This window comes from Pseudobacillus wudalianchiensis (genome assembly GCF_001685015.1).
Classification (GTDB): domain Bacteria; phylum Bacillota; class Bacilli; order Bacillales; family Domibacillaceae; genus Pseudobacillus; species Pseudobacillus wudalianchiensis.
On record NZ_MAYT01000012.1, the window covers coordinates 461,372 to 519,042 of the forward strand.

A 57,671-nucleotide genomic window follows, 5' to 3' on the forward strand; every position below is an offset into this window, starting at 1 on the left:
TTTAGCTCTATCTATCGCTTCATTAAGAGAGGAAGGGGGAGATAGAGCGGGATTATCTTGAATGCTTTCATAGATCATTTCAGGAAGATCGGATACATCAATGATGGAATCACTCGTCACGACGAGTCTTTCGATTAAATTTTCTAATTGCCGTACGTTTCCCGGCCAAGAATAATACGTCAGCATATCAAGGCACTCTTGGGAAATGAGCTTGTTCATTTCATAAAGGCGGTTAAAGGTGTGCAAAAAATTGTAGGAGAGCGGGATGATGTCTTCTTTTCGTTCTCTTAGAGGTGGCATTTTTATGTCAATGACATTTAAACGGTAATATAAGTCTTCCCGGAATTGCCTCTGCTGCACCATCTCAGCCAAGTTTCGATTCGTGGCAGCGATAATGCGTATATCTACTTTCTTTTCTTCATAGCCGCCAACGGGAATAAATTTTTTATCCTGGATGACCTGAAGAAGCTTTGCCTGAAGACTTAATGACATTTCACCGATCTCGTCTAAGAAAAGTGTTCCTTGATCGGCAGCCTCGAGCAGGCCTATTTTTCCTGTTCGATTAGCGCCGGTGAAAGCGCCTGGGGTGTAGCCAAACAGCTCCGATTCAAGTAGTTCAGCCGGAATCGCTGCACAATTGATAGTTAAAAAGGGACCTTCCTTTCTTTTGCTTGTTTGGTGAATATAGCGAGCGAGCACTCCTTTTCCTGTCCCAGATTCTCCTTGAATTAAAACAGTTGAATTCGTTACCGCGATTTTTTGAGTGAATTTTAAAATACTCTTCACTTTTTCGCAGTTTGTAATAAGATCGATTTCTGTTTGCTCTGAATGCTTGGAGGCTGAAACACCTGTTTTCTCATTTCTTTTAAGCAGGTTATAGTTCTGTAATTCTCGTGCAGTGGTGACGACTAATTCAACCTCATTGTTTTCGTTTAGTATCGGAATAGCCGATGTAAGCAGTTCGGCCCCAAGATTCGTTGTCTGCTTCATAAAAAGCGGTTTTTTCTTTTCGTATACTTCTGGAGCAAGGGATGGTTTCCAATAACCCTGCTCAAATAGTTCTACACTAGATTTGCCTAGAACATCTTCTTTTTTTAATCCATAATGTTTTTCGCAGGCGCTATTCACATAAATAATAGTCTTATTTCCGTCAAGAACAAAAATCTCATCCGATGAATAATCTAGTATCTTTACAAGCGATTCTAAAGTCATATCTACATTTTTAGTAAGATTGGATAGCTGTTTCATATAGAGCCTCCCCCAAAAGAGTAGTGCGGCGAAGAGGACAATGAACTCTAATCGCCCCATTCACTTGTTGTGATACATAACATTCTATCTATTCTGAAAATTAATCACAAGATAATAAAAGACAAGCGCCCGCTTTCAATTAGCCTTTTATAAAGAAAGTCATATTCCCCCGTTTATGGAGCATAGGCGCGCGAAACAAATAAGAGGAAAGCCCCCTGGGAACATGTAGGTAAGGAGCTTTCTTCTATTATTATGCTGTAAAATGCGGCAGTACTAACCCGCCGTAAACAAAGGCTGCTACGATGACGATGGCCGGATGTACTTTCCACTTGGTCATCGCCAGCAAGGCAACGGCGGCGATGAGAAAGGATTGCCAGTAGCCGATGGAATCAAAGGAGACGTGGCTGAATTCCCACGTTAGCATGATCATCATGATCGCGATCACCGGCTGAACGAGAAGGGTCATTCCTTTTACAACAGGAGAGTGCTTAAAACGGTTCAAGACTTTAAGAAGAACGACGATCGCAATGGCAGAAGGAGCAACAGTCGCTAAAGTAGCTACGATTAGTCCAAGCCAGCCAGCCTGCTGATAACCGGCAAAGGCCGCGATCTTCGTTGCAATGGGTCCAGGCAAAGCGTTGGCGACCGCAAGCATATCAACAAATTGTTCATTGGTCATCCAGCCGTAATGATCGACTACCTCCTGCTGCATAAGAGGGATAGAGGCTGGCCCTCCGCCGTAACCGAGCAAGTTTGCGATAAAAAATGCTAAAAATAACTGTACAAAAATCATAGTGACCCCTCACGATCTTGGCCGGTCTTCCGCTTGGCCCAGCTTGAAAACTTAAAATGAACGGTACCATAAGCTAAAAACAGCGCGATTGTAATAGCTGGGTGAATATGAATGATGCCAAGCAACAGAAAAGCAACTAGGCCAGAAATAAGGCCGATGACTTTTCCTAACCCTTTCCACGTTTTTGCACAAAATTCGTAAGCCATCATGCCAAGTAAAACAGCAATCACGGGACGGACCGCTGCAATCATACCTGAAATGATAGGGGATTCCTTTAATGTATAGAGTATCCCTAGAAGTGCAACGATTCCAACGGTAGTAGGGAAGATATGCGCGATCACGGCTATACAAGCGCCGATCGTTCCTTTTTGGCGATAGCCGAGCTGGGCGGCCATTTTTGTGGCAATCGGTCCGGGCAACGCATTAGCAAAGGCTAAAATTTCACCGAACTCTTCATCACTAATCCACTTATAGCGCGTAACAGCTTCATGCTGGAAAAGCGGAATGACGGACGGGCCTCCTCCGTATCCTAAAATTCCCGTTCGGGCCATGGCTGCTGCAATATCAATATACGCTTTCCAACTCACATGATTGTCCTCCTGTCTGTTTAAAAATGATTCGTCCTTTTCTCTTTATTTAGATAGAGTGATTACAGTTATCTTAACAAATAGTTGAGAAGGCTACCTATGGGGAAATACTTTTTATGTATTTTATTGAATAAAAAATTTCCAATAAGTGAGTGGCTCACCTAAATACATTGATGAATGAATAGATACTGAAAAGACCCCAGGGAAGGCCTGGAGTCTTTTCGGTTAGTCTTCTTCTTTATAGAATCGTTCTCCTGTATCAGGGTGCATGTAAACGACGAGTTTCTTTTTTGTTGTTGGGTCAATCGAGACTTCTTTTGTGCGGATGAAGCCCTCTGGTACTTTTTCACCGTGTTTTGTTTTGAAGCGGCGGTCCCAAATGAACCAGGAGCCGATTACTAAGATGATAAGGGCAATCAGCTGCAAGCCATAAAAGCCGACAATCCATTCTATCATTTGCTTTATTCCTGTTCCGCGATAACAGCGGTTCCATAAGCAACGATTTCACTCATATTCTGGCCAATTTCGCCGGAATCAAAGCGCATCATAATAATCGCATTAGCGCCCATGGCGTTAGCGTTCTTTACCATACGGTCCATTGCTTGCTTCCGTGCATCCTCTAGCATCTCTGTATACTGGTTAATTTCCCCGCCAACCAGTCCTTTGAATGAAGCTACAATATCTTTTCCGATTCCGCGTGCTCTAACGGTTAGGCCAAACACTGGGCCCTTTACTTCAGTAATTTTATAACCAGCAATTTTCTCGGTTGTCACGATCAACATATTTTTCCACCCCTTGTAAATAAATGAACTTCTTCTTTATTGTACCTTGTTTCTTATATGTCTGCTATGTCGGCTGAATGAATAAAGCATGAAAAAAAGCGTTAAAAACTTTCTTAACGCTTTTCAGAAGTATGTGAAGTTGTGGGCATCGTTTGTATTTTAAATACAAACGATGATTTTTTATTCATAAATATACGATACCGGCCCCGCCTGCGCCGAATACCATGACAGCCACTGTTGCTGTCCAACCTAATAACAGCATAAAAGAAAACGCTTTCAATTTCAATGGGTATTTTGGATGTTTTTAGGAGGTGTTTGTATAAAAATTAATATTATCGAATGAGCCTCCTTGCAAACAAAGTATCATAAATTCCTATTTTGATAAAAAAAGAACTGTGCTTCAATTGTTCATTCTCTCTAGTGATTGAGATGTAGTTGTTTATGACTAAATTTATGAGAGAAAATCATGACTAATCTAAAGATAGTAAACGCACTGAGCGTCGATAAATAAACATTTACCACTAAAAAGTATAAACGCCTTATGCCAAAAAGAGGGGAAAGTGGCTATGGTTTTTTTATTCACTCACATCAGTTTATTTAGTTAAATAGCTGCATTGAAAAGTAAAAAGGGGATTGTTAGATAAAAGTACCATTGGCGTATGTAAGCTCGCTAACAAAATTTACATGAAGGCGGCAAGCAGAAGTTTTAGCTATTCTTTTACAAAAAACAGCAGGACAGTAGATGGAGAAAGAATGAACATAAGGCCAAAAGTTATAGTAAATTGTTAATTTGTTTGGTTATTTACTTATGTGCTATATTTATGCCGCATTGGATTTTATTAGAATAAATTGATTTATTTTACATAACTTTGTCTTTTGCGTGCTAGTGTGGGAAATTGATTTATTCAAAAGAATCCTTATTTAGAAAGCAGGTGGTTCTATTCAAGTCTAGCTTCAAAAAGATGTTTATGAAAAAGGCATTCATATTAACGCTAATAGTATGTGTTTTTGTAACCGTCCTATCTTTTTTCTTGTCACAGAAAGAAGCCCATTATGAAAATGATTTGGAAAGGTTGAAAGGCTCAAAAAGACAAATCGTTCCGTGGGGTCAGGAGTTAGTTGGAGTGAATACGAATACAGATAAAAAGATAAAAGTGGCCATTCTTGATAGTGGCATTCATGATCAGCATGAAGATTTAATAGGAAAGGTGACGAAGAAATTTAACGCTCTCGAGCCTGGTAAAGAAATACGGGATGACTTTGGCCACGGTACAGCCATTGCAGGAATTATCACAGCCAATCATAATGATGGCGGCATAGTAGGAGTAAATCAGAATATTGAAATTTACGATGTTAAAGTGCTGGATGAACATGGAACAGGAGAAGTAGAAGACTTTATTAAGGGAATTCACTGGGCCATGAAAGAAGGCGCCGATATGATAAATGTTAGTTTTGGCATTCAATCAGACAATGATCAATTAAAAGAAGCGATAACAGAAGCACGCGAGGCGGGCATCATCATTGTGGCGGCCGCCGGGAATACTTATGGGCTGGGAGTAGATTACCCAGCGAAGTATGAAAATGTCCTCTCTGTAGCAGCAATCAATAAAGAGCTACTCCGTCCAAGCTCTTCAGCAAGAGGAAAAATAGACTACACGGCACCTGGCGTAAACATTTTGTCAACGGACCATAAAGGGGGATATTCCTTATTCACTGGTACCTCCTTTGCAGCTGGGTATGCATCCGGAGCCATTTCTGTACTGTTAGCAAACTATAAATCCAGCAGCTTAGCAGAAGCTATTCCTTTTGAGGAGTTCCTGCAAAAACACACCTTTCATTTAGCTGAGAAAAAAGAGAATGAGTATGGCAAAGGTTTATTAACTATAAAATAAGGGTGATCCTGTAATGAAGAGGAACAAATTTATTATTAAGGCAATTGTAGTCTGTATGCTAGTTTGGATATTACCGGACTACAATCAAGTGAAGGCTGCCAGCAATCATTCAGCGATTAACATGAGTCTGCCTGAAGAAGATATTGCTGACATGTCTGAAGAGCTGAACGAGGAGTTAAATGAAGATTTAGATTTAAGCCAATCTGAAGAGTTAGACATTGAGGTAGTGGAGGCAGATGAAGAAAATATTGTAGTCGAATCCAATTATCATGCAGAGGATTTGAAAGCGAATTTTGAAATCGAAATGAATTTAGAAGCGAACGAATTCCTGTTAACGAGCAAATTGACAGAGAATGGAGAAAGTACAAAAGATAAATATGCTGTCTATGTAACAGAGGCTGACGATAATAGTTTTAAAGGAACTTTTGTGAACGTGAAGACGGGGGAAAGGCATGAAGTAAATACAGAGAAGCTGCAAGCATCAGCGATACCGGTAATTGTATACATTATAGGGGCTGCTGCTCTGAGAGTTACCATTCAGTATATTGGAAAAAAAGCGATTTTAAAAATCGGGAAAAAAACGTTCCAAGCTGTTAGCAGCAGTGCAGCTAAAAAGGCTACCGTTAATTTTGTGAATGCCTCCGTCAATGTAGGAAGCAAAAGTGTCCAACTTACAAAATCTAAGATGCAGCATATTTTGAAAAATCACCATCCAAACTATTGGACAGGAAGTACGGGGAAGTCCATGTTTGATCCTGACTTAAACGTAAATGATGTAAAGAATATTGTGATGAGTGTGATTAGAAGTAATAAGAAAGACATCAATAGCAGCTTAAAAAGTGGAAAGGGTATTAATGTTCAAAGTAAAGTAAATGGTGTGAAATATGAAGTACGCATTAACAAGGACGGATATGTTAGCAGCGCTTACCCAGTTAAATAAATGGAGAGGTCTGAGATGAATAAAAAAAATCAATTAATAACGTATATCTCTAATTTTGTTCCGGAATTAGGATTTTTAACGGACCAGCAGGACAAATTTATCCCGATTACTCACCCTTCGGCAGAGATCGCTGCTCAAAGGTTACTCAACCATGAGGAGGGTGAGTATTTATCGGGATATATAAAAATTACGTATGAGGATAAAGTAATTTTATCTGAAAAAGAATGGACGGGAGAATTACTTGAAACCTGGTCTGACCTCTCATACATTGTGTCAGATGGTGCTAGTGAGGAAAAATACCATATTGAATTATTAGATAATCCCGATAAGCTTTATTTAGTAAGAAAAGAGAACGGTTATTTCTTTGAAATAAACAAGCTCGCTTTGAACGAGAATCCAGAAGTAATACAGTCATCTGTTGTTCCCGCCAGCGAATTGCTAGAGGCCATTTTCAGCGGTTATCAAGAATTTATAAAATTTTGTACCGAAAAAAATTTGCCTTTTAGCGAAGAGTCGCTCTTACACTCAAGCATAGAATCTTTAAAGGATCTTGAAAATAAAAAAGCTTGATCACGATAGCAAATGATTCAAGAACATAACAGAAGAGCATAAAAACACCTTCGGGGATAGTACACTAAATTAGGTGCTAACATGGAGGTGTTTTTTTCTGTCCTTTAACATCAAGGAAAAGATAGGCCGCTAATTACGAATGGCTGTGTAGGATGACTTATCGAAGTATTTCATAACACCTATCGAGATGTTAAATCGTTGGCTGGATAAATTTATAATATAGTAGGGATAAGCAAAAATATGAACTTCACATTACCTCGTACTCCTTCTTTCTCTACAAACAAATACAGCAGCGCCGATCCTAAATGAAGTATGTAGAATATTGTCAGAATATTTAGTTTTATTAAATATTGTTGAGAATTATGCTCTTAGGGACGGTGACGGCTTCTTTCAGACTATCCTCCCTCTATGAGCTTAATTACTTATAAATCAAGGGGGTTGTTTACATGGAAGAAAGAACACAGCTGGACAAGACGTTGAAGCCGCATTGGGTCTGGGCGATTGCCTTAGGTTCGGCAATCGGATGGGGGAGCTTTGTTCTTCCGGCAGACTGGATGGCGAAACCGGGACCGATTGGGGCAGCGATCGGGTTTGGAATCGGCGGGCTGCTGATGATTGTCATTGCGGTTAGTTATGGGTTTTTAATTAGGCACTTTCCGGTTTCCGGAGGAGAATTTGCCTATGCGTATCTTGGTTTTGGAAGGACGCATGCTTACATTTGCGGCTGGTTTTTAGTGCTCGGTTATATGAGTATCGTCGCTTTAAATGCATCGGCTATGGCCCTTTTATTCAAATTTACAATTCCAAAAGTGGCTATGAAAGGGCAAATGTATAGCATTGCCGGCTGGGACGTCTACTTCACAGAAGTGCTGATCGCCACGATCGCCTTGTGTGTGTTTGCCTGGCTGAACATTCGTGGGGCGTCTTTCTCGGGACGGCTGCAGTTCATCTTTTGTGTCATACTCGTGTTAGGAGTAGCCGCTTTAGGGCTCGGCATGTTTACTCACCCTGACTCCTCCTTCTCTCATTTACAGCCAGTGTTTAACCCGGAAATACCGGCGATGTCGGCCATTTTAACGATTGTGGCCATTGCGCCTTTTGCTTTCGTTGGTTTTGATAACGTGCCGCAATCGGCAGAGGAATTTGACTTTCCTGCCAAGAAGGCGTTTTCTCTCATCGTATGGGCCCTTATTTTTGCTACGTTAATTTACGTGACGAATATTCTTTTTACCGCTGTGGGAATGCCATGGCAAGAACTCGTCGCTAAGCAATCGATCTGGGGGACAGGGGATATTGTGGCCGGTGCATTCGGCAACGTCGGTTTAATTGTTTTGGCTATCGCAATTTGTATGGGGATTTTTACAGGTTTAAATGGGTTTTACGTATCAGCGAGCCGTTTGTTGTTTGCAATGGCCCGTGCGAAAATATTACCTGACGTATTCGGAAAACTACATTCAACATACAGAACACCTTATGCCGGCATCATTTTTACGATGGTCATCTGTTTAGCCGCGCCGTGGTTTGGCCGACAAGTGCTTTTATGGATTGTTGACATGGCGTCTATCGGCGTAGCCGTTGCTTATTTTTACACTTGCTTTGCAGCTTACAAGTTCTTTAAGTGGTCAGGAGACGAATCGGTTATGGAAGGGGCTGTTTCTCCAGGGAAGAAGTTTTGCAGTTTGTTGGGGGTTATTAGCAGTCTCTCCTTCGTTTTGTTGCTTGCTGTGCCAGGCTCGCCAGCATTTATGGGGGTACCGTCCTGGATTGCTTTAATCATATGGCTCGCCATTGGAGTCGTATTCTACATGGTGTATGGGAAATCATATAAGCAAATTCCGAAAAAGAAACTCGACTACTATATTCTTGGTGAACATAGCCACTTGGCTGATGGATTTAATCATCAAGGACCAACGGGGACAGACGAAAAGATTGCACCTTAATTAAAAGAACCAATTTCCGTTCATCCAGATGGTGTACGGGAATTGGTTTTTTCTGTGAAATCGGGTTACCTTCAAGTTATCCTTTTCGGCGGATGCCAATCACATGCCCGGATTCTTTTGGTCTTGGAAGCTCTGCCTGCTCCTTAGCTAAAGCCGCAATCTTTTCAAAAAGTTCATCTGGAAATGGGGCAGGACGCCGTTGTTTTTGATCAATGCCCATCAGCATCTGCTCGCATGTGGCCGCGCGCTTTCCGTCTTCACCAAATAATTCAAAGAAAAAATGAACGCGCTTTTCATCATAATCGAGTATATGAAGAGATACCTCAAGTGCTTCCTTCGGTTTCATTTCTGCTAAATAACAAATGTGGCTTTCTAGTGTGAAAATAGTGTAGTCGTACCGTTTGCGAAAGTCGTCATTGAAGCCGACGTCCTCCATCCAGTTAAACCCTGCCCAACTGAACACACGCGCATACTCAGCATCATTCATATGACCATTATAATCGAGCCATTCATCGCGTACGCGGTCTTTGAGGATAATCCAGTTTTTATGCATAAGCTGTCCCCTTTCTTCTATTAAATTAGCAAACTCTCAACATGTTGTTGGATAGACGAGAAGCCATCCGAAGGTTCGAAGCGCTTAATGACAGTGCCATTGGAATCGATGAGAAATTTAGTGAAGTTCCATTTGATCGAGTCTCCAACCAGCCACTCGGGATTTCGATCTGCGATCATCATTTTTAAGAGTTTTTCATTTATGTTGGAATCATCAAAGCCTCGAAATGGAGCAAACTCTCTCAAATACTGAAACAATGGATCAGCGTTTTCTCCGTTTACCTCGACCTTTGAGAAAATGGGAAAGGCAACGCCATAATTTAACTGGCAAAATTCAGCTGCTTCTTCGTTGCTGCCAGGTTCTTGGCCACCAAACTGATTACACGGAAAACCGAGAATTTCCAAGCCAGCTTCTTTATATTGTACGTACAATCTTTGTAAATCTTCAAACTGTGGAGTGAAAGTACACTTGCTAGCTGTATTAACAATAAGCAAAACCTTGCCCTTATAGTTTTTTAAATCGATTGCATTCCCATCTTTTTGCTTTGCCGTGAAGTCGTGTATATTCATTTTTTAACCCCTTTGATCTTAGTTTATAATAATTATAATATAATAATCTTCCTTACTAGTCAAAAAGTAGCATATGAATACCTTGATAAAGGAAGAGCTGCCATTTCATTAGGAAGAAACGGATTGGTCGTTTATAGTAAGGCATAGAACCATTACGCGAAAGGGGTTTTAACTTATGAACGGAAAGAACCGTAAAGACATTCAGCCGGGATTAAAAGTCGATATTGTATTAAAACAGGACCAGCGAACAGGAAAAAGAACGACCGGCATTGTAAAGGATATTTTGACAAACTCCGCTTCACATCCGCACGGGATAAAAGTAAGACTTGAAGATGGCCAAGTCGGGCGCGTGCAGCATATCCATCCTGGGGAGTGAAAGCATGACGATAGAAATGATTAAAGTGATAGATGAGAAGCGGAATGAAATAGGCATTGCTTCAAGAAATGAGGTACACAAAAAAGGTTACTGGCATGAAACGTTCCATTGTTGGGTCATCAGTAAGAAAGAAAACGGCTACAACCTTCATTTACAAGTTCGCAGTGAAACAAAAAAGGATTTCCCTAGCCTGTTGGATATTACAGCAGCAGGCCATTTGCTTGCACATGAGACGGTGCAGGATGGCGTGCGTGAAGTTCAAGAAGAATTAGGGCTGGACGTTGCTTTTAACGACCTGATTTTGCTCGGTATCATTCCTGATCGCCTGCACATAGCGGATTTTTTAGATAACGAATGGTGTCACGTTTTTTTATATGAAAGCATGCGGCCTATTGAAGGATATTCCTTACAAAGAGAAGAAGTAGCCGGTATCGTTGCTGTAGACTTATCTGCCTTTTTAAAGCTCTGCGAAGGGGAAGAGCGTACCATTTTAGGGGAAGGTTTTTTGATGAATCAAGATAACGAACAAATCCCATTTAAGCGGATGATCAGCAAAGCAGACTTTGTCCCCCATGAGGAAGCCTACTTCAAAAATGTAGCTTCTTCTATACATAAGTATATTGGTCAATGGCAATGACAATGGACTTTGACGCAGGGAGAGCAACTATTCCTGCTTTTTCAAATTTTTCACAAAACCATTCAATAAGATTCTTTTCTTGTTATTAACTTTGCCTCGCTTCTTCCGATATAACTAATAGCAAAACCAAGCCGGAAGGGGCGGTAATGAGTGATAGATAAATTAGGGAATCAAAAACATTTAGTAATACCGGTAAGTGCGGTGCAAAAACCAACAGAAGTGAACCTGCAGGAACCAAAGCAGGAAGAAACAACTGAAACGGCTGTACGTAAGCCGGAAAAAGCAAAAATGGAAAAAATCGTACAAGGAATGAATGATTTTTTAAAACCGTCAAACACTCATTTGAAGTTTGAATTTCATGATGAATTGGAAGAATATTACGTCACGATGATCGATGACGAAACACAAGAAGTCATCAGAGAAATTCCATCAAAAAAGCTTCTCGACATGTACGCAGCCATGACGGATTACTTGGGAATTTTAGTAGATAAAAAAATTTAATCTCACGTGGGCGATTTAGCATTCTAGCTGGCGCCCCACAGGATCTATCTTCAATTGTTATTACTTTCAATTATTAAAGGAGTGTTTTTTTCATGGCAATGAAAAACCCTTATCAAACATATTCAAATAACGCCGTAACAACAGCTTCTCCTGGCGAGTTAACGCTGATGCTTTACAACGGCTGCTTAAAATTTATCCATCAGGCAAAACAAGCGATTGCCGATCAAGATATTCAAGCCAAAAATACAAGCATTCAAAAAGCACAAGCGATTATTCAAGAACTCATGGTCACTTTGAACATGGACATGGATGTGTCAGAAAACTTACTGTCTCTTTATGATTACTTAAACCGTCGTTTGATTGAAGCAAATATTAAAAATGACACAGCGATTTTAGAAGAAGCAGAAGGATTCGTGACAGAATTTCGTGATACATGGAAAGAAGTCATTCAAAAAAATCGCCAGCTCCAGCATGCCGGTGCAGGTGGCCAAGCATAATGTCTGCGGTGAAAGCTTGCTTTGACGTAACAGACAAGCTCTTCCAGCTTTTGCACCGCCAGTCAGCCGATCGGGATCAGACGATAACAGCGATTGAAGCCCTTCTTGAACAAAGAGAAACTCTTCTTGCGAATATGAAAGCGCCTTTTACAGAAGAAGAGCAGCAGCTTGGACGGGAAATCATCAAGCGTAACGCAGTGATTGATATGGAGTTAAAGAAATTAAAGGCAACGATTCAAAAAGATATGCAAAGCTTAACGAAAAAGAAGGATTCCGTGGATAAGTATGTGAATCCTTATGCGTCTATACAGATGGACGGTGTTTTTTACGATAGAAAGAATTGATGTAGGGCGAACCAGCTTGTAGCCGGTTCGCTTTTTAATGCTTTAAATGGGAAACTTTGAATCTGCCACATTATTTCCATGCTGCCAGCGTATACTTCCTCAATAAGTATGTGTAATCCTGACCCCTTCTGCTTAGGTCATGAGTAAAAAAATCAAGTGACGAAATAGGCACTCTTTCTTACAATTTCGACAAACATTTTTACTAGGTTAAGCAGGAGTTTCCGAGGGAAAGGAGAAGTATATACACATAGTTATTTGTAAAGGAGGAGTCAGCATGTTAGACTACAGCATCCGTGGTGAGAACATTGAAGTAACTCCAGCAATTCGGGAATATGTCGAGAAAAAGATTAGCAAATTGGAGCGTTATTTTATCGAGTCTCCAAATGCCATTGTTCACGTAAACCTGAAAGTATATTCTGATAAAAATTCAAAAGTCGAAGTTACAATTCCGATGAAAAATCTTGTGCTTCGAGCTGAAGAACGAAATGAAGATATGTACGCAGCTATCGACTTAATCGTTGATAAATTGGAGCGTCAAATTCGCAAACATAAAACAAAGGTAAATCGTAAGTTCCGTGAAAAAGGTGAACCGCAAGATTATTTTGCTATCGCTCAAAGTGAAACAGCATCAACACAAACGGAAGAAGATACAGATGAGTTAGCGATTGTTCGCACAAAGCAATTTGATTTGAAGCCAATGGATTCTGAAGAAGCTGTATTGCAGATGAATCTCCTTGGACATAACTTCTTTATCTATACAGACGCGGAAAGCAACGGTACCCATATCGTCTATAAACGAAAAGATGGAAAATACGGTTTAATTGAGACAAATTAAGAAAGATCGAAACCCCTACTGCCGATCGGCAGTGGGGGTTTTTTGACAGGTGAAAACGCTTTTCTAGAAAATAAACTCCATCAAAACGACTGTTTTTATTGGAAAAGTAGTAGGATGGACAGGCTTGCTTCCTTGAACAAGAAAATAAACAACACTTATCTTGTTGATGAAGGAAAAAACCTTATCCATACAACAGGTAAGGTGAAATAACTCGAAAAAAGAAAGAAGGGAAGTAAGCGGAAGGTTCAAGAAAATTTTCCCTTAAAATATACAAAATAAAGATAAAAAAGGTTAATAATGGTATTTGATCGGTGAAGCTCTCCCTTTTTCATATTAGGTCTTGGTTTCAAGTTAAATCTGCCGCTATCATGGGTAGCGTAAAGACTGTGCCAGACACAGCTGCACATTAACTTTCGTGTTGGCCGTTGATCTTTGCTTAACTATGTTGAAGGAGGAGTAAGTGAATGACAAAAAAGAAAAAGGTATCATCCGTACTTGCAATGACTCTAGCAGCGGGAACAATTTTTTCCGCTCCCGTATATGGACATGCTGCACAACAGGATGATGTTCATCCGTCCGAAAAGCAAGAGTGGGCAAAAAAGATCAATATGGGAAAAATAAAAGGACAAGTGAATCAGCTTAAATCAATTGACAAGCAACTTGTGAAGATAGAAGAGAAGCTGGATGGTTATAAGCAGGAAGTCGATTCCCTAAATATTGAAACATCAGCGGCTGAAGAAAAACAACAAGAGGCACCTGCCGTTGAAGAAACAGAAAAAAGCGAAGAATATGCAGGGAAATTAACGAGTTTAGAAAACCGTTTGAACGCTGTCAACCATCGATTAGACACTTTGTCGCTAAAAGGAGCAGCTGATGGAGAGGTTCAAAAGCGTGAACAAAAGGTTGAAATTCTATTAGTTCAAGTGAATACGTTAATTGAAACAGTAGCTGGAGAAACACCAGCGCCAACACCTGACGAAGGCGACACAGAAACACCAGCACCAACACCAGATGAAGGTGATGTAGAAACACCAGCACCAACACCTGACGAAGGCGACATAGAAACACCAGCACCAACACCAGATGAAGGTGATGTAGAAACACCAGCACCAACACCTGACGAAGGCGACACAGAAACACCAGCACCAACACCAGATGAAGGTGACACAGAAACACCAGCACCAACACCAGATGAAGGTGACACAGAAACACCAGCACCAACACCAGATGAAGGTGACACAGAAACACCAGCACCAACACCAGATGAAGGTGACACAGAAACACCAGCACCAACACCAGATGAAGGTGACACAGAAACACCAGCACCAACACCAGATGAAGGTGACACAGAAACACCAGCACCAACACCAGATGAAGGTGACACAGAAACACCAGCACCAACACCAGATGAAGGTGACACAGAAACACCAGCACCAACACCAGATGAAGGTGACACAGAAACACCAGCACCAACACCAGATGAAGGTGACACAGAAACACCAGCACCAACACCAGATGAAGGTGACACAGAAACACCAGCACCAACACCAGATGAAGGTGACACAGAAACACCAGCACCAACACCAGATGAAGGTGACACAGAAACACCAGCACCAACACCAGATGAAGGTGACACAGAAACACCAGCACCAACACCAGATGAAGGTGACACAGAAACACCAGCACCAACACCAGATGAAGGTGACACAGAAACACCAGCACCAACACCAGATGAAGGTGACACAGAAACACCAGCACCAACACCAGATGAAGGTGACACAGAAACACCAGCACCAACACCAGATGAAGGTGACACAGAAACACCAGCGTCAACACCAGATGAAGCTGATACAGAAACACCTGCAGCAGAAGATACTACAGGAACACCGGTAGTTGAGACTCCTGAAGCGCCAGCGGTAGAGGATGTGGCATCTGTTCAAGGCATCACTGATAGATTAGATCAGTTAGAAAATCGTTTAGATGAACTTCAGGAGCAGATCAATTCTCAAGCATTACCTGATTCAGCATTATAAAAAGCAGAAGGCAGGCTCCCATAGCAGGGAGCCTGCAGGCTGTTGATAAGTGCTTTCCATTAACCTGATAACTTTGTCTATCATTTCTAGGCTCCATATTCTTAATCATGAATGCAAAACGAAAGAACCCTTATATAGTCTCCACGATTCGTCAAATTTGGATATGGGGCGCGAGAAATGACTTTTTATTCCTGGCGCCTTCTCTACTATGGATTGACAATCCATGTTACTATAGAGAAAGAGTTGATGATCCAGGGGGGAGTAAATTTATGTTAGTTGGACGAAATGAACCATGTCCATGTGGGAGCGGAAAAAAATTCAAAAAATGCTGTGGAAGAATAGAAGGTTCTGCCATTCATGGAGTGATGCAGGAGGAACTTGAAAATCTGCAGCGTGAACTAATCGATTACGCCATGGAACATCATTCATATGAAATGAAAAAACACTTTCAATCATTTTTACATACGTATGAGGTGCTTCGCAAAGATCCACAGGTGTATTTAATCGCTTTTGAAATTTGGTTTATTTTAACACAATCTTTAAAAAATGGACGAACGATTCTTCAGGAATTCGTTGCTCATCGTGCGCAAACGGTGAATAGAGAACGGACGAGAACCGTTTTCCTTGCATGGCCTCAAGTGAAGTTTATCGCAGGTACGGTAAAAGCGGCGCGAGGAAATGTTTACGAAGTGGAAGACGTATTATCAGGAGAAACGGTATCTATTCGAGCACGCCGACAGCTGCCGATTGAAGGAGTATTCGTAACTGGCGGTCTTCTTCCATTTGAAAAAGAGTATACATTTTTCATGATTGATTTTCATTTTGAACAATACGTTGTACCAAAAGCAACGAATTGGCTGTCCTTACAATTTAAACAATCGGAAGAAACCAGCTCACAGCAATTCTTGGCGGCTAACTGGCTGTCTGTGTTAGAAGGGCTATTTTCTATCTATGAAGAGCAAACTGAAAGTGAAGAGCAAACTGAAAGTGAAGAGAAGGCTTTAGACCATAGTGAATTGACATGGGAAAAAGAATCTCAAAAGAAAACAGCAGATGCCTTGCTTGCCTTTTTACAGGAAGAAGGGATAGGGGAGCTGCGTCAGCAAACAGCTGTGCTTCTCTGGAATTTGTATTGTCAAAAAGAAAATCCAACTATTCGCAAACCGGAGATTTATACGGCTGCCGTTTATTCGCTTTTACAATCTCATCAAATGATTGATACCAACTATTCAAATAGTCAGCTCGCTTCACGCCTCGGTGTATCCGCTGCAAGTCTGGCAAAGCGAGTGAAGGAAATGGAGCAAGTGCTTGAAGGACACCTGGAACAGGATAAACAAGCGTTACAAGTATAAAAACGCTCGTTTGCAGCTTGCCTGTTATGTGGAAAGAGACGCTATTTATACTTTTAAACGCCCTAAATGGGCGTTTTTACTTTTTAATCTAGCCTTTCCTCTATGCCGTTCAGTTGTTTCAAATAGGGGATAGTGGTAATATTAAATAGGATTTTATGAGGGTTTTCAGGCTCACGGACTAACTTGTTGCAAGTAAAAAGGAGCGGCTATAAATGGGCTTACTAACAAAAATGTTTGATGCAAATAAACGCGATGTTAAGCGGTTAGAAAAAATGGCGCAAAAAATTGAATCACTGGCAGACCAAATGGAAAGTTTGTCTGATGAGGAACTGCGCGCCAAAACGATAGAGTTTCAGGAGCGTTATGCAAAAGGCGAATCGCTCGACGATTTATTAACAGAGGCATTTGCGGTCGTACGCGAAGGAGCGCGCCGTGTGCTCGGTCTTTACCCATACCGTGTTCAACTCATGGGGGGGATTGCCCTTCATGAAGGAAATATCTCTGAGATGAAGACGGGGGAAGGGAAAACGTTAACGGCCACGATGCCCGTGTATTTAAATGCTCTTTCCGGCAAAGGTGTTCACGTAATTACAGTTAACGAATATTTGGCTTCACGTGACGCGGTGGAAATGGGAGAGCTTTATAACTTCCTCGGCTTGACTGTCGGATTGAACTTAAACAGTCTCTCGAAGGAAGAGAAAAAAGAAGCATACACAGCGGATATTACGTACGGAACGAACAATGAATTTGGCTTTGATTACTTACGGGATAATATGGTGCTTTATAAAGAACATAAAGTACAGCGCCCGCTGCACTATGCGGTGATCGATGAAGTAGACTCCATTTTAATTGATGAAGCGCGAACACCGCTGATTATTTCTGGCCAGGCCCAAAAGTCAACACAGCTTTATATTCACGCTAATAGTTTTGTCCGCACGTTAAAAGCAGAGGATGATTATACGTACGACGTAAAAACAAAAAGCGTATTGTTGACAGAAGAAGGAATTAATAAGGCGGAGAAAGCGTTTGGAATTGAAAACTTGTTTGATTTGAAACATGTAACGCTTAATCACCATATTAATCAGGCGCTAAAAGCACATGTCACGATGCAGCGAGATGTTGATTATGTCGTACAAGAAGATGAAGTTATTATCGTTGACCAATTTACAGGGCGCTTAATGAAAGGCCGCCGATACAGTGACGGGCTTCATCAGGCAATTGAAGCAAAAGAAGGCGTCTCGATTCAAAATGAAAGTATGACAATGGCAACGATTACGTTCCAGAACTTTTTCCGGATGTATGAAAAGCTTGCCGGGATGACGGGGACAGCTAAAACCGAAGAAGAAGAATTCCGCAATATTTATAATATGAAAGTTATCAGCATTCCGACGAATCGTCCGATTGCCCGCGATGACCGGCCTGACTTAATTTATGCTTCTATGGACGGCAAATTCCGCGCCGTTGTGGAAGACATTTATCAGCGTCACCAGTTGAAGCAGCCTGTTCTTGTGGGTACAGTCGCAATCGAGACATCTGAATTGATCTCTTCCTTGTTAACAAAACGGGGCGTTCCCCATAACGTTCTGAATGCGAAAAATCATGGCCGTGAAGCGGAGATTATTGTGGAAGCGGGTCAGCCGGGGGCCGTGACGATTGCGACTAACATGGCTGGACGCGGAACGGACATTAAACTGGGAGAGGGCGTAAAAGAACTAGGCGGTCTAGCCGTTATTGGTACCGAGCGTCACGAGTCCCGCCGGATTGATAATCAGCTTCGCGGACGTTCTGGGCGTCAAGGTGATCCGGGGGTTACGCAATTTTATCTTTCTATGGAAGATGAATTAATGCGCCGTTTTGGATCCGATAACATGAAGTCGATGATGGAAAGGCTTGGCATGGATGATAGCCAGCCGATCCAGAGCAAAATGGTCAGCAAAGCGGTAGAATCCGCTCAAAAACGCGTGGAAGGAAACAACTTTGATGCCCGGAAACGCCTGCTTGAATACGATGATGTCTTGCGTCAGCAACGTGAGATTATTTATAAACAACGCGATGAAGTACTAGAATCAGAGAACCTTCGTGAAATTTTAGAAGGCATGATTTTAATGGTTATTAAGCAAGTTGTACAAGTTCATATGAGTGCCACTGAATCGGAAGAGCAGAAAGATCTGCAGTCGATTGTCGATTATGTAAATGGCAACCTCTTAAGTGAAGGGGAATTGACAACGGCTGATTTACAAGGCAAAGATGCCGATGAAATGATTGATGTCATTTACGGAAAAGTAACAGCGCGCTATGACGAACGCGAAGAACAAATGGGCGAGGAGCAGATGCGCGAGTTTGAAAAAGTCGTTCTGCTTCGTGCGGTCGATTCTAAATGGATCAATCACATCGATGCCATGGATCAATTGCGTCAAGGGATTCACCTGCGCGCCTACGGACAAATCGATCCGCTGCGAGAATATCAAAACGAAGGATTCGCTATGTTCGAAGCTATGGTTGCCTCTATTAACGAGGAAGCGGCTAAATATGTCATGAAAGCAGAAATCCAAAATAACCTGGAACGACAAGAGGTCGCTAAAGGTCAGGCTGTCAATCCGAAAGAAGACGAAGGCAGCAAAGCAAAGAAAAAACCTGTTAGAAAAGCACCAGCAGTCGGTCGAAACGAACCATGCCCATGCGGAAGCGGCAAAAAATACAAAAACTGCTGCGGGTAATAAGAAAAGCGGAAGGCGCTTGTCCAGCGCGATAGGGGGTTGGAAGACTTTCTGAAGGAGTCGTCCTTTGACTCCAGCAGAAAGTCTGAAACCACCGTACGCGCTAGCGCCTGCAGCTGGACAAAAGAAAAGCGGAAGCGGCCCGTTTAGCCCGATAAGGGGTTGGAGGGCTCGACAAGGAGTCGTTCTTTGACTCCAGCAGAAAGTCTGAAACCGCCGTACGGGCTGGCCGCTGCAGCAGTTCCTTAAACAAAATGGCTGGAATGATCAACAGCACGCCAGATTCATGTCTTGAATAATGTGTGCACAATACAACATTTTTACACTAAAGAAGAGGTGCCTATATGGAATTATTTGAAATTCGAAATGAGTTAGACAAAACAGCTAAGAAATTGGCGGACTTCAGGGGGTCTCTTTGACTTAGAAATCAAAGAGGAACGCATTGCCGGGCTTGAAGATGAAATGCTGCATCCTAATTTTTGGGATGATCAGCAGGCTGCTCAGACAGTGATTAATGAAGCGAACGGTTTAAAAGAAATCGTGAATGAATATAAAGAGCTGCTCGATACACAAGAAAATCTTGAACTGACGCATGAGCTTGTCAAAGAAGAAGCAGACGCAGAACTGCAGAATGAATTAGAAAGCGAACTAGAGGAATTCCGTAATCGCATCGGCGATTTTGAATTGCAGTTATTGTTAAGTGATCCATACGATAAGAATAACGCCATATTAGAATTGCATCCGGGTGCGGGTGGTACAGAGTCCCAGGATTTTGGTTCGATGCTGCTGCGTATGTATACCCGTTGGGGAGAAAAGCAAGGGTTCAAAGTGGAAACAATGGATTACCTTCCGGGAGACGAGGCAGGCGTAAAAAGTGTTACGCTTTTATTTAAAGGGCATAACGCTTACGGCTATTTAAAAGCTGAAAAAGGTGTCCACCGTTTAGTGCGTATTTCGCCATTTGATTCTTCAGGCCGCCGTCATACATCGTTCGTGTCTTGTGAGGTTATGCCGGAGTTTAACGATGATATTGAAATTGATATTCGTCCGGATGACCTTAAGATTGATACGTACCGTTCAAGCGGTGCCGGTGGTCAGCACGTCAACACGACTGATTCCGCTGTTCGGATTACACATTTACCGACGAATACAGTCGTGACATGCCAATCTGAGCGTTCACAAATTAAGAACCGCGAACATGCCATGAAGATGTTGAAAGCTAAACTTTATCAGAAGAAGATTGAGGAGCAGGAAGCAGAATTGGCAGAAATCCGTGGCGAACAAAAGGAAATTGGCTGGGGAAGCCAAATCCGTTCCTATGTCTTCCACCCTTATTCCATGGTAAAAGACCATCGTACAAATGAGGAAACCGGGAATGTGCAAGCGGTAATGGACGGAGACATTAATCCGTTTATTAATGCATATTTGCGTTCGCGTTTATAAGATATAGCCCTTTACTGCTGGAGCAGTAAAGGGCTTTTTGAATAGGTGGCACGGAGATATTGTCCAAAGGCTATCTAATTAGCTTTTATAAGTTTAAAGAAGCTAAAAACGGTTATGGTAATAAAGAGAGGTCTTCAATGGATACATAAAATTGACTATTATGCAGCACAATAATTTTGATGCCAAAGAATACCGAGCAGCTTCCGCGTATGTCAATAGGCGACTGAATGAAAGTTCATAAAGTGTATACAATTGATGAAAGCATTGAGGCAGCTGGAATAGAAGCGACTCTTAGTAATTTTCAAGTGTTTAACTTGGTTTTAAAACATGGCGGCTTTGGTATACTTAACATGCATTGTTATTTTTTCCTAGGAGGAGAGAACATGGAATTTAAAAAATCATTAATGGCTCTGTTAATTGGCTCATCCGTGGCGCTCGCAGCATGCGGCGGCGGAAATGACAACGCAGACAAAGGCAACAATGAAGACGGAGGGAAAGAGACGGCCAGTGCACAAGGTGAACAAGTGTACAAGCAGAACTGCTTAAGCTGTCACGGTGAGAATCTTGAAGGACAGGTTGGGCCTGCTTTAGACAAAATCGGAAGTAAATACAGCAAAGATGAAATTTTAAACATTGTTAAAAATGGTAAAGGCCAAATGCCTCCAAACATCGTCCAAGGTGCCGATGCTGAAGCGGTAGCTGACTGGCTTGCTACAAAAAAATAATGATAACCACAAGAATGCAGAAACACACACTGCATTCTTTATTTTTCCTCTTTTTATCCCCTCTACCTTCCTTTACCGACAAAAAAATAGAATAGCTTTGCACAAAATATTACAACCTTTTCATTCGCTTTATAAAGCGTTTTACATAGAGAAAAGCGATCATTTTTACATATTTATTATGAAAATAATCGGATATATTACGATCTGAAAAGAAAATGTAATGTATTTAACGGTTAACAAGGGTTTAATCAGTGATATAATAGGTCTTGATTTGAGCAGAAAAGCTGAATTTTTTCAGCTTTTTCCTGTATAATTGACAAAAAGTGACAGGTGATTTGATGATAGAAATGAAGGGTGTGACAAAAAAATACCCAAATGGAGTTTTGGCTTTACGAGGTGTTGATATTTCCATTAAACAGGGTGAGTTCGTTTACGTTGTCGGGCCAAGCGGCGCCGGCAAGTCAACTTTTATAAAGCTAATGTATAGAGAAGAAAAACCAACAAACGGTCGTATTGTCGTAAATGGAGTAAACTTGTCGACTTTAAAAGCTCGATCTGTTCCCTTACTGCGTCGTCAAATTGGCGTGGTGTTTCAGGACTTTAAGTTATTGCCAACGCTTACAGTCTATGAAAATGTGGCATTTGCGATGGAAGTAATCGAAGAAAGTCCAGCTGTTATTAAAAAGCGGGTGATGGAGGTGCTGGAGCTCGTCGGCTTAAAAAATAAGGCGAGAATGCTTCCGGAAGAATTATCCGGTGGAGAGCAGCAGCGTGTATCGATTGCTCGTTCCATCGTGAATAAACCCAAGGTCGTTATTGCAGACGAGCCAACGGGGAATCTTGATCCAGATACAGCTTGGGACATCATGGATATTTTTGAAAAAATCAATGCTCAAGGTACAACGCTTGTAATGGCTACTCACAACAAAGAAATTGTTAATACGGTCCGCCGCCGAGTAGTTGCTATTGAAGGCGGTTGCATTGTACGAGATGAACAGCGGGGGGATTATGGTTATGAAGTCTAGAACATTCCGCCGCCATTTCAGAGAAAGTTTTAAAAATTTAAGCCGAAACGGTTGGATGACGTTTGCTGCTGTTTCAGCTGTTACGGTTACTCTATTGCTAGTGGGGGTTTTTCTTACCATCCTGCTAAACCTAAACAAAGCCGCGACCGATATAGAGAATGATGTCGAAGTACGCGTTCTTGTCAAATTAGAGGCAACTAAAACGGAGCAGGAGAAGTTGAAAGAGCAGCTGTTAAGTTTGCCTGAGGTAGCAAGTGTAACGTATTCACCAAAAGAAAAAGAACTGCAAAATTTGATTAAAGACATGGGCGAGGATTTTGCCTTATTCGAACAAAACAATCCGCTTTATGACGTGTTCGTTGTGAAAACAAAGCACCCTACAGACACGCCGAAAGTAGCTAAGAAGATTAAAAGGTTTGATTATACAGAGGACGCCGTTTACGGTGAGAAAAAAGTTGAAAGGTTATTCAGCTTTTTAAAAACAAGCCGTAACGTTGGATTAGTACTTAGTTTAGGATTGTTGTTTACAGCGATGTTCTTGATTTCAAATACGATTAAGATGACTATTTTTGCACGGCGAAAAGAGATTGAAATTATGAGATTAGTGGGAGCCACCAACTGGTTTATCCGCTGGCCGTTTTTATTGGAAGGCCTATGGCTCGGGCTAATCGGTTCTGTACTGCCGGTTGCAGCGGTATCTGTCGGCTATTCGTATGTCGTGAAGGCCATTACAACCCATGTGCAAGGCCACTTTATTCAGCCGCTGCCTTACTTCCCGTTTATATGGCAAATCAGTGGCGTTATTTTACTGATCGGAGCCTTCATTGGCATGTGGGGAAGCTTTATGGCGGTTCGCCGCTTCTTAAAAATTTAACCAATATTATACTTATATCCGACTATCAAACAGATAAACTAGAAATTTTTAGAGAGAAGAGAGGAGATTGGAGTTTGAAGAAACGTGCAGGACTTACATTTGCTTTAGCGGCATCACTTGGTTTAGGAAGTACATTTGGACTGGCGGAAGAGGTATTTGCCTCCAAATTATCTGACCTTGAGAGCCGTCAGCATGACATTGATAGTAAACAATCGAATATTGAACAAAACATTAGTGAGAAGAGCAACAAAATTACCAAACTCCAAGATCAACAGAAAAAGCTGTCTGCAGAAATTAAGCAGCTGGATCAGTCTATCTCTAAAGCAGAAAAACAAATCCGAGAAAAACAAACAGCTATTGCGGAGACAAAGCAAGAAATAACGAAGCTTCGGAAAGAAATAGAAGAATTAAAAGCCCGGATTGCTGAAAGAAATCGTGTTCTTGAGGAACGAGCTCGCTCTCTTCAGCAAAGCGGCGGATCAGCGAGTTATATTGATGTGCTGCTCGGCTCTGAAAGCTTTACAGACTTTATTAGTCGTGCAAGCGCCGTTACAACGCTTGTAAATGCCGATAAAGATATTTTGGAAGAGCAAGAAAAAGATAAAAAACAGCTTGAAAAAAGTGAAAAACAGTTAAAAACAAAGCTGGCTAATTTAGAGAGTATGCTGGCTGATTTGAAAACATTAAAAGCAGATCTTGATAAGAAAAAAGCAGCGAAAGACCAGGTGATGGAGCAGCTTGCTACTGAGGAAGATCATGCGCACAACCAAAAGCTAAGCTTAGAAGAAGAGCAAGAACTGCTTTCTGCTCAAGAAAAGGCGATTAAAGCAGCGATTGCATCTGAAAAATCCCGCCTGGCAAAAGAAGAACAAGCACGTAAGGAACAAGAAAGACTCGCTCGTGAAAGAGAAGCAGAAGCACGAAATAAAGCAGATCAGAAGAAGAGCCAACAACGCCAGCCAGCAGCTGTTCCTGCTCCTTCTGCTCCTAAAGAAGAAACATCATCAGTTGACCGCTCAAATGAAACACCGTCTGTTTCAGCAGGCGCATTTACGCGGCCAGCGCAAGGACATATATCTTCTGAATTTGGTTTGAGAAGCTTAGGAGACCATAAAGGAATCGATATTGCAAATAGTGTCAGTGTCCCGATTGTCGCTGCGGCGGATGGACAAGTAATCCGTTCTTATTATTCGTCTTCCTATGGAAACTGTATTCTAATCTCTCATTCTATTAATGGAAAGATATTGACTACCGTTTATGCTCATATGTCAGAGCGTGTTGTTCAAGGTGGAAGTGTCTCAAAAGGCCAGATTATTGGCTATATGGGTAACACAGGTCGTTCATTTGGCCAGCATCTGCACTTTGAAGTTCACGAAGGTCCTTGGACGTTGTCTAAAGAAAATGCAGTGAACCCACGTAAATATGTAAACTTTTAATTTTTAATAGAAAGCTGCCCTTGGAAGCTCAGCGCGAGCCTCCACGTGCAGCTTTTGTTGTATAGACACCGGTCTAAAGAGTCTGTTCTGGGCATTCGCCCGCGCAATCTCTCCCCTTTTGAATAGTCTGTAATTGTAGGTAAAGGGGAGGTGGAATGCATGAGCGCTGGTGGCGGATACGGATACGGAGGCGGCTTTGCGTTGATCGTTGTCTTGTTTATCCTCTTGATTATTGTGGGAGCAGCTTATATTGGCTGGGGTTACTAATAAATAAAAGAGGAAAAAAAGGGCTGATCTTTGGGAACAGCCCTTTTTTGCTTATAATAAAAAGAAGTTGGACGATAAGAGGCTTTTTGTGTAATGTAATACCTATAGGTGTATGAAACGACTGCCCATCATCGTCCCGGACAAACTGGAGGAGGAAAGGTTGTGGCAGGCAAGATTTTTTCGTAAAGGAATAGAATAAAATGAACTGGTTTACGATAGGCTCTTTAACCATTCCAGCTGCCCAGCTTGCTGTTTTGGCTGCTTTTGTCATCACAGCACTTGTGCTTTGGCTGAAGAAAGAACGATATATTTTAGATATTTACGTTAATGCCATTTTTCTATTTGTTGCCGTGTGGAAAGCAAGTGTGCTTCTATTTAGCTTTGCGATTGTCAAACAGGCTCCTTTGTCGATCTTGTATTTTAACGGTGGCTGGAAAGGAATTTGGCTCGGTTTGATCGCGGTGGGCATATATGTTGTCAGGAGATGCCGCAAAGAAAAGCAGGCACAAGCTGTTTGGACATGGATGGTGGTCATTACCTTCTTCGAGTTAGCAGTATCCTTGCTAACTGGACAAGCAGGGCTGCTTGCGTTTATCCAGTCTGGCGGCAGTATCGTCCTTCTCGCTATCCCGCTGGGGCAAGTAAGCAAAACCATCTGGTTGTTTACTTTGTGGCAGCTGTTATTTGAATCACTGACTGCTGAGTTATTCTCTAACAGCAGCTTGCTTTATATTGGAGCAATGCTGTTCTTTACTTTGATAATAAGGAGGAATCCTAGTGAATAAAAAATGGTTTGGGGTATTGCTGCTCGTGTTACTTGCGGGAATTGCAGCAATAAATATTATGAAGGATAAAAAGGAAATAACCGAAATTGAAAATCCAGGGATAAAAGCTGGGGAGAACCAAGAGGTAATGGCTGGAAAAGCTGTTGGCCTCAAAATAGGCAATCAAGCGCCCGACTTTACCCTGGAAACCCTGGATGGAAAAAAAGTAGCTTTATCCGATTATCAGGGCAAAAAAGTCATATTGAACTTTTGGGCTACTTGGTGTCCGCCTTGTAAAGCCGAAATGCCTCACATGCAAAACTTTTATGAAAAAGAAGCAAACAAAAGCAATGTAGAAATTTTAGCAGTGAACTTAACGAATAATGATCAAGGGAAAGAGGCAGTGGCTGAATTTTCCAAGCAGTACGGTTTAACGTTTCCCATCTTACTTGACCAAGACGGGACCACTGGCTCAACATACCAAGTCGCCACCATTCCAACGACGTATATTCTCAATACCGACGGCACCATTCACCAAAGAATCATAGGCCCTATGGACGAACAAATGATGAATCAACTCGTAAGCGAGCTTAAATAAATGATCATACAGGAACGCAGCTTGGAGGCAATCCCCCGCTGCGTTCATTACTCGGGACAGGCAGGCTGCTCTATCGTCATAGAAGCATGAAATGAAACCTCTTTTCCAAATAAATAACATTGGCCATGTTGGACCAACAGGTGTAGAGTATGTATATAAAAGATTAAGAGGAAGAGTCCTCACAGCATTAACGCCATAAAATGAAGGGAAGATGGGTAGATGAAAGAACGATCATTTAGAACGAAAGCGGTACATAGCGGATTGGCGGAGCAGCGGAATTTCAAGAGTAAGGCAACGCCTATTTATCAGACTTCTGTTTTTTCATTTAGCAGTTTGGAAGAGTTAGAGGGCTACTTTGAAGGGGAAACACCTTATTTATATACGAGAAATGGCAATCCTAATACAGATGAGCTGGCTAAAGCGGTAGCGGCACTGGAAGAGGCTCCGGATGGTGTAGCGGCTTCCTCGGGACTGGGGGCTATTCTCGCAGGAATTTTAACCGTAGCACAAAATGGAGATCATGTCGTTGCAGCGAGTGATCTTTATGGCGGAACGTATCATTTAATAAAAGAAGAATTACAGGCATTCGGCATTACGGCTTCATTTGTGGATTTCCGTGATCAACAGGCGATTGAAGCAGCGATTCAGCCAAATACAAAACTGTTGTATTCTGAAACGATTTCCAATCCTTTTTTACGTGTAGAAAATATAGAAGGTCTAGTAGAGATAGGAAAAAAATATAATCTAGCTGTCATGATTGATAATACATTTGCGACGCCTTACTTACTGCAGCCATTTACAAAAGGTATAGATCTCGTCGTTCATAGTGCAACAAAATATATTGGCGGACATAGCGATATTACAGCCGGTGTACTAGTTGGCAGCAAAGAATTAATTGAGAAGAGCCGTAGTCGGGTTGTGAATATGGGAATGAACTTGAGCCCGTTTGAATCATGGCTCGCTTACCGTGGTTTAAAGACATTAGCCATCCGCATGGAACGACAGGCAAAAAATGCGCAAGAACTGGCTGATTTTCTTCAGAAACATAACGGTGTGAAAAAGACGTATTACCCTAAGTACGTATCCGAGCAGGGCAATGGTGCGATGGTGAGCATAGAGTTAACGGAAGAAGTCAATATGAGTCAATTTTTCTCTTCACTTGGATGGATTAAGATCGTCCCTTCCCTAGCCGGCGTAGAAACAACCGTTTCTTACCCGCTTGGCACGTCGCATCGAGCGTTGACAGACGAAGAAAAAAGCGCAATTGGAATTAACGAACGAGTCGTTCGCATCTCGGTTGGCATAGAGGAATCAGCGGATATTATCCAGCAGGTTGAACAAGCGATCAACGATGCACTAACGCGTTAATATAGCGGGGGACTGCCCCCTTTTTTCATTCATAACTTGTCCATTTTCTTCATAAAGTGGGAGAAAGGGCTGTCCGTGCGGTAGTGAGCCGGGCGGCTTTTTTAGCTTTCCAAATCGGAGGGGGCGGAATGGTGAAGAGAAAATGGGTGGCAGTGCTAGTGTTGTTTTCTTTTATGATAGGAGCTGGTGGAATGTACGGGGGGCTGCTGGTGCTGGACGGAAATGAAAACATAGCCGAGCCGCAAAGACAAGCACCAGAGCAGGGAAATGAAAATCTGCCGGACGAGCTTCATAAAGTACAGACCGTATACGAAGTGATTGCCAATCAATATGTTGAAAAGGTAAATCGAACCCAGCTGATAGAAGGGGCCATTGACGGGATGGTCAGCTCTTTAAAAGATCCTTATTCTGTCTATATGGATGCTGAAACAGCGAAGCAATTTGAAGAATCACTGGACTCCTCGTTTGAAGGCATCGGTGCCGAAATTACGGTGGTGGACGGTAAACTGACGATCGTTGCTCCATTTAAAGATTCACCTGCAGAAAAAGCAGGATTAAAGCCGAAAGATCAAATTGTCACAATTGATGGCAAAACGGTCAGTGGTCTTACGATTTATGAAGCAACAAAGAAAATACGCGGCAAAAAAGGGTCGACGGTGACGATTGGCATTATGCGTCCAGGTATGACAAAATCACTTAACGTTAAAGTGAAACGCGACAATATCCCAATTGAAACGGTCTTTGCCAAAGTGAAAGAAAAGCAAGGGAAGCGAATTGGCGTTATTGAAATGACTTCTTTCTCTGAGGAAACAGCTAAAGACTTCAAATCAGCCCTAAAGAAGATGGAGAAAAAAGAACTAAATGGTCTTATCATTGATGTGCGTGGAAATCCGGGCGGCTTCTTAACGAGTGTAGAAGCGATTTTAAAAGAGCTTGTGACGGAAAATAAACCGTATATGCAAATTGAAGAAAAGTCAGGACGAAAAGTTCCTTATTTTTCTGAAACGAAAAAAGTAAAGCCTTATCCAATTGCGGTACTGACAGATGAAGGAAGCGCCTCTGCTTCTGAAATATTGGCAGGTGCGCTAAAAGAAGCGGAAGGGTACCCGATCATTGGGGAAACGAGCTTTGGTAAAGGGACTGTTCAGCAGCCAGTACCGCTTGGAGATGGAAGTAATCTGAAACTGACGACTCATAAATGGCTGACACCGAATGGCAATTGGATTCACAATAAAGGGATTCAACCTGACATCGAAGTCAGACAGCCTCATTACTTTTATGCTCATCCTCTCCAGGTCAACAAGCCGTTAACTCGTGAAATGAACAACGATAGCGTAAAGAGTGCCCAAATGATGCTCGACGGTCTCGGTTACGCGCCTGGAAGAACAGATGGTTACTTTAGCGAAGAAACAGAAAAAGCGGTTCGTGCTTTGCAGGTTCAAGAGGAAATCAAGGTAACAGGGAAAATCGATAAACAAACAGCAAATCAGCTTGAACAGAAATGGATGGAAGAAATGAAAAAGGAGAAAAATGATCTTCAGCTGCAAGCAGCTCTCTCTTATATAAAAAGCTTAAATAAATAATGGAAGAACGGTCGCTGCTGAACGTAGCCGACCGTTCTTTTTTATATGGAAATACTTCTTTCACAAATGAAACGCGATATATACTCACGCATGTCCGCTTTTTTTGCTACAATGTTGAGTAGAATGCAATTAATGTAAGGTGGGGAGACGCCATGCTACAAGAATGGTTATTGGAGCTTTTGGCCGGCTTTGGAAAGTTATTTATCCATCCAATCTTTTATTTTTCGTTCCTGCTCGCTTTTGTTGTCGGCATGTTTCGAGTATCAAGGGAACGAAAAGACTTTCACACGCGGGTGTATGATATTTATCAGGAGGTTCGCTACATACTGCCGTCTAGTTTATTAATTGGACTGCTCCTGTCCATTATTGCGGTTGGTTTTGGATTAACCCTTCCGCTTGAACTGCTTAACTTCATTGCCGCTGTTACGATTGTCTTAAGTGCAGGTGGTTTTCGGCTGCTGTCTCCCGCGTGGATAATCGGCCTCGCTTTGCTGATCTTCGTTGTATCGGAAAAAATAGGTTATTCCTTTATTCCATACGAAGGGCTCTCATTTAATAAAATTCTTATGACAATGGCCATCATGTTAGCGTTGTTATTCATCACAGAGGGACTGCTTATGCTAAAGCAAGGCTGGCAAGGAACATCGCCTCGTCTCGCAGAAAGTCCGCGCGGATTAAAAGTAGGCGTGCAATTGGCTCAGCGATTGTGGCTTGTGCCTATGTTTTTAGTATTGCCAACAGGTGAGCTTACATCGCCATGGCCTTGGTGGCCGGTTGTCTCGATCGGTTCAGAAACATACTCCTTTATTTGGTTTCCTTTTTTAGTTGGTTTTGCTCAGTTGGTCAAAAGTACGCTCCCAGAGCTTGCTGTTAAGGCGACTGGAAAAAATATTATAGCGGCTGGCGTTGTGACCTTGCTGCTCGCTATCGCAGCTTATTGGGTACCGCTGCTTGCGGTTGTAAGTGCTATATTTGCTTTTATTAGCCGTATTTGGATTTCCTGGCGCCATCATGCCTATGAGAAGGACCGTCACTATTTCTTTACGCCACAGCCAAAAGGTGTGATGATTCTTGGCATTTTGCCGTATACACCAGCCAAAAAAATGGATTTGAAAATTGGAGAAATTATTTACAAGGTCAATGGCATAGAAGTGAACACAGAAAATGAGTTTTATAAAGCACTGCAAAAAAATGCTGCCTATTGTAAGCTCGAGGTTGTCGATGTCAATGGCCAAAATCGATTTGCTCAAGGCTCACTCTATGAAGGCCAGCATTACGAGCTCGGTTTAATTTTAGTTGATGAAGACAAGGAGCTTATGACAGAAGAGAATGAACGATACTCTTGATCCTAGAAAGGAATAGAGCGTGGAGAATGAATGGATTCAATGGCTTCCGGCTAATCCAGTTTTAGCGTTTTTAGCAAGCATTAGTTTAAATATAATTGTTGCTGTTTCAGGTGTGCTTCCGAGTGCTTTCCTGACAGGAGCGAATATCGTTCTGTTTGGATTTGAATGGGGACTGCTCGTCTCCATTATTGGGGAAGCGGCTGGGGCTGTCGTGAGCTTTATTCTTTATCGATACGGATTTAAAAAGCTTCATAAACAATTCAACCATAAGTTTTTAAATAAACTCAAGGATACAGGAGGAGCAGAGGCAATCCTTCTCGTCCTTTTACTAAGAATCGTTCCTTTTGTTCCCTCCGGTGCTGTTACGCTGACAGCTGCTGTAAGCAGGATGGGCTTACTTTCCTTTAGTTTAGCAAGCACCATTGGGAAAATCCCTTCCTTGTTCATTGAGGCGTATTCAGTGAAACAAATTTTCGCACTCACGCCTTATTGGCAGCTTGCTGCTATTACCTGTCTCACTTTCATCATCGCTTTTTACTTTTTTCTTAAGAAAAAATAGGATTAAAAAGAGAACGGGTGCTTCCGTGTTCTTTTGTTTGCATACTCAAGGTTATGTGACAATGTAAAAAGAAGGAGAGACAGAATAAAAAACCCCTTTTGGACTATTGCGTCCAAAAGGGGTTTTCGTTATTTGGAAGGAATAAGGGTTAAATATCAGTCTCATCGTTTTCTCTGCTTTTGGGTAAGGTTATCGATTGTTTCGATGTTGAGAGGACTGGTTTTGGTTCATGCCAAGCACAGAGTTCGCTATTTGTTCGACAGCCTGGTTGTCTAATGAGTTAGAGACTGTTTGAGAGAGCTGTTGGAAAGTTCCATTTTTTATCCCTCTCGATATTCCATAAATGGCCGCTCCAGCCGCTCCTACAGCTAACAACGAGGTCATGATACCGCCTTGGTTATTCATAACAACCCATCCTTCCTGCAGTAAATTGATCAAACGAGTAGACTCTAAAGAGCAATACTCTAGAGTCATGTTTAGTTTTACAAATTTAACGATAGATTATACTGGAGCTATTTACCGTATAGAGGTAAATAAAAAGGGAGAAGGCTCTCTGTCCTTCTCCCCGCTGAATTTTATCGATGTCATTAAGTGATTAGTTTGAAGCCGCTCATGAGAATAATGATGGACATAACCGTTCTTAAAGGTTTGGCCGGAAACTTAGCGGACAAGCTGCTTCCTAATATGACACCTGGAATGGAACCGAGCAAGAGATTGATCACTAACAAATAATCAACGTTTCCTATTCCAGCATGCATGAGGCCGGCCGCTGTAACGAGCAGAAAAGCATGGGCAATATCGGTTCCAACTAACTCTGAGGGGCGCATTTTATACAGGTAAAGCATAGCTAAGGCAAATAATGAACCCGAGCCAATAGAGGTTAATCCAACAATAAAACCTAATACGGCTCCAATAGCGATCGTCAAGCCTCGCTTTTCCTCCAAAGGCTTTCTTTGAAAATAATTGGACTCAAATCGATCCTTCATAAAGGTTTTGATGAGCGTAGTGAACGCCACCAAAATGAGCACATATCCTAGCGCATGTTTAATAATTTCCTCCTGGTTGTTAAAAAAGGAATCGAACAGGTGAAGGAGCCCGACTGCACAAATAGCACTTGGAATACTCCCGATGGCCAGGTACTTTACTAATCGCAGGTTGATCGTTTTTTGCTTCCAATGCTGAAAAGAACCGAAAAGCTTTGTAACAGAGTTATACACGAGATCAGTTCCGACGGCGATTGCTGGACTGATCCCCATTAAAACTAAAACAGGTGTTAACAAAGCTGCACCGCCAACACCTGTCAATCCAACCAAACAACCAACAAAGAGTCCCATTATAATAATCCCCATGCTCATTAGACGCACACCCCAGTCTATCTTTAATCAAGTTTTATACCCTCAATTTATGAAAGGGGCGCCCGCCTTGCTACATAGATATGTAAGGGGACTAGCGCAATAAAAAGCGATCAGAAGACAAAAGGAGAGGGGAGCAAAGAAGATTGAAAAAAAGTTTTGACCAGCTTCTTTCACGTTTCCTCGTTTTTAAGGTAATGGGAAACGTCCGTCAATAAATTAAGCCCAGTCATTAGTGACTGGGCTCAAAAGCTTAACCTTCTTCTTTTGTATTTAATTCTATTTTTTTACAGCCGACATATAAGCAGGAAAGAACATCTAAATCGGGCTTCGCCTTAGTCAGACCTTTTATATAAGGGGTAACTAAGTCCTTGAAATCAGCCCCTACTTCTTCCTCCTCCAATATTCCATATACGTAGAGCTTTTTTTCATCAAATAAAAGAGCTACGTTTCCGACAGCTTTATGATCAGGGTCTACGACATTTAACACTTGGAAATGAGGTGTTACAACCTCAGGTGAAAAGTATATTTGCAAATTGACCTGCTCCTTTACGTAAATTGAAGTTTTTCAAACAAAGTATCGCTTTTTTCCTCAGATGGTTCTTTTTTGCCTACCTTAATGAGCACAAGACATAGCAGTGCAGCCAGCAGCGTAAGCCCGGCGGTCGCTAAAAACATGCCTGTTCGTGACCAGGCCATTAACGCGCTGTAAACGGGCGGTCCGACTGCCACGCCTAAAAAGCGGACTGAACCATATAACGAAGTGACGAACCCTCTGCGATCGGAAGGAACCGAGCCGGTAATAAAGCTGTTTATACATGGCAGAACGAGCCCGGTGCCGATACTGCTAATGACAAGGACGGCAAAGAAAGGAACTAAGCGATCAAAAAATACTAAGGCTGAAAAAGAGATTGTCATTAACAACAGCCCTATGACAATTAATGACTTCATCAGTCTCATCTTTTTACCGATTTTACTTCCGGTTATATAGGAGGTAGTGGTCATGAATAGCAGAGGAATGGCTAAAATACCTCCTTTGAGCAGACCATCAATTTTGTGGTCTTTCTCGAGAATATCGGAAATATAAAATAAAATTCCAAATAGAGTAAACAAGCAAATCGCACCTGTTAGGTAAGCAGCAAACAGCCAGCGGCCTTCTGTTTTGAAAACGGAGACGAGCCCCTTTACATACTTGCCGACAGGCGGCGGTTCTTTTTTTGTTTTCTTTTCTTTAATAAAGAAAATTGTTAAAAAAATGGAAATTAGACAAAAAGCCGGGAAGACAAAAAATGCTGCATACCAGAAGAGCAGCGCTACGAGAGAACCAATAATCGGACTAATAACCTTCCCGAATCCATTGGAGGCTTCCACTAGTCCTAATACTTTACTTTGCTCTCCGCCTTTGAATAAATCCCCGGTTAACGCCATGGCGATTGGGGCTGTTCCTGCGGCGCCGATCCCTTGCATAACCCTCCCAGCAAGAATCCATGTATAGGCATTTGAGAACCATGCCGCTGCAAATCCTGCTAAAAGTCCCCCAGTTCCGTACAAAATAAGAGCAGGAATGATCACAGCTTTCCGCGAAAACCGGTCTGATAAATAACCTAATATCGGAATCGATGCGGCAGCCGCAATGGAAAACACTGAAATGATCAAGCTCACTTTAAATTGGGATATATCCAGTTCTGTTTTCATCCTTGGAAGAACGGGAATCAGCATGGAGTTTCCTAAGACAAGAATAAGCGGAATAGACCCGATCGCAAAAATAGTCATGCCTTTCTTTTTTTGCTTTGGCAATGATGTACACCCCTGACTGTTGAGAATATATACTTCTCCTATTGTTTGAGCAGAGATGGGCATTTATACAGGGTAATCGTCTAATTTCTATGGGGAAAAGCCCATTATCTACACGTTTACCCAGTTTTTGAATAATCTATCTTAGAAAAATAGAGGAGGCCCATTTCCTATGGAATTTTTAGAATTACCGAAAAGGACAACAGGAAACAGGACATACGGATTAACTTCCGTTATTGATTTAGGAACCCCTTTAGAGGAGTTAAAAAGTATTTTAAACGATTACAGTTCTATGATTGATATTGCCAAAATGGGTTTTGGCTCTGCTTATGTGACCCCTAATCTAAAGGAAAAGATCGAACTTTATAAGCGATATAATATCCACCCTTATTTTGGAGGAACCTTATTTGAAAAATGCTACCACCAGAATAAGATTCCGGAATACCTGATGAGCTTGCAAGATCTAGGCATTGACTATATTGAAGTTTCAAACGGGACACTTAATATTCCTTTGCAAGAACGTCTCGATCTTATTGCTCAGATCAAAAAAGATTTCTGTGTGATTGCGGAAGTCGGATCAAAAGATTCCAACAAGGAAATGGCCATTTCTCAATGGAAAGATGAAATTAAGCAATTTTTAGAAGCAGGCTGCCAGTATGTCATTACGGAAGGAAGGGATTCTGGGACTGCTGGTATTTATGAGAAAAACGGCAATGTTAAGGGTAACTTGATCAGTGAATTAATTAAGGACATTGATAGCAAAAAAATTATTTTTGAAGCTCCTACTCCGAAGCATCAAATGTATTTTATTAAAGAAGTTGGAGCAAATGTAAATGTAGGAAATGTGAAGTTAACGGATGTCTTAGTGTTAGAAGCTCAACGATGCGGATTAAGAAGCGAGACATTTTATTTGGAGGATAGTGAATGCAAATTACCTTTATAAGGCATCTCCCAACAGAATGGAACAAGGAGCAAAGGCTACAAGGAAGAAGAGACATTGCCCTTGCAGCTGTAACGGAAGGTTCCAGGCAAGGCATTGCTCACAATCAACAGCAGCTTAAAGCATTATCACCATTTGACATGGTGCTAACGAGCACGCTGAAAAGAACTCAGCAAACAGCCCATCTTTATGGTTATTCGTTTGAAACAGAACCTTTATTAGACGAATTAGACTTTGGCCCTTTTGAAGGGCTTCCAAAAGAAAAGCTGTACGAAGAATATGGAGAGCAATGGTTCGAACAGCCAAGAGCATTAATCCTAGGGGAAAGCCTTATCAACTTAGAAGAGAGAATTATCTCGTTTTTGGAGAAGTACCGAGATTTGAACAATCTTTTAGTGTTTGGCCATGGGTCATGGATCAGAGCCGTTATATCGTATTTCCAATACGGCCATATCAACCATATGAATAAAATGACGGTAGAAAATAATGAGTGCATTACATTGACCTTCCATTCCTAACGTCAGCAGGGAGAGAGAAACGGGGGAAAGCCTAGTGGCTGGCTTATTAACGTATGAAAATTGGGATGAACAAAAGTTAGAAAAGATTTTAGAGAGCCAATCAGATTATTTTGATGTATTGAAATGGGCCTTTCGGGAGTACGGCGACGACATTGTGTATGCCTGCAGCTTTGGAGCGGAAGGAATCGTCTTAATTGATCTGATTGCAAAGGTGAATAAGGAAGCAAAGATTATCTTTTTGGACACAGGGCTCCATTTCCCGGAGACGTATGAATTGATTGAGAAAGTAAAGGAACGCTATCCTGCGTTGAATATTACAAAGGTACGGCCTGCTACGACAGTGGAAGAGCAGGCAAAAGAGCATGGCGAGGAATTATGGAAACGTGATCCCAACCTTTGCTGTCACCTTAGAAAGGTAGTGCCTCTTCAGAAAGCATTACAAGGGTCTAAAGCATGGATATCAGGATTGCGAAGAGAGCAATCTCCAACGAGAAGTCATGTTCAATATGTTAATAAAGACGAAAAATTTCACAAGGTAAAAGTTTGTCCTCTTATCCATTGGACATGGGAGGATATTATGACGTATCTTCACGTTCACCAATTGCCTTATAATCCATTGCATGACAAAGGGTTTCCAAGTATCGGGTGTGCGCCGTGTACCGAACCGGTTTCCGAAAACGAGGGGCTTCGAGCGGGACGATGGGCAGGACGATCTAAGTCGGAATGTGGGCTTCATCAAAATTAGAGGATAGGATAAGACACGGCAGCTTGGATTATCAGGGAGGGAAAGATGTGTGGGGAATTGCACCGCATGGCGGTACATTAGTGAATCGGATAGATTTATTATTTTCCATTGATTCATCGCTTAACTGTGTGGAGCTGGATACATTAGAATTAAGTGATTTGGAGCTAATTGCAAACGGCGCGTATAGCCCGCTTAAGGGATTTATGGGAAAGGCTGATTATGACTCTGTTGTGCAAAACATGAGATTGTCAAATGGGCTCCCTTGGTCGCTGCCGATTACATTGGCGGTCAACAAAGATAAGGCGAGAACGTTACACAAGGGAGAAACCGTAAACCTTGTATATAATGGGACGGTTTATGGCGTCATGACAGTGAAGGAGCTATTTTCCCCAGATAAAAAACTAGAGGCTGAGAGAGTTTATCGAACGGCTGATTTGGATCACCCAGGTGTAAAAAAACTTTTCGCACGGCCTGAAGTGTATATAGCCGGGCCGATCACGCTCGTTAAACGGCCGGAAAAAAGTAAATTTAACGATTACTATTTGGACCCTGCTGAAACGAGAGAAAAGTTTAAAGAACTTGGATGGAATACCATTGTCGGCTTCCAAACACGCAATCCTGTTCATCGCGCCCATGAATACATTCAAAAAACAGCATTAGAAACGGTGGACGGACTTTTCCTGAATCCACTCGTTGGCGAAACGAAAGCTGACGATATTCCAAGTGAAATCCGGATGGAAAGCTATGAGGTTCTGCTTGAAAATTATTATCCGAAAGGGCGGGTATTCTTATCTGTTTTTCCGGCAGCCATGCGTTATGCTGGACCGCGAGAGGCGATTTTTCATGCTATTGTCCGTAAAAACTTTGGTTGTACCCATTTCATCGTCGGCCGAGACCATGCAGGCGTAGGAAGTTATTACGGCACGTATGACGCCCAAAAAATATTCAGTCATTTTGAGGAAGAAGAGATCGGGATTAAACCGCTCTTTTTTGAGCACAGTTTTTACTGCAGAAAGTGCGCCAATATGGCTTCTGAAAAAACCTGTCCCCATGACAAGCAAGAGCATATTATTCTGTCGGGCACAGCGGTTAGGCAAATGCTGAAAAACGGCGAACATCCGCCAAAGGAATTTAGCCGGCCGGAAGTAATAGACATTCTTATAAAGGGAATGAAAGAAATCTATACAAAAATATAAAGGATGTAGGATATGGGAACAGCTGATCATATTACCTGGCATCATACAGCCGTTACGAAAGAAAGTCGCCACCTCTTGAATGGGCACCAAAGCTGCGTTTTATGGTTTACTGGATTATCAGGTTCTGGAAAATCAACATTGGCCAATGCTGTGGATGAGGTGTTATTTCAGCAGCGCTGCAGAAGCTATGTGTTAGACGGGGATAATATCCGCCACGGTTTGAACAGGGATCTAAGTTTTGGAGCAGAAGATCGAAAAGAGAACATTCGTCGAATAGGAGAAGTAGCAAAATTATTTGTAGATAGCGGCCAAATTGTGTCTTCTGCCTTTATTTCTCCTTTTCGTGAAGATCGGCAGTTAGTCAGAAGCATGTTTGCACCTGGAGAGTTCATTGAGGTTTATGTTCATTGTCCGATTCAGGTTTGTGAGGAGCGGGATCCAAAAGGCCTGTATAAAAAGGCAAGAAAAGGAGTTATCCCTGACTTTACAGGGGTTAGCTCCCCTTATGAACCTCCTCATCATCCTGAAATTGTGATTGAAACGGATAAAATGTCTATTGAACAGTCTGTTAAAGAAATACTAGCTTATTTGAAAGAAAAGAAGATCCTGTAAAAGGGATCTTCTTCAAGGATGTAGACAAAATCTATTTTCAACAACTGAGGCTGATTGAAAGCGCTTGTCCTACGAGATGCGAAGCTTGATGAGGAGCGGAGTGATGATAAGAGTCATGAGCACCGCAGGCAAGCGAGCAGCAAAAACAGCGAGCGTTTGTCAACAGCCTGTTTACTTCCTCCGCCAATGGGGGGATAGAACACTGACTTTTTGAAATCTGAAATCGTAAATATAGTCGATAATGCTGGTAGAGAAAAATTGACAGATGACAGCAAATATAACGATTTTATAATCAATGATAAGAGAAGTTAATAAGAAAATAAAAAGGTTAATCCCCATCATCACTTTTCCAGGGCTCCAGTTTTTATAAGAGGCAATCATGAGTGCAGGAATCACCATTCCCCCGCTTGATGCTCCAACCCGAATGAGAATCCCCACTCCAATACCGAAGAGAATGCTTCCCGCCAGCATATCGAGAAAAATGTGTATGTGCATATGAGGCACTTGATAAGTCAAAATACTAATGGTTGTCGAGGTTGCGGCCACCGAAGTGATCGTTCGAAACGTCCAAGTGAACCCGAAGTAGTTTAAGGCAAAAAGCAGAAAAACGGCATTGGCTAACCATAAAGAAAAGCCGAGAGGCAGTTCAAACCAATGATTCATTAGAAGAGCTAACCCGGCCGCTCCTCCTGAGGGGATGGAGTGTGGAAACAAAAATAAAGACATCGACATCCCTTGTAAGAAAGCTCCAAAGAGTAAGTAGAAATACGTTAACAATAATTTTCTCATCGTTATTTGAATGAATCCTTTAAATTTGTCTTTATAGCCTCCATGTTTATTCCTCCCTAAAGACTTTCTCTCCTTGTCCATTTTATGAGGAAAAAATTAGAATATGTTTCATTTTAGCCGTGTTTTATGAAGAGGATGTACTAGTTCTTTGTTAAAAAATACTTGAGTGTTTTACGGGCAAATAACAAAACCTATATATGCTTGACAAAGCAATCTAATAGGGGGCAGGTGGAAGCATTATGAGAAATAACATTCAAATTTTACCTATTGTTGCATCAATTGGCATTGGAGCTGCTGCTTACAGCATGATGACTGGTCGGGCGGGACAACTTTCGAATGTCATTCCTCAGCTGACAGGCATGGGCGGTCAGGGAATGAATAATCAACGTGCCCGGTCAAAAAAATAAATAACACAAGGGCGCCCAAAAGCAACATTTTGGGCGCTTTTTTTCCTGCTCGGAGAAATATAATAACGTATAATCCCTTCTAAATGAGCCGTTATTGTCTGATATTTTCTTTACTAAATATTGACTGAAAATGACCGATATTTTAAAGTAGAAGTATGGAGAAGTGAGGTGAGGATGTTGGGAAGGCAGTAAAAAGAAATGTAGAAATGTTTGCAGGCAGTGCGACTCGGTTTATGGATAAAAGCAGCCAGACTGATTTTTGTACGCAAACAGGCCGGATCAAGCCTCAGCGCACGAAAAAAAGGACGGTTGAATAGTACTATTCACTTTAATTTAACGGAGGTGTAATTCCTTACGGCACAATGTAGCCGCAAGGATCTTATTTGGACATATTAAACTTAATCATGGTTGCCTTTTTAATTGCATTAACCGGTTTCTTCGTAGCGACTGAGTTTGCAATTGTAAAGGTTAGAAGCACAAGGATCGATCAATTGGCAGCAGAGGGACGTGCAAACACGGCCGCTGCAAAGAAAGTGATTACGAATCTGGATGAGTATTTATCCGCTTGTCAATTAGGGATTACAGTGACAGCTCTTGGACTTGGTTGGCTCGGTGAACCGACTGTCGAGCATTTGCTGCATCCGCTGTTTGTTCGTCTTGATTTAGCGGAATCTGTTGTCAGTGTCGTGTCGTTCTTGATTGCTTTTTCCACGGTTACTTTTTTACATGTCGTTGTGGGTGAATTAGCACCGAAAACCATAGCGATTCAGAAGGCGGAACAAGTTACATTACTAGCCGCTAAACCAATGATTGTCTTTTACCGTCTTATGTATCCATTCATTAAAATATTGAACGGATCTTCTACGCTGTTAATTAAATTGTTTGGCTTCAAGCCTGTTTCAGAAAGTGAAATGGCCCATACAGAAGAAGAATTACGCATGATTTTATCAGAAAGCTTGAAGAGCGGAGAGATCAATCAATCAGAGTATAAGTACGTGAACAATATTTTTGAATTTGATGACCGCCTTGCGAAAGAAATTATGGTGCCGCGTACCGAAGTAACAGCGTTTGATAAGTCAAACACGGTTGAGCAGTGTATCGAGATAGCGATGGAAGAAAACTATACTCGTTATCCAATCGCGGACGGTGACAAAGACCGTATTATCGGAATGGTCAACATGAAGGAAGTATTGACGGATTATATTAGAGACGAGAAGAAAAAGAATGTGACGATTGACCACTATATTCGCCCTGTGATCCAAGTCATTGAGTCGATTGCTATTCATGATCTGCTTGTAAAAATGCAAAAGGAACGCATTCAGATGGCGATCTTAATTGATGAATACGGCGGCACGGCCGGACTTGTAACAACAGAGGATATTCTGGAAGAAATCGTTGGTGAAATTCGTGACGAGTTTGACCAGGATGAAACACCGATGATTAAAAGAATTAACGATCAGCAGCTTATTCTTGACGGAAAAGTGTTGCTGAGCGAAGTAAATGATTTATTCGGCTTAGATATCGATGAAGAGGATGTCGATACAGTCGGCGGCTGGATTTTGACTGAGAAATTTGAAGTTCAGGAAGGCGACACGATTGAATATGGAGGCTGCACATTCAAAGTGGTGGAACTGGATGGCTACCATATTAAATTCGTGGAAGTCACAAAGGCCGCCCCAGCTCTGTCACCGGTGATCGGTGAAATCGAAGCTGTAAAAGAAGCTTAATTTACAACAAGCGAATCAGGCTTTCGATATGTAAATCCATCAAGCCTAAAATAAAAAACAAGCGACTAACTTAGCCGCTTGTTTTTTTATTTCAGCCTGTTCTTGTAAATGGGGCGTTATAGAATAAAAAGAGGAACTGTTGACTTTCGCTCCGAGAGGCCCCCTGCCACATCAACACAAACCGATTTTCTGAAAAATAACTTTGGGATGTTTTTGCATCCTAGTATATAAAAAATAGTGCACTATATTAATGAATTTTTCTATAGAATCAGCTTTTTACTCTATTAACGTAGAGAAGCAATAGCGGAAGAAAGCGTGTTTAGAAAAGAGAAAAGTCGGCAATCCCTATGATAGGGGTTGCCGACTTTAGACTACTAACAGAAGTAGCAGGCTTTACTTAATTTCTATAAAAATACGAAATAAATAACGGCTGCAATCACAATTCGATAGATCGCGAACGGCGTTAGTTTAATTCTATTAATGAGCTCCAGGAAGAAACGGATCGACAGTAAAGCAAAAACGAAGGCGCTAATAAAACCAACGATAAAGAAAGGCAATACATCGATCGAGAAATACTCCCAGTTTTTAATAAGCGATATGGCACTGGCCCCTGCCATGATCGGCATTGCCATAATAAAGGTGAAGTCAGCAGCTGCTCTGTGGCTCATACCGAGAAGAACGCCTCCGGAAATCGTAGAACCGGAGCGGGAGAAGCCAGGCCATAATGCTATGCACTGAAATAAACCAATGAGAAAGGCTTGCTTGTACGTAATGTCATCAACCGTTTCGGCTTTGACACGTCCCGGGGCCAGCCAGTCCGCTGCGAGCATAAGAAAGGCACCAGCAACGAGTCCAATTAACACTGTATTGATACTAAATAAATGTTCATCAATGTAATCCTCGAATAAGAAGCCAAGCGCGGCCGCTGGAACTAGTCCAATAAATATATGAACAAGCGTCAGCCTTGGACCGGATCGATAAGCTGATCGGCTTCCTTTTTGCAATCCAAGCAAGTTGAGAATACGATCCTTAAATACAACCACAACGGCTAAAATGGAGCCAAGCTGGATGACGACTTTAAATGTATTCGCAACCGGCTCTGAAAACAATTCTTTCGATTTTAGCAAAATATCGTCTACAATAATCATATGCCCTGTAGAAGAAACAGGCGCAAATTCAGTTGCTCCTTCTACGAGTCCGAGGATAAAAGCAACGAATAATTCCCACAAGTTCATTTTGTCACCTCAAAAAATAAAATAAATAGCCACTTAACGATTGTATGGCTACAATGAAAATATGTCTAGGAATTCGAAGAAATACCATTATTTTTTTCTATAGTTCTGGAAAGGAATGATCATTTCATGGGTATACATAATTATTTTAAGAGTTTGTCCGATTTGGAGCAATTGTTTAGGCTGCCGGGGAAATTTAAATATCAGTCGCACAATGTAGCGGCGCATTCATTTAAAGTAACGAAGATCGCTCAATTTTTGGCGACCATTGAAGAGTTAGAAGGAATGAAAGTAAATTGGCGGGCTTTATACGAGAAAGCATTGAACCACGACTATGCAGAGTTGTTCACAGGCGATATTAAAACGCCTGTAAAGTATGCTACGAAAGAATTAAAGGATTTGTTTTCACAAGTGGAAGAGCAAATGGCGAAAAAGTTTGTCGAGCAAGAGTTTCCCGAAGAATTACAAAGCATCTATATAGAGCGATTTAAAGAGGGAAAAGATGATACGCTTGAGGGACGAATTTTATCGGTGGCGGATAAAATTGATTTGCTGTATGAAACCTTTGGAGAAATCCTTAAGCGGAACCCGGAGCCGCTTTTTTTGGAAATTTATAAAGAAGCGCTGTCTACCATTATGGAGTTCTCTGACATGAACTGCGTAAAATATTTTATTAAAAACATTTTGCCGGACATGCTTTCCGAAGAGTTTATCCCCTATAATGAATTAAATTATATGACCGAGATCATTGTTAAAAAATATGAGAAAAAGTAACGTATTTTTTAGAAAAAGTCTTTCTAAATGGATAAGATTTCAGTATGATGGAGGCAAGAAAAGCTGCTCGCTGGGAGTGAAAACATGGTAGGTAAAATGATAATGGCAATGTTTTTGCCCGGCTTTCTCGTGATTTTTTTCACGAGAGTAACATTTAATCACTTTTTGGGCCTGGGCTTGACCGTTGCGTTAATTGCAGCCTCTGCTTATAAAGGGTATACCCATACATGGCCGCTGATTATTATTGATGCTGCTTCGTTAACCATTGGGTTTTGGCTGGCCAGTCTCATGATGAAAAGAAAAAAGCAATCAAAATAAAAATTCCGGCATGTCCATGAATGACAGCCGGAATTTTTTATGCGTTTATGTAAGCTGAGTTCGTGAAGAACAGGCAGTGAACGATGAATAACGCCCTTATGATTAAGAAAGAAGCTGCTAAATCGAATGGCGATGACCGCTTTAAAAATTTCCGCTTGATTTTTTATACCCCATGGGGTAACATAAAGTTACAACAAATATACCCAATAGGGTAATAGGAGGGTTAAATCATGTTTTTTCGTTCTTACTTTGATGAAAAATTAGCTCAATATTCTTATATGGTCGCTTGTCAAAAAACGGGAGAGGCAATTGTTATTGATCCAGCACGTGACATTACACCGTATGTTGAAACAGCGAAAAAGGAAGGATTCCAATTAACCGCAGCAACTGAAACACATATCCATGCCGACTTCGTTTCAGGGGCACGCCAGTTGGCAAATGATTATGGTGTCACTTTGTATTTGTCAGATGAAGGCGATGAAAATTGGAAATATCAATATACTGATAACCTTTCTGTTAAGCTTGTAAAAGATGGCGATGTTTTCATGGTTGGAAATGTGGAATTTAAAGTAATGCATACGCCTGGGCATACCCCAGAGAGCATTTCCTTTGTTTTAACAGATAAAGGCGGCGGTTCCACAGAGCCAATGGGTATTTTCACAGGTGATTTTGTTTTTGTTGGGGATGTTGGTCGTCCAGACTTATTAGAAAAAGCAGCTGGAGTAAAAGGAACAGCTAATTCGGGCGCTGCTCAGATGTACGAATCCATTAAAAAGTTTAAACAGCTGCCGGATTATTTAGTCGTTTGGCCAGGTCATGGTGCCGGAAGTGCTTGCGGCAAATCACTTGGTGCCGTTCCGCTTTCAACAGTTGGCTATGAAAAAGCAAACAACTGGGCTTTGCAAGAAATGGATAAAGATGAATTCCAAAAAGAGCTTCTGAAAGATCAACCGGAGCCTCCTAAATATTTTGCGGTGATGAAGAAAGTAAATAAAGTTGGCCCGGCTATTCTAACGAATGAAACGATTCCTTATGTAGAAAGCTACAAGGACTTGGAGTCATATTTAGTTCAAGAAGATACTATGGTGATTGATACTAGACTTGGCAGCGAGTTTGCTCAAGGGCATATTGAAGGTACCATCAACTTACCATATACAAAAATCTTTACAAACTGGGCCGGCTGGATTTTAGATTATGAGAAAAAATTGGTTGTGATAGCGGAAAAAGAACAAGCAGCTGATATTAAACGTTCTCTTGAATCCATTGGTCTTGATAACCTTGTGTCATTTGCAAGTCCAAGCGTGGTAAGTGAAGCGCCTGAACTAGAAAAATACGTAAATATTGATGTTGACCAATTAAAAGCTCAATATGAAAAAGACGACGTCTACGTAGTCGACATTCGTCAACAAGGAGAATGGGAGGCGGGACATATTCCAACCGCTCACCATCACATGCTCGGTTATTTAGAGGAAGAAGCAGAAGAACTGCCGAAAGATAAGAAAATTATCGTTCATTGCCAGTCTGGAGCACGTTCTGCCATTGGAACAAGCTTGCTTCAAGCAAAGGGCTTTAAAAACATTGAAAACATGGCAAGCGGTTTTGCCGGCTGGAAAAGAGAAGGCGGACCAATCAAGCAATTATAACAAGGAGGAATAACTATGAATCAAGTAACAGTATACTCAACCAATACGTGCCCTTATTGCACAATGATGAAAAATTTCTTAAAGGAGCAGGGTGTTCCTTTTACAGAAGTAAATGTTCAGCAAGACCGGCAAGCTGCTCAGCGTCTTGTCGAAACGACAGGGCAAATGGGAGTGCCGCAAACAGAAATTAACGGTCAATGGATCCTTGGCTATGATCCAGATGCTGTGATGGAGCTTCTTAAATAAATGGTTCTATAAGGGTGTCCTGCAAGCAATCCTGTTTGGGCACCCTCTACTTTTTAGAGTGAAAAACTGTGCATGAGAACGATAAGAGGTACGCTGTGTGAAACATGCTGTCATAATGTATAGAGGTGATACTCCATGGAATATGGCAAAGACTTGCAAAATCGGTTAAAACGCATTGAAGGTCAGGTACGCGGAGTTATGCGGATGATGGAAGAAGGAGCGGACTGCGCAGCCGTTGCCATGCAGCTGAGTGCTGTACAAAGTGCAGTTGGACGGACAATGGGCCTCATTGTCAGCCAAAATTTGGAGCGATGTGTCCGTGCGAATATGGAACAGGGGGAACCAACAGACGCTCTCGCAAAAGAAGCAGTCGATCTACTCGTAAAGAGCCGTTAATTTTTTTGAATAAAAATATACCCCCATAAGTAAAAAGAGAGCGTAGATGACGATTGTTTTTTATCTTGTAGTAGCGGTCTTTATGTTTATAGCTATCAAAAATATGCTCCCGGTGACAGGGATTCGCCATGTTACAGCTGACGAGCTAAAGAAGGAGATAAGAAGAAAAGACATACAATGGGTTGACGTCCGGACGCCGGGAGAATTTAAAGCGCGTCATATTAATGGATTTCAAAACATTCCATTGCAGCAGCTGTCTGCTCGAGTGAATGAGCTGGACCTTGAAAGAGAAGTCGTCGTCATGTGTCAGAGTGGCATGCGCAGTCAAAAGGCAGCACGGCTGTTAAAGAAAAAAGGATTTAAGAAGATTACAAATGTAGTTGGCGGTCTTGCCGTCTGGAAATAAAAAGTAGAAAAGGAGAGGAAAAGCGATGGATTGGTCAATCGGCTGGATGGCTGTCATTTTTTTTATTGGCTTTATTGGATCTTTTTTATCGGGAATGGTTGGAATTGGCGGCTCTATTATTAAATATCCGATGTTATTGTATATTCCGCCTATGTTAGGATTTGCGGCCTTTACCGCTCATGAAGTAGCAGGCGTCAGTGCGGTTCAAGTATTTTTCGCAACGATTGCCGGCGTATGGGCTTATCGGAAGAGTGAGTATTTAAATAAGACGTTAATTATTTATATGGGTATTGCCATCCTGGCGGGAAGCTTTATCGGGGGATTCGGCTCGGAGAATATGGGAGAATCAACCGTTAATGTGATTTATGGAGTGTTAGCGGCACTTGCTGCGATTATGATGTTTGTTCCTAAGAAAAATTTAGATGATCGGCCAATGGAGGAAGTGAAATTTAATAAGTGGCTTGCTGCCTTCTTCGCTTTCATTGTCGGAATTGGGGCCGGAATTGTCGGAGCTGCCGGAGCCTTTTTACTTGTGCCTATTATGCTCGTCTTGTTAAAAATTCCGACAAGAATGACTATTGCCAGCTCTCTTGCTATTACATTTATTTCTTCGATCGGTTCGACAGCGGGAAAATTAATGACAGGACAAGTGTTATTTGTGCCAGCGCTGATTATGGTTGTAGCAAGCATTATGGCATCGCCGCTTGGAGCGAAAGCAGGACAAAAAATAAACACAAAAGTTTTACAATGGCTGTTGGCGATTTTGATTGCGGCTACAGCGATTAAAATCTGGGTCGATATTTTACTATAGTGAAGGTCTCTCCATTTAACGGAGGGACTTTTTTATACGGGAACACAGGAACATACGTACGCTTATTAATAGCCAGTCAGGTTTCATTTATGATAAAATGGGGATTATGATTACTAACATAAGAAAACGACATAGGCTTTCAGTAAAGCATTTTTAGATAAATGAACAAGTATATTTGTCAGAAGGCAGGGGGTTCGAAGGTGAAAAACCAATTTGAAATTGTGTCTAAATACAGTCCGCAAGGGGACCAGCCAAGGGCCATTGCCGAACTTGTTTCAGGCATAAAGGAAGGAAAGAAAGAGCAGACACTGCTCGGAGCAACGGGGACCGGAAAAACGTTTACGATCTCTAATGTCATTAAAGAGGTTAATAAACCAACCCTTATTATCGCCCATAATAAAACGCTCGCCGGACAATTGTATAGCGAGTTCAAGGAGTTTTTTCCGAACAACGCTGTCGAGTATTTTGTCAGTTACTATGACTATTACCAACCGGAAGCGTACGTGCCGCAGACAGACACGTTTATTGAAAAAGATGCGAGCATCAATGATGAGATTGATAAGCTTCGCCACTCGGCTACATCGTCATTATTTGAGCGGAATGATGTCATCATTATTGCCAGCGTATCGTGTATTTACGGCTTAGGTTCGCCGGAGGAATATCGTGACCTCGTTATTTCTTTACGGAACGGAATGGAGATTGAACGCAATCAACTGCTTCGCAAACTCGTGGACGTCCAATATGAACGGAATGACATTGACTTTAAACGCGGGACATTCCGGGTGCGAGGGGATGTAGTGGAGATTTTTCCTGCTTCTCGTGATGAACATTGTATCCGCGTCGAGTTTTTTGGTGACGAAATTGACCGAATCCGTGAAGTGGATGCATTGACTGGGGAAATCATTGGCGACCGTGAACACGTAGCGATTTTTCCGGCGTCTCACTTCGTTACACGCGAAGAAAAAATGAGAATAGCAATTGGAAACATTGAGAAAGAGCTGGAGGAACAGCTCGCTATTTTGCGTGCCGAAAATAAATTACTTGAAGCACAGCGGCTTGAACAGCGGACGCGCTATGATCTGGAAATGATGAGAGAAATGGGATTTTGCTCGGGGATCGAGAATTACTCGCGCCACTTGACGTTACGGCCGCCTGGTTCTACACCCTACACACTTCTTGACTATTTTCCAGATGATTTCTTAATCGTAGTGGATGAGTCCCACGTGACGCTTCCTCAAATTCGCGGCATGTTCAATGGTGACCAGGCGCGTAAGCAGGTGCTTGTCGATCATGGCTTCCGTCTGCCATCTGCTAAAGATAATCGTCCGTTAAAATTCGAGGAGTTTGAGGATCATGTGAATCAAATTGTTTATGTATCCGCCACACCGGGTCCTTATGAAATAGAGCATACACCGCATATGACAGAGCAAATCATCCGTCCTACCGGGCTGCTTGATCCAACAGTGGATGTCCGGCCGATCGAAGGTCAGATTGATGACTTATTGAATGAAATCAACGAGCGGACCGCCCGAAATGAGCGAGTGCTAGTAACAACCTTAACGAAGAAAATGTCCGAAGATTTAACGGATTATTTAAAAGAAATCGGCATCAAGGTCGAGTATCTTCATTCTGAAATTAAGACACTTGAACGGATAGAGATCATTCGTGATCTTCGACTCGGCAAATTTGATGTGCTTGTCGGGATTAACTTGCTGAGAGAGGGACTCGATATTCCGGAAGTGTCACTTGTCGCGATACTAGATGCTGATAAAGAAGGCTTCCTTCGTTCTGAACGCTCCCTTATTCAGACGATGGGACGGGCAGCTCGTAATGCTGGCGGCCACGTTATTATGTATGCCGATAAGATAACAGACTCCATGGCAAAAGCGATGGAAGAAACGAAGCGGCGCCGGGAAATCCAGCAGAAGCACAATGAAAAGCATGGCATCACACCGCAAACGATTCAAAAGGATATTCGTGATGTGATTCGGGCAACACATGCTGCTGAAGAAGTAGAAAGCTATGAAACAGCAGCTGCTAAGAAAAAGCTGACACCTCAAGAACGAAACCGTCTCATTGCCAACTTAGAGAGCGAGATGAAAGCAGCAGCCAAAGCGCTTGATTTCGAATTAGCCGCTCAGCTGCGTGACGCATTGTTAGAGTTGAAATCGGAAGGATGACGTTGATATGGGAATAGATAAAATTATTGTAAAAGGGGCAAGGGCGCACAACTTAAAAGATATTGACGTGACCATTCCACGCGATAAGCTCGTCGTTTTGACGGGCTTATCGGGTTCAGGGAAGTCATCGCTAGCGTTTGATACCATTTATGCAGAGGGACAACGGCGCTATGTAGAGTCTTTATCGGCTTATGCCCGCCAATTTCTTGGACAAATGGATAAGCCGGACGTAGATGCAATTGAAGGGCTGTCACCTGCTATTTCGATTGATCAAAAGACAACAAGCCGAAATCCACGCTCAACGGTCGGGACCGTTACTGAAATTTATGATTACCTTCGCTTGCTGTTTGCTCGTGTTGGCCGCCCGGTTTGTCCCGTTCACGGTATTGAGATTACCTCTCAGACGATTGAGCAAATGGTGGATCGCATTATGCAATATGAAGAACGGACAAAGCTGCAAGTGCTCGCTCCGATCGTTTCTGGCCGCAAAGGCACGCACGCGAAAGTATTCGAAGACATTAAGCGTCAAGGCTACGTTCGTGTGCGAGTTGATGGAGAAATGCGGGAAGTAGAAGAAGAAATTGAACTTGAAAAAAATAAAAAGCATTCGATTGAAGTAGTCATTGACCGTGTCGTAGTAAAGGATGGCATTGAGGCGCGGCTAGCTGACTCGCTTGAGGCAGCTTTGAAGCTTGGTGAGGGCAATGTTGTCATTGACGTGATCGGTCGTGAGGAACTGCTGTTTTCCGAGCATCACGCTTGTCCGCACTGCGGCTTTTCAATTGGAGAGCTTGAACCGCGCATGTTTTCCTTTAACAGTCCATTCGGAGCTTGTCCAACCTGTGACGGACTAGGCTCGAAGCTGAAGGTAGATGTGGATCTTGTCATTCCCAATCCGGATCTAAGCTTAAAAGAGCATGCGATTGCGCCGTGGGAGCCAACGAGCTCACAATACTATCCGCAGCTGTTAGAATCAGTCTGCCGTCATTATGGCATCCCAATGGATGTGCCGGTAAAAGATTTGCCGAAAGAGCAGCTTGATAAAATCTTAAATGGCTCCGGGCGTGATCGTATTCATTTTCGTTATGAAAATGACTTTGGCCAAATCCGCGAAAATAACATTATATTTGAAGGTGTTCTCAGCAATGTGGAGCGTCGTTATAAAGAAACGAGCTCAGATTTTATTAGGGAACAAATGGAAAAATACATGGGACAGCAGAAATGTCCGACATGTAAAGGCTATCGCTTAAAAAAAGAAAGCTTAGCTGTAAAAATCAACGGCCTGCATATTAGTGAAGTGACAAACTTTTCGATTGAGGAAGCGAAACAATTTTTCGGAGATTTGTCCTTAACAGAAAAAGAAATGCAAATAGCTCAGTTAATTTTGCGGGAAATCTGTGAGCGGCTTGGCTTCTTAGTCGATGTTGGCTTGGATTACTTAACGCTCAGCCGCTCAGCTGGCACGCTCTCAGGCGGGGAAGCCCAGCGGATTCGCCTCGCCACTCAAATTGGTTCAAGGTTGACAGGGGTTTTGTACATTTTGGATGAACCGTCGATCGGTTTACACCAGCGCGATAATGACCGCTTAATCAGCACGATGCAAAACATGCGTGATATCGGCAACACGCTCATTGTCGTGGAGCATGACGAAGATACGATGATGGCAGCCGACTATTTAATCGATGTCGGACCAGGCGCTGGCGTTCATGGCGGCCAAATCGTGTCAGCCGGCACGCCAGAAGAGGTCATGAACGATCCCGCTTCCTTGACCGGCCAGTATTTATCGGGGAAAAAATATATCCCGCTGCCAGCGGAACGCCGTCAACCAGATGGACGCTGGGTTGAAATAACGGGCGCGAAAGAGAATAACTTGCGTAACGTAAAAGTGAAATTTCCACTCGGTACGTTTATTGCGGTTACCGGTGTATCAGGATCAGGAAAAAGTACATTAATTAATGACATTCTCTATAAAACACTCGCTCAAAAGCTGCAGCGTTCTAAACAAAAGCCGGGTAATCATGGAACAATTAAAGGAATTGAGCATCTGGATAAAGTGATTGATATCGATCAGTCGCCAATCGGACGGACACCGCGTTCTAACCCGGCTACGTATACGGGCGTATTTGATGATATACGGGAAGTGTTTGCTACGACAAATGAAGCGAAAGTTCGGGGCTACAAAAAAGGCCGGTTCAGCTTTAATGTCAAAGGCGGCCGTTGTGAAGCATGCCGCGGGGACGGCATTATCAAAATCGAGATGCACTTCTTGCCGGACGTGTACGTGCCGTGTGAAGTTTGCCATGGCAAGCGTTATAACCGCGAAACACTGGAGGTAAAATATAAAGGGAAGAACATTGCTGATGTTCTCGCTATGACCGTGGAGGACGCCCTTGAGTTCTTTGAAAACATTCCTAAAATTAAACGCAAGCTGCAAACAATCGCTGACGTTGGCCTTGGTTATATCACGCTTGGACAACCGGCGACGACGTTGTCGGGAGGGGAAGCACAGCGTGTTAAGCTTGCTTCCGAGCTTCATCGCCGCTCGACAGGACGCTCATTTTATATTTTAGATGAGCCGACAACCGGCCTGCACGTAGATGACATTGCTCGTCTTTTGACTGTGCTGCAGCGCCTCGTCGAGAACGGCGACACGGTATTAGTCATCGAACACAATCTCGATGTCATTAAGACGGCTGACTATATTATTGATCTAGGGCCAGAGGGCGGCGATAAAGGCGGCACGATCGTGGCAGCCGGTACACCGGAGGAAGTAGCGGAAACAAAAGGGTCATACACCGGCCATTACTTGCATAGAGTGTTAGCGCGTGAACGAGAAAGGGAGCACTATACGGAAAGCTAAGAAGGAAAGCAAACTCTCTTTTCCACCCGATCAGGCTGATGGCAAACGTTTGCTATCAGCCTCTGAAAAGGATGAAACTTTTTCTTTCTATCTTCGTAAGAATGAACAGAAAGCCAATTCTTAATGAATGGAGTGCCTGAAATGAACGAAGAGAAAAAAAGAATTTTAGAAATGGTAGAAGCAGGTTTGATTTCAGCAAGTGAAGGTTTGACCTTACTAGAGGCGCTCGATAAAGAGCCGGCTCAGCAGGCACGCAAAGAACGCAAAGATCATTTCTTTGATGAGCTTGTCAGCTTTGGACAAAAATTGAGCGGCAGCTGGGAAAAACAAAGCGATCAATCAACCGGTTCCTCCAGCCAGCCGAAGGATAAGCTGTTTCAGTTTGTTCAGTCCGCTGTGCAAAAACTGAAAGACTTCGAGTTTCCACTCGGGAAAACAGTGGAATTTTCGCATACATTCCAAGAAAATGATTTTTCGCCACAACGCATCAAGGCAGAAACAGCAAGTGGCAGCTTTACGATTAAGCCTTGGCAGGGAAGCGGTGTAAAGGCGGAGTGCTACGTTAAGATGTATGGTGCTGATAATGAAGATGAAGCACGTGAATCATTTATTAAGAATAGCGTCTTTTATGCCCGTGAAGACAAACTTTCCTTTTCAGTTGGCTTGAAGTTAATGAAAGTGGATACGGTTTTATATGTGCCGGAAGCGGCTGTAAAGGACATCTCTGTTAAGCTGTTTAATGGCTCATTCAATATGCGTGATTTAGACGTTCAAAATTTAGAAGTGAAGACAGCAAACGGTAAAATTGAAATTAAAGGATCGAAGGTTGGAGAATTTGAAGGAGAAACAGGCAATGGACAAATCTACTTTATCGATTGTGAAGGCAGAAAAGTAGAAGCCAGTTCCTTTAACGGAGCGGTTCACGTGGTCGGCTCCGTCGGCTATACCGAAATTAAATCCTTTAACGGCAACGTGCTCTGTGATTTGAAATCTGATGCAGCTCATACGGTAAAAGCACAGGCTGTGACAGGGAATATTGAAGTATATGTACCTGATCATATGGCGATGAAAGGAATACTGCGTACGAATCTCGGCTCCTTGCAGCTTCCGGAATCCGGCATGAAAAAAGTAATTGAAAAAGAAGAAATGGTTCAAAAGCTTGTCCGCTTTGAAAGTGAAAAAGAAGCGCTTGGGCAAGTTGTGATTGAGGCAGAAACGAAAACCGGATCTGTTTCTGTTAAAACAACAGCTTTTCATGAAAACCACAATGACAAAGAAAGTGAACCGCCTTCTATCTTTGAAGGTGAGTGATTGTAATGAATTGGATCATTGGCATTTTAATTAATGCGGTCTTGTTTATTGCCATTTCCGGCTATTTCTCAGGGCTGCATGTAGATAGCTTTTCGTCGGCCGTCATTGCTAGTATCATTTTATCGATTTTAAATATGATCGTCCGGCCGCTGCTTATTCTTTTTACCTTACCGATTACCTTTTTAACATTGGGTCTTTTCTTATTTGTAATCAATGCCATCACACTGCTATTAACTGACAGCATTATGAGGTCAGCTTTTGATATTTCCGGCTTTGGAATGGCCTTGTTCATTGCTGTCGTGATGGCATTGGTGAATCTTATTTTACAAGTAACGTTCTTAAAGAAAGATAAATAATGCTGTTTGTGCTTGATTTGATAGTAAAAAGGAGGAGGCTCTCATATACAATGAGAGCCTCCTCCTTTTACCTAGCGGGCAATGGATAAATGCTTTCGATCGCTTCTGTGATGGCTTGAGCGCATAACTCTCGGTAAGCTCCCGTTCGCAGCAGTTGTGCTTCTTCCTTGTTCGTCATAAACCCCGCTTCAATTAATACAGCTGGCATGAGAGTTTTCCGCAGGATATAAAAGTTGGCCGTTTTTACGCCGCGGTTTTTGCGGCCGGTGAGAGTTACGAGGCGCTGCTGAATCGCTTTCTCTACAGCCTCTGCCTGTTTTGGACGTGAAGAGTGAATGAAGGTTTCAATGCCATGAGCCTCGTTCCAGCCATCTCCATAAGCGTTTGCGTGAATGGATAAGAAAAGGTCGGCTTTCCAGCGGTTTGCTTTAGATACTCTCTCCCCCAGAGGCACGTCCACTTGATCGGAGTGAGAAAACCCCACGCTTGCTCCTTTTCCCTCTAGCTTTTTTCTTAGTAGGAGCGCGACATCGCGGTTGAATTCAAATTCTCGCATGCCGTCCGGTGTTCTTTTGCCAGGTGTTGAGTAACCGTGACCTGCATCAATTATGATTTTCATATGCTTTTCCTCCTGCTTGTTTTCTCAATTTATACATACCAAATAGTAAAGAAAAAGGGCACATTCACGGCTCGACAGTAAAATTTCTTATTCTTCATTTTAATTGGCACCGGTAAAAATGTTACAATAGAAAAAGATTGCCATGATGAGGAGGAAAAACAGTGGCTAAAGTGCGTACATCTGATTTGCTGGAAAATCTTGATTTAGAACTTGTTAGCGGTGAAGACGGCATTCATCGTCCAATCACAACGAGCGATCTTTCTCGTCCGGGCCTTGAGCTTGCCGGCTTTTTTGATTATTATCCGAAAGAACGGGTTCAGCTGCTTGGGATGACAGAGCTGACTTTTTTTCAAAAACTTCGTTCCGATGAAAAATTAGAAAGAATGGAAAGGCTCTGTGACGACAGGACACCGGCGATTGTTATTTCCCGTGAACTGGAAGTACCGGAAGAATTAATTGAAGCTTCTGAACGGCATGCAGTACCCGTGATGAAATCAAAATTGACAACAACGAGACTGTCGAGCAAACTGACAAATTATTTGGAAAAAATGCTGGCACCGACAACCGCCGTTCACGGCGTTCTCGTTGATATTTATGGCGTAGGGGTGCTGATTACTGGACAAAGCGGCGTCGGTAAAAGTGAGGCGGCTCTTGATCTTGTAAAAAGAGGGCATCGCCTCGTTGCGGATGACTGTGTAGAGATTCGTCAGGAAGATAATGATACGCTTGTCGGCAGTGCGCCGGAGCTGATCGAGCATTTACTGGAGATCCGGGGACTTGGTATTATTAATATTATGACCTTGTTTGGCGCTAGCGCGATTAGAAGTACAAAAAGAATTACGCTCAATGTTCATTTGGAGCTATGGAATTCTAAAAAACAATACGACCGGCTGGGCATTGAAGAAGATAAATTAAAAATCATTGATACCGAAATCACTAAAATTACCCTTCCTGTACGTCCCGGAAGAAACATTGCCGTTATTATCGAAGTAGCAGCAATGAACTTCCGTTTAAAACGTCTTGGTATTAATACGGCGAAGGAATTTACAGACAAGTTAGCAAATGTCATCAGCGAACGCGACACTGATTTTATATAAGAGAGGATGACGAGCAGAAAGGGGAAAGAGAATGGAAGGCTATCCACTTGATCCGATTGCTATTGCCATTGGGCCGATCCAGGTTCACTGGTATGGCCTAATTATTGGCTTTGGCATTGCACTCGGTTTTTATTTAGCTGTCAAAGAAGGCGACCGTCTCGGCTTGCCTAAAGATACATTTGCCGATCTACTCATTTGGGCGATTCCGATCGCCATTATTTCGGCACGCATTTATTACGTGTTATTTGAATGGGGATACTATTCTCAACATCCAGGAGACATCATTAAAATCTGGAATGGCGGAATTGCCATTCACGGTGCGTTAATCGGTGCTGTCACAACCACCATTGTCTTCTCAAAAATGAAGCACATTTCGTTCTGGAAACTGGCCGATATTGCTGCTCCAAGCATTATTTTAGGGCAGGCGATTGGCCGTTGGGGGAACTTTATGAATCAAGAGGCACACGGCGGGGAAGTGACACGCTCTTTTTTAGAAAACCTGCATTTGCCTGAATTCATTATCAATCAAATGTATATAGATGGTCATTATTATCATCCGACCTTTCTCTATGAATCGATCTGGAATTTTGTTGGGTTTATTTTGCTGTTAAGCTTGCGGAAAGTGAACTTAAAACGGGGAGAGCTATTTTTATCTTATGTGATCTGGTACTCAATCGGCCGTTTCTTTATTGAAGGGATGCGAACAGACAGTTTGATGCTGACAGATTCACTGAGGATTGCTCAAGTGATTTCGCTCGTCCTTCTGGCGACAGCTATCGCAATCTTAGTCATTCGCCGCAGACAAAAAAAGGAACAGCTGCCTTATAACAGCGCAGTAAACGAATGACGATGAAAGGAACAGGGGATAATATGGGGAAAACATTGCGAAATGGTTTGCTTTCAGGGGTTAAAACAACGTGGCTGCTCGGTAAAATTATTTTTCCGATCACTCTTATTGTAACGTTATTGCAATACACACCAATATTACCATGGGTGATGGAGGCTATTAGTCCGGTCATGCGGATATTTGGATTGTCAGGCGATGCCTCTATCCCGCTTGTGCTCGGTAATTTCCTAAATTTATATGCAGCGATTGGTGCCATTCTATCATTGGATTTATCAGTGAAAGAAGTATTTATTTTAGCTGTAATGCTGTCCTTTTCACATAATTTATTTATTGAATCCAGTGTTGCTGCCCGTGTCGGCGTAAAGCTGCCTGTTATTTTGGCGGTAAGATTAGGTCTTGCCTGTGTATCAGCCATCATCATCAATTTAGTTTGGCACGGCGGCAGTGGAATAGCGCAATATGGCATGGCTCCGCCGCTTCAGGCTGATCCAGATGGCTGGGGACAAATATTCATGCTTGGTCTTGAAAAAGCAGGATACGGAATTTTTCAGCTTGCTTTGATCGTTATGCCGCTCATGCTCGCTATTCAAGTTTTAAAAGACTTAAAGTGGCTGGACGCTTTTTCCCGGTGGATGGCGCCTGTCACTCGCCTGCTCGGAATGAAAGAAAATACATCTATGACACTGGCATCAGGCTTGCTTTTTGGTCTTGCCCTTGGTTCCGCGGTGATGATTCAAGCGGTAAGAGAGGACGGGGTAAGCAGCCGGGATGTTACATTGGCGATGATTTTTCTAGTCGCGTGCCATGCGGTCGTGGAAGATACAGTCATCTTTATGCCCCTTGGCATTACCGGATGGCCTTTACTAGCGCTATTTTTAATTCGGTTAATCACCGCTATTTTACTAACACTTGCTGTGTCGTCGCTATGGAAGCCAGCTGAATTGGTTCAAAGAAAGGAAGCAAAATTATCATGACGAAAATTACAACATTGCTGTTTGACTTAGATGGAACGCTTATTAATACAAATGAATTAATCATTTCTTCGTTCTTGCATACACTCAATCACTATTTTCCGGATCAATATAAACGTGAAGATGTTTACCCGTTTATGGGACCGACACTCGTTGAGACGTTTTCTGGTATTGATGCAGAACGTACAGAAGAGATGATCGCTCGCTATCGAAAATTTAATCTTGAAAATCATGACATGCTCGTTACTGAGTTTACCGGCGTTTTTGAAACAATCCGTACATTAAAAGAAAATAACTTTAAGCTCGCAATCGTTTCCACAAAACTTAGAGATACCGTGATCAAAGGTCTTAAATTGACGAATTTATATCC

General features: G+C 42.2%; 62 protein-coding genes (2 of these 62 running past the window's edge). 47 read left to right on the plus strand and 15 right to left on the minus strand.

Annotated features, from left to right (window positions below; translation table 11 throughout):
- The 5 genes from A8F95_RS09955 to A8F95_RS09975 all read right to left on the minus strand — a co-directional run.
- Nucleotides 1-1,248: the 5' portion of a sigma-54 interaction domain-containing protein gene (locus A8F95_RS09955; protein WP_065410362.1), read on the minus strand. It extends 135 nt beyond the left edge of the window; the window shows 1,248 of its 1,383 coding nt (coding positions 1-1,248); the start codon lies at nt 1,246-1,248; its stop codon lies beyond the left edge, outside the window.
- A 250-nt stretch (nt 1,249-1,498) separates the two neighbouring features.
- Complete coding sequence (gene chrA / locus A8F95_RS09960) at nt 1,499-2,041, minus strand: chromate efflux transporter ChrA (RefSeq protein ID WP_065410363.1); 543 nt, start codon at nt 2,039-2,041, stop codon at nt 1,499-1,501.
- Nucleotides 2,038-2,628, minus strand: coding sequence for a chromate efflux transporter ChrB (gene chrB, locus A8F95_RS09965; protein WP_281181761.1), 591 nt, complete (start codon nt 2,626-2,628; stop codon nt 2,038-2,040). The genes chrA and chrB overlap by 4 nt, the downstream gene beginning before the upstream one ends.
- Before the next feature lie 225 nt (nt 2,629-2,853).
- On the minus strand, nt 2,854-3,084 hold the full coding sequence (locus A8F95_RS09970) for a hypothetical protein (RefSeq protein WP_065410364.1): 231 nt from the start codon (nt 3,082-3,084) through the stop codon (nt 2,854-2,856).
- 5 nt (nt 3,085-3,089) lie between these two features.
- On the minus strand, nt 3,090-3,410 hold the full coding sequence (locus tag A8F95_RS09975) for a YbjQ family protein (RefSeq protein ID WP_065410365.1): 321 nt from the start codon (nt 3,408-3,410) through the stop codon (nt 3,090-3,092).
- 1,064 nt (nt 3,411-4,474) lie between these two features.
- Between A8F95_RS09975 and A8F95_RS09980 the strand changes: the two genes are divergently transcribed.
- From A8F95_RS09980 to A8F95_RS09995, 4 genes are all read left to right on the plus strand, one after another.
- Entirely contained in the window at nt 4,475-5,302 is an 828-nt protein-coding gene (locus A8F95_RS09980; RefSeq protein WP_245671228.1) for a S8 family serine peptidase, read from the plus strand.
- 13 nt (nt 5,303-5,315) lie between these two features.
- A complete protein-coding gene (locus A8F95_RS09985) occupies nt 5,316-6,242 on the plus strand; it encodes an SAR2788 family putative toxin (RefSeq protein ID WP_065410366.1) in 927 nt (308 codons plus the stop codon).
- A gap of 15 nt (nt 6,243-6,257) precedes the next feature.
- Nucleotides 6,258-6,812, plus strand: a complete 555-nt coding sequence (locus A8F95_RS09990) for a hypothetical protein (RefSeq protein ID WP_065410367.1) — start codon at nt 6,258-6,260, stop codon at nt 6,810-6,812.
- Nucleotides 6,813-7,258: 446 nt separating this feature from the next.
- Nucleotides 7,259-8,752 carry an APC family permease gene (locus tag A8F95_RS09995; RefSeq protein WP_065410368.1) on the plus strand — a complete coding sequence of 498 codons (1,494 nt, stop codon included), beginning with the start codon at nt 7,259-7,261 and terminating at the stop codon, nt 8,750-8,752.
- 76 nt (nt 8,753-8,828) lie between these two features.
- Here A8F95_RS09995 and A8F95_RS10000 read toward each other — a convergent pair whose 3' ends face one another.
- Entirely contained in the window at nt 8,829-9,305 is a 477-nt protein-coding gene (locus A8F95_RS10000; RefSeq protein ID WP_065410369.1) for a thioesterase family protein, read from the minus strand.
- A 20-nt stretch (nt 9,306-9,325) separates the two neighbouring features.
- Nucleotides 9,326-9,874: a glutathione peroxidase gene (locus A8F95_RS10005; RefSeq protein ID WP_065410370.1), complete on the minus strand. Its 549-nt coding sequence runs from the start codon at nt 9,872-9,874 to the stop codon at nt 9,326-9,328.
- Nucleotides 9,875-10,049: 175 nt separating this feature from the next.
- On the opposite strand from A8F95_RS10005, the gene A8F95_RS10010 reads away from it, so the two are divergent.
- From A8F95_RS10010 to secA, 9 genes are all read left to right on the plus strand, one after another.
- A complete protein-coding gene (locus tag A8F95_RS10010) occupies nt 10,050-10,250 on the plus strand; it encodes a YwbE family protein (protein ID WP_065410371.1) in 201 nt (66 codons plus the stop codon).
- A 4-nt stretch (nt 10,251-10,254) separates the two neighbouring features.
- Nucleotides 10,255-10,887, plus strand: coding sequence for an NUDIX hydrolase (locus A8F95_RS10015; RefSeq protein ID WP_065410372.1), 633 nt, complete (start codon nt 10,255-10,257; stop codon nt 10,885-10,887).
- A gap of 150 nt (nt 10,888-11,037) precedes the next feature.
- Entirely contained in the window at nt 11,038-11,388 is a 351-nt protein-coding gene (gene flaG, locus A8F95_RS10020; protein ID WP_065410373.1) for a flagellar protein FlaG, read from the plus strand.
- 92 nt (nt 11,389-11,480) lie between these two features.
- Complete coding sequence (fliS, locus tag A8F95_RS10025; RefSeq protein ID WP_065410374.1) at nt 11,481-11,885, plus strand: flagellar export chaperone FliS; 405 nt, start codon at nt 11,481-11,483, stop codon at nt 11,883-11,885.
- The gene (gene fliT, locus A8F95_RS10030) at nt 11,885-12,229 is read left to right on the plus strand and encodes a flagellar protein FliT (RefSeq protein WP_065410375.1); all 345 of its coding nucleotides are present in this window, start codon (nt 11,885-11,887) and stop codon (nt 12,227-12,229) included. The genes fliS and fliT overlap by 1 nt, the downstream gene beginning before the upstream one ends.
- 274 nt (nt 12,230-12,503) lie before the next feature.
- Nucleotides 12,504-13,064: a ribosome hibernation-promoting factor, HPF/YfiA family gene (gene hpf, locus A8F95_RS10035; protein WP_065410376.1), complete on the plus strand. Its 561-nt coding sequence runs from the start codon at nt 12,504-12,506 to the stop codon at nt 13,062-13,064.
- Between the two features lie 464 nt (nt 13,065-13,528).
- Nucleotides 13,529-15,097, plus strand: coding sequence for a hypothetical protein (locus tag A8F95_RS22450; RefSeq protein WP_065410377.1), 1,569 nt, complete (start codon nt 13,529-13,531; stop codon nt 15,095-15,097).
- A 269-nt stretch (nt 15,098-15,366) separates the two neighbouring features.
- Nucleotides 15,367-16,449, plus strand: a complete 1,083-nt coding sequence (locus A8F95_RS22820) for a YecA family protein (protein WP_065410378.1) — start codon at nt 15,367-15,369, stop codon at nt 16,447-16,449.
- 212 nt (nt 16,450-16,661) lie between these two features.
- Nucleotides 16,662-19,166, plus strand: a complete 2,505-nt coding sequence (gene secA / locus A8F95_RS10050) for a preprotein translocase subunit SecA (RefSeq protein ID WP_065410379.1) — start codon at nt 16,662-16,664, stop codon at nt 19,164-19,166.
- A gap of 103 nt (nt 19,167-19,269) precedes the next feature.
- Here the strand turns inward: secA and A8F95_RS22825 are convergent, their stop codons facing one another.
- Complete coding sequence (locus tag A8F95_RS22825; RefSeq protein WP_218060670.1) at nt 19,270-19,437, minus strand: hypothetical protein; 168 nt, start codon at nt 19,435-19,437, stop codon at nt 19,270-19,272.
- Nucleotides 19,438-19,510: 73 nt separating this feature from the next.
- On the opposite strand from A8F95_RS22825, the gene prfB reads away from it, so the two are divergent.
- The 12 genes from prfB (at nt 19,511) to A8F95_RS10105 (ending at nt 31,154) form a co-directional block, all read left to right on the plus strand.
- Nucleotides 19,511-20,609 (plus strand): peptide chain release factor 2 gene (gene prfB, locus A8F95_RS10055; RefSeq protein ID WP_141676257.1). Its coding sequence is split into 2 segments (ribosomal slippage): nt 19,511-19,582 and nt 19,584-20,609, totalling 1,098 coding nucleotides; the frame shifts between segments, so codons are not numbered across the junction.
- 383 nt (nt 20,610-20,992) lie between these two features.
- Nucleotides 20,993-21,334, plus strand: coding sequence for a cytochrome c551 (gene cccB / locus A8F95_RS10060; protein WP_049666748.1), 342 nt, complete (start codon nt 20,993-20,995; stop codon nt 21,332-21,334).
- Nucleotides 21,335-21,672: 338 nt separating this feature from the next.
- Nucleotides 21,673-22,359: a cell division ATP-binding protein FtsE gene (gene ftsE, locus A8F95_RS10065; protein ID WP_049664817.1), complete on the plus strand. Its 687-nt coding sequence runs from the start codon at nt 21,673-21,675 to the stop codon at nt 22,357-22,359.
- Nucleotides 22,349-23,233 carry a permease-like cell division protein FtsX gene (ftsX, locus tag A8F95_RS10070; protein WP_065410381.1) on the plus strand — a complete coding sequence of 295 codons (885 nt, stop codon included), beginning with the start codon at nt 22,349-22,351 and terminating at the stop codon, nt 23,231-23,233. The genes ftsE and ftsX overlap by 11 nt, the downstream gene beginning before the upstream one ends.
- A 74-nt stretch (nt 23,234-23,307) precedes the next feature.
- Nucleotides 23,308-24,669, plus strand: a complete 1,362-nt coding sequence (locus A8F95_RS10075; protein ID WP_065410382.1) for a murein hydrolase activator EnvC family protein — start codon at nt 23,308-23,310, stop codon at nt 24,667-24,669.
- Nucleotides 24,670-24,828: 159 nt separating this feature from the next.
- A complete protein-coding gene (locus tag A8F95_RS21705) occupies nt 24,829-24,936 on the plus strand; it encodes a YjcZ family sporulation protein (RefSeq protein WP_077247304.1) in 108 nt (35 codons plus the stop codon).
- A 200-nt stretch (nt 24,937-25,136) separates the two neighbouring features.
- Nucleotides 25,137-25,721, plus strand: coding sequence for a hypothetical protein (locus tag A8F95_RS10080; protein WP_065410383.1), 585 nt, complete (start codon nt 25,137-25,139; stop codon nt 25,719-25,721).
- Entirely contained in the window at nt 25,714-26,298 is a 585-nt protein-coding gene (locus A8F95_RS10085) for a peroxiredoxin family protein (RefSeq protein ID WP_065410384.1), read from the plus strand. The genes A8F95_RS10080 and A8F95_RS10085 overlap by 8 nt, the downstream gene beginning before the upstream one ends.
- A gap of 219 nt (nt 26,299-26,517) precedes the next feature.
- Nucleotides 26,518-27,666 carry a trans-sulfuration enzyme family protein gene (locus A8F95_RS10090; protein ID WP_065410385.1) on the plus strand — a complete coding sequence of 383 codons (1,149 nt, stop codon included), beginning with the start codon at nt 26,518-26,520 and terminating at the stop codon, nt 27,664-27,666.
- Between the two features lie 131 nt (nt 27,667-27,797).
- Nucleotides 27,798-29,249, plus strand: a complete 1,452-nt coding sequence (locus A8F95_RS10095) for a S41 family peptidase (RefSeq protein ID WP_065410386.1) — start codon at nt 27,798-27,800, stop codon at nt 29,247-29,249.
- Nucleotides 29,250-29,401: 152 nt separating this feature from the next.
- A complete protein-coding gene (locus A8F95_RS10100) occupies nt 29,402-30,595 on the plus strand; it encodes a PDZ domain-containing protein (protein ID WP_065410387.1) in 1,194 nt (397 codons plus the stop codon).
- A gap of 19 nt (nt 30,596-30,614) precedes the next feature.
- Complete coding sequence (locus A8F95_RS10105; protein ID WP_065410388.1) at nt 30,615-31,154, plus strand: TVP38/TMEM64 family protein; 540 nt, start codon at nt 30,615-30,617, stop codon at nt 31,152-31,154.
- Nucleotides 31,155-31,343: 189 nt separating this feature from the next.
- Here the strand turns inward: A8F95_RS10105 and A8F95_RS10110 are convergent, their stop codons facing one another.
- The 4 genes from A8F95_RS10110 to A8F95_RS10125 all read right to left on the minus strand — a co-directional run bounded on the left by A8F95_RS10110 (nt 31,344) and on the right by A8F95_RS10125 (nt 34,279).
- Nucleotides 31,344-31,559 carry a hypothetical protein gene (locus A8F95_RS10110; protein WP_065410389.1) on the minus strand — a complete coding sequence of 72 codons (216 nt, stop codon included), beginning with the start codon at nt 31,557-31,559 and terminating at the stop codon, nt 31,344-31,346.
- Between the two features lie 182 nt (nt 31,560-31,741).
- Entirely contained in the window at nt 31,742-32,509 is a 768-nt protein-coding gene (locus A8F95_RS10115) for a sulfite exporter TauE/SafE family protein (RefSeq protein WP_065410390.1), read from the minus strand.
- Nucleotides 32,510-32,759: 250 nt separating this feature from the next.
- Nucleotides 32,760-33,041 carry a hypothetical protein gene (locus tag A8F95_RS10120; protein ID WP_049664801.1) on the minus strand — a complete coding sequence of 94 codons (282 nt, stop codon included), beginning with the start codon at nt 33,039-33,041 and terminating at the stop codon, nt 32,760-32,762.
- A 14-nt stretch (nt 33,042-33,055) separates the two neighbouring features.
- A complete protein-coding gene (locus tag A8F95_RS10125) occupies nt 33,056-34,279 on the minus strand; it encodes an MFS transporter (RefSeq protein ID WP_065410475.1) in 1,224 nt (407 codons plus the stop codon).
- A gap of 193 nt (nt 34,280-34,472) precedes the next feature.
- Here A8F95_RS10125 and A8F95_RS10130 point away from each other — a divergent pair, with 193 nt between their 5' ends.
- Genes A8F95_RS10130 through cysC form a run of 5 tightly spaced genes read left to right on the plus strand, consistent with a single transcriptional unit; the run spans nt 34,473 to nt 38,311 of the window.
- A complete protein-coding gene (locus A8F95_RS10130; protein ID WP_065410391.1) occupies nt 34,473-35,243 on the plus strand; it encodes a phosphosulfolactate synthase in 771 nt (256 codons plus the stop codon).
- Nucleotides 35,225-35,758: a histidine phosphatase family protein gene (locus A8F95_RS10135; protein WP_065410392.1), complete on the plus strand. Its 534-nt coding sequence runs from the start codon at nt 35,225-35,227 to the stop codon at nt 35,756-35,758. The genes A8F95_RS10130 and A8F95_RS10135 overlap by 19 nt, the downstream gene beginning before the upstream one ends.
- A gap of 34 nt (nt 35,759-35,792) precedes the next feature.
- Complete coding sequence (locus A8F95_RS10140) at nt 35,793-36,503, plus strand: phosphoadenylyl-sulfate reductase (protein WP_065410393.1); 711 nt, start codon at nt 35,793-35,795, stop codon at nt 36,501-36,503.
- A 47-nt stretch (nt 36,504-36,550) separates the two neighbouring features.
- Nucleotides 36,551-37,699, plus strand: coding sequence for a sulfate adenylyltransferase (gene sat / locus A8F95_RS10145; RefSeq protein ID WP_065410394.1), 1,149 nt, complete (start codon nt 36,551-36,553; stop codon nt 37,697-37,699).
- A 12-nt stretch (nt 37,700-37,711) separates the two neighbouring features.
- Complete coding sequence (gene cysC / locus A8F95_RS10150) at nt 37,712-38,311, plus strand: adenylyl-sulfate kinase (protein ID WP_065410395.1); 600 nt, start codon at nt 37,712-37,714, stop codon at nt 38,309-38,311.
- 171 nt (nt 38,312-38,482) lie between these two features.
- On the opposite strand, the gene A8F95_RS10155 is transcribed toward cysC, so the two are convergent.
- Nucleotides 38,483-39,100, minus strand: a complete 618-nt coding sequence (locus A8F95_RS10155; RefSeq protein ID WP_049664793.1) for a YitT family protein — start codon at nt 39,098-39,100, stop codon at nt 38,483-38,485.
- Nucleotides 39,101-39,339: 239 nt separating this feature from the next.
- Here A8F95_RS10155 and A8F95_RS22455 point away from each other — a divergent pair, with 239 nt between their 5' ends.
- Both A8F95_RS22455 and A8F95_RS10160 read left to right on the plus strand, forming a co-directional pair.
- Complete coding sequence (locus tag A8F95_RS22455; protein WP_176713667.1) at nt 39,340-39,507, plus strand: hypothetical protein; 168 nt, start codon at nt 39,340-39,342, stop codon at nt 39,505-39,507.
- A gap of 383 nt (nt 39,508-39,890) precedes the next feature.
- Entirely contained in the window at nt 39,891-41,234 is a 1,344-nt protein-coding gene (locus tag A8F95_RS10160; protein WP_077247306.1) for a hemolysin family protein, read from the plus strand.
- A gap of 404 nt (nt 41,235-41,638) precedes the next feature.
- On the opposite strand, the gene A8F95_RS10165 is transcribed toward A8F95_RS10160, so the two are convergent.
- Nucleotides 41,639-42,469 carry an undecaprenyl-diphosphate phosphatase gene (locus A8F95_RS10165; RefSeq protein ID WP_065410396.1) on the minus strand — a complete coding sequence of 277 codons (831 nt, stop codon included), beginning with the start codon at nt 42,467-42,469 and terminating at the stop codon, nt 41,639-41,641.
- Between the two features lie 126 nt (nt 42,470-42,595).
- Here A8F95_RS10165 and A8F95_RS10170 point away from each other — a divergent pair, with 126 nt between their 5' ends.
- The 11 genes from A8F95_RS10170 to A8F95_RS10220 all read left to right on the plus strand — a co-directional run bounded on the left by A8F95_RS10170 (nt 42,596) and on the right by A8F95_RS10220 (nt 53,767).
- The gene (locus tag A8F95_RS10170; RefSeq protein ID WP_065410397.1) at nt 42,596-43,240 is read left to right on the plus strand and encodes a YfbR-like 5'-deoxynucleotidase; all 645 of its coding nucleotides are present in this window, start codon (nt 42,596-42,598) and stop codon (nt 43,238-43,240) included.
- 84 nt (nt 43,241-43,324) lie between these two features.
- Nucleotides 43,325-43,558: a CsbA family protein gene (locus A8F95_RS10175; protein ID WP_049664784.1), complete on the plus strand. Its 234-nt coding sequence runs from the start codon at nt 43,325-43,327 to the stop codon at nt 43,556-43,558.
- A 230-nt stretch (nt 43,559-43,788) separates the two neighbouring features.
- Nucleotides 43,789-45,201 carry an MBL fold metallo-hydrolase gene (locus A8F95_RS10180; RefSeq protein ID WP_065410398.1) on the plus strand — a complete coding sequence of 471 codons (1,413 nt, stop codon included), beginning with the start codon at nt 43,789-43,791 and terminating at the stop codon, nt 45,199-45,201.
- 15 nt (nt 45,202-45,216) lie between these two features.
- Entirely contained in the window at nt 45,217-45,447 is a 231-nt protein-coding gene (locus A8F95_RS10185) for a glutaredoxin family protein (RefSeq protein ID WP_065410399.1), read from the plus strand.
- A 135-nt stretch (nt 45,448-45,582) separates the two neighbouring features.
- Nucleotides 45,583-45,843, plus strand: a complete 261-nt coding sequence (locus tag A8F95_RS10190) for a metal-sensitive transcriptional regulator (RefSeq protein ID WP_065410400.1) — start codon at nt 45,583-45,585, stop codon at nt 45,841-45,843.
- Between the two features lie 46 nt (nt 45,844-45,889).
- The gene (locus A8F95_RS10195; RefSeq protein WP_065410401.1) at nt 45,890-46,249 is read left to right on the plus strand and encodes a rhodanese-like domain-containing protein; all 360 of its coding nucleotides are present in this window, start codon (nt 45,890-45,892) and stop codon (nt 46,247-46,249) included.
- A 25-nt stretch (nt 46,250-46,274) separates the two neighbouring features.
- Nucleotides 46,275-47,060: a sulfite exporter TauE/SafE family protein gene (locus tag A8F95_RS10200; protein WP_065410402.1), complete on the plus strand. Its 786-nt coding sequence runs from the start codon at nt 46,275-46,277 to the stop codon at nt 47,058-47,060.
- 200 nt (nt 47,061-47,260) lie between these two features.
- A complete protein-coding gene (gene uvrB, locus A8F95_RS10205) occupies nt 47,261-49,240 on the plus strand; it encodes an excinuclease ABC subunit UvrB (RefSeq protein ID WP_065410403.1) in 1,980 nt (659 codons plus the stop codon).
- A 7-nt stretch (nt 49,241-49,247) separates the two neighbouring features.
- On the plus strand, nt 49,248-52,100 hold the full coding sequence (gene uvrA, locus A8F95_RS10210; RefSeq protein WP_065410404.1) for an excinuclease ABC subunit UvrA: 2,853 nt from the start codon (nt 49,248-49,250) through the stop codon (nt 52,098-52,100).
- 141 nt (nt 52,101-52,241) lie between these two features.
- Nucleotides 52,242-53,411: a DUF4097 family beta strand repeat-containing protein gene (locus tag A8F95_RS10215; protein ID WP_065410405.1), complete on the plus strand. Its 1,170-nt coding sequence runs from the start codon at nt 52,242-52,244 to the stop codon at nt 53,409-53,411.
- A gap of 5 nt (nt 53,412-53,416) precedes the next feature.
- Nucleotides 53,417-53,767, plus strand: a complete 351-nt coding sequence (locus tag A8F95_RS10220) for a phage holin family protein (protein WP_065410406.1) — start codon at nt 53,417-53,419, stop codon at nt 53,765-53,767.
- 67 nt (nt 53,768-53,834) lie between these two features.
- Here A8F95_RS10220 and A8F95_RS10225 read toward each other — a convergent pair whose 3' ends face one another.
- Nucleotides 53,835-54,386 carry an N-acetylmuramoyl-L-alanine amidase gene (locus tag A8F95_RS10225; protein ID WP_065410407.1) on the minus strand — a complete coding sequence of 184 codons (552 nt, stop codon included), beginning with the start codon at nt 54,384-54,386 and terminating at the stop codon, nt 53,835-53,837.
- Between the two features lie 161 nt (nt 54,387-54,547).
- On the opposite strand from A8F95_RS10225, the gene hprK reads away from it, so the two are divergent.
- The 4 genes in view from hprK to ppaX are tightly spaced (at most 31 nt apart) and all read left to right on the plus strand, a layout consistent with a single transcriptional unit that may run on beyond the window.
- Nucleotides 54,548-55,483, plus strand: coding sequence for an HPr(Ser) kinase/phosphatase (gene hprK, locus A8F95_RS10230; RefSeq protein WP_049664767.1), 936 nt, complete (start codon nt 54,548-54,550; stop codon nt 55,481-55,483).
- 31 nt (nt 55,484-55,514) lie between these two features.
- A complete protein-coding gene (gene lgt, locus A8F95_RS10235; RefSeq protein ID WP_065410408.1) occupies nt 55,515-56,330 on the plus strand; it encodes a prolipoprotein diacylglyceryl transferase in 816 nt (271 codons plus the stop codon).
- On the plus strand, nt 56,327-57,304 hold the full coding sequence (locus A8F95_RS10240; protein WP_245671231.1) for a nucleoside recognition domain-containing protein: 978 nt from the start codon (nt 56,327-56,329) through the stop codon (nt 57,302-57,304). Before lgt ends, A8F95_RS10240 begins: the two co-directional genes overlap by 4 nt.
- Nucleotides 57,301-57,671, plus strand: the 5' portion of a protein-coding gene (ppaX, locus tag A8F95_RS10245) for a pyrophosphatase PpaX (RefSeq protein WP_065410409.1). Its footprint extends 286 nt past the window's final position; only the first 371 of its 657 coding nucleotides appear in the window; it begins with the start codon at nt 57,301-57,303; its stop codon lies beyond the right edge, outside the window. Before A8F95_RS10240 ends, ppaX begins: the two co-directional genes overlap by 4 nt.

Bases quoted from the DNA above. Each gene is read 5' to 3' on its own strand.
- A8F95_RS10005 (WP_065410370.1), bottom strand. From the start codon at position 9,874: ATGAATATACACGACTTCACGGCAAAGCAAAAAGATGGGAATGCAATC.
- A8F95_RS10185 (WP_065410399.1), top strand. From the start codon at position 45,217: ATGAATCAAGTAACAGTATACTCAACCAATACGTGCCCTTATTGCACA.
- A8F95_RS22450 (WP_065410377.1), top strand. From the start codon at position 13,529: ATGACAAAAAAGAAAAAGGTATCATCCGTACTTGCAATGACTCTAGCA.
- secA (WP_065410379.1), top strand. From the start codon at position 16,662: ATGGGCTTACTAACAAAAATGTTTGATGCAAATAAACGCGATGTTAAG.
- A8F95_RS09985 (WP_065410366.1), top strand. From the start codon at position 5,316: ATGAAGAGGAACAAATTTATTATTAAGGCAATTGTAGTCTGTATGCTA.
- A8F95_RS10010 (WP_065410371.1), top strand. From the start codon at position 10,050: ATGAACGGAAAGAACCGTAAAGACATTCAGCCGGGATTAAAAGTCGAT.
- A8F95_RS10165 (WP_065410396.1), bottom strand. From the start codon at position 42,469: ATGAACTTGTGGGAATTATTCGTTGCTTTTATCCTCGGACTCGTAGAA.
- A8F95_RS10100 (WP_065410387.1), top strand. From the start codon at position 29,402: ATGCTACAAGAATGGTTATTGGAGCTTTTGGCCGGCTTTGGAAAGTTA.
- lgt (WP_065410408.1), top strand. From the start codon at position 55,515: ATGGAAGGCTATCCACTTGATCCGATTGCTATTGCCATTGGGCCGATC.
- fliT (WP_065410375.1), top strand. From the start codon at position 11,885: ATGTCTGCGGTGAAAGCTTGCTTTGACGTAACAGACAAGCTCTTCCAG.
- chrA (WP_065410363.1), bottom strand. From the start codon at position 2,041: ATGATTTTTGTACAGTTATTTTTAGCATTTTTTATCGCAAACTTGCTC.
- ftsE (WP_049664817.1), top strand. From the start codon at position 21,673: ATGATAGAAATGAAGGGTGTGACAAAAAAATACCCAAATGGAGTTTTG.
- A8F95_RS10170 (WP_065410397.1), top strand. From the start codon at position 42,596: ATGGGTATACATAATTATTTTAAGAGTTTGTCCGATTTGGAGCAATTG.
- A8F95_RS10215 (WP_065410405.1), top strand. From the start codon at position 52,242: ATGAACGAAGAGAAAAAAAGAATTTTAGAAATGGTAGAAGCAGGTTTG.
- A8F95_RS09970 (WP_065410364.1), bottom strand. From the start codon at position 3,084: ATGATAGAATGGATTGTCGGCTTTTATGGCTTGCAGCTGATTGCCCTT.
- A8F95_RS10000 (WP_065410369.1), bottom strand. From the start codon at position 9,305: ATGCATAAAAACTGGATTATCCTCAAAGACCGCGTACGCGATGAATGG.
- A8F95_RS09975 (WP_065410365.1), bottom strand. From the start codon at position 3,410: ATGTTGATCGTGACAACCGAGAAAATTGCTGGTTATAAAATTACTGAA.
- A8F95_RS10240 (WP_245671231.1), top strand. From the start codon at position 56,327: ATGACGATGAAAGGAACAGGGGATAATATGGGGAAAACATTGCGAAAT.
- A8F95_RS10125 (WP_065410475.1), bottom strand. From the start codon at position 34,279: ATGACTATTTTTGCGATCGGGTCTATTCCGCTTATTCTTGTCTTAGGA.
- A8F95_RS10180 (WP_065410398.1), top strand. From the start codon at position 43,789: ATGTTTTTTCGTTCTTACTTTGATGAAAAATTAGCTCAATATTCTTAT.
- A8F95_RS10115 (WP_065410390.1), bottom strand. From the start codon at position 32,509: ATGAGCATGGGGATTATTATAATGGGACTCTTTGTTGGTTGTTTGGTT.
- A8F95_RS10175 (WP_049664784.1), top strand. From the start codon at position 43,325: ATGGTAGGTAAAATGATAATGGCAATGTTTTTGCCCGGCTTTCTCGTG.
- A8F95_RS09995 (WP_065410368.1), top strand. From the start codon at position 7,259: ATGGAAGAAAGAACACAGCTGGACAAGACGTTGAAGCCGCATTGGGTC.
- ftsX (WP_065410381.1), top strand. From the start codon at position 22,349: ATGAAGTCTAGAACATTCCGCCGCCATTTCAGAGAAAGTTTTAAAAAT.
- A8F95_RS09990 (WP_065410367.1), top strand. From the start codon at position 6,258: ATGAATAAAAAAAATCAATTAATAACGTATATCTCTAATTTTGTTCCG.
- A8F95_RS22820 (WP_065410378.1), top strand. From the start codon at position 15,367: ATGTTAGTTGGACGAAATGAACCATGTCCATGTGGGAGCGGAAAAAAA.
- A8F95_RS10110 (WP_065410389.1), bottom strand. From the start codon at position 31,559: ATGAATAACCAAGGCGGTATCATGACCTCGTTGTTAGCTGTAGGAGCG.
- A8F95_RS10080 (WP_065410383.1), top strand. From the start codon at position 25,137: ATGAACTGGTTTACGATAGGCTCTTTAACCATTCCAGCTGCCCAGCTT.
- hpf (WP_065410376.1), top strand. From the start codon at position 12,504: ATGTTAGACTACAGCATCCGTGGTGAGAACATTGAAGTAACTCCAGCA.
- A8F95_RS10200 (WP_065410402.1), top strand. From the start codon at position 46,275: ATGGATTGGTCAATCGGCTGGATGGCTGTCATTTTTTTTATTGGCTTT.
- A8F95_RS10130 (WP_065410391.1), top strand. From the start codon at position 34,473: ATGGAATTTTTAGAATTACCGAAAAGGACAACAGGAAACAGGACATAC.
- A8F95_RS10090 (WP_065410385.1), top strand. From the start codon at position 26,518: ATGAAAGAACGATCATTTAGAACGAAAGCGGTACATAGCGGATTGGCG.
- A8F95_RS10135 (WP_065410392.1), top strand. From the start codon at position 35,225: ATGCAAATTACCTTTATAAGGCATCTCCCAACAGAATGGAACAAGGAG.
- A8F95_RS10155 (WP_049664793.1), bottom strand. From the start codon at position 39,100: ATGAGAAAATTATTGTTAACGTATTTCTACTTACTCTTTGGAGCTTTC.
- A8F95_RS10015 (WP_065410372.1), top strand. From the start codon at position 10,255: ATGACGATAGAAATGATTAAAGTGATAGATGAGAAGCGGAATGAAATA.
- cysC (WP_065410395.1), top strand. From the start codon at position 37,712: ATGGGAACAGCTGATCATATTACCTGGCATCATACAGCCGTTACGAAA.
- cccB (WP_049666748.1), top strand. From the start codon at position 20,993: ATGGAATTTAAAAAATCATTAATGGCTCTGTTAATTGGCTCATCCGTG.
- A8F95_RS10190 (WP_065410400.1), top strand. From the start codon at position 45,583: ATGGAATATGGCAAAGACTTGCAAAATCGGTTAAAACGCATTGAAGGT.
- A8F95_RS10195 (WP_065410401.1), top strand. From the start codon at position 45,890: ATGACGATTGTTTTTTATCTTGTAGTAGCGGTCTTTATGTTTATAGCT.
- A8F95_RS21705 (WP_077247304.1), top strand. From the start codon at position 24,829: ATGAGCGCTGGTGGCGGATACGGATACGGAGGCGGCTTTGCGTTGATC.
- A8F95_RS10225 (WP_065410407.1), bottom strand. From the start codon at position 54,386: ATGAAAATCATAATTGATGCAGGTCACGGTTACTCAACACCTGGCAAA.
- A8F95_RS22455 (WP_176713667.1), top strand. From the start codon at position 39,340: ATGAGAAATAACATTCAAATTTTACCTATTGTTGCATCAATTGGCATT.
- A8F95_RS10220 (WP_065410406.1), top strand. From the start codon at position 53,417: ATGAATTGGATCATTGGCATTTTAATTAATGCGGTCTTGTTTATTGCC.
- fliS (WP_065410374.1), top strand. From the start codon at position 11,481: ATGGCAATGAAAAACCCTTATCAAACATATTCAAATAACGCCGTAACA.
- uvrA (WP_065410404.1), top strand. From the start codon at position 49,248: ATGGGAATAGATAAAATTATTGTAAAAGGGGCAAGGGCGCACAACTTA.